Here is a 57,052-nt window from a genome sequence, read left to right on the forward strand (position 1 = left end):
AAAGTCCTCGTACTCTACTACTCCAGCTACGGACATATCGAGGCAATGGCACAGGCCGTGGCCGAGGGCGCGACCAGCGCCGGCGCCACGGTTGAAATCAAGCGCGTCCCCGAGACGGCCCCGCAGGACGTGGTCGCGGCGGCGCACTTCAAGACGGATTACGCCCATCCGGAATGCGACCCGATGGACCTGCCCAACTACGACGCCATCATCGTCGGCGTGCCGACTCGCTTCGGCAACATGGCCTCGCAGATGCAGGCGTTCTGGGATCGCACCGGCCCGCTGTGGGCGAAGGGCGCTCTTGTCGGCAAGGTCGGCGGTGCCTTCACCTCGTCCGCGTCCCAGCATGGCGGCAACGAGACGACGCTGATCTCGGTGATCAAGACGCTGCTGCATCACGGCCTGATGGCCGTCGGTCTGCCCTACGCCTTCGCCGGTCAGATGAATATGGACGAGATCGTCGGCGGCACGCCCTATGGCGCATCGACCATGGCCAAGGGTGACGGTTCGCGCATGCCGAGCCAGATCGAACTCGACGGCGCCCGTTTCCAGGGACGGCACATTGCCGAGATCGCCGCGAAAGTCGCGGCCTGAACCAGGTTAGAATTCTCGGGAAGGCAAGGGACACGAGATGTCCCTTGAGGGTGGTCGTCCGATATGGCTCGGGCGACCATTACGCCGATAGACGGCGCAAAGACTTGATGCCGGTCGACTGCATCAGGCATGCGGCCTGCAGGATCGCAGGATACAGTGCCGAAACGCGATCGTCTCAGTTGTTCGGCGTCTCCTGAAGCGAGCCGCTGCCTTCGAAATTGAGCGCATCGAGCAGACGCGTCAGTGCCGCATTCTGCTTCTTCAACCGGACGAGGAACCCCTGCGCCTCTCGAGCATCGGTACTGGCGCTGTCGACACTTTCCACGCGGGCAATGCGCGCGGATCGGGTGGGGTCTCCGAAACGGCTGGAGTGCTCCGTCATGCGTCGGTCTCCCATGCTCGTGTGGTCCGGCTTCTGACCCGCCGGTTACGCAACGTTACTCATTTTCGCCGCATTTCGCGATGGCTTTTTGTTTCAGTGTGACATTCGGCCCACGAATCTTGACACGGATACCCCATTTGGTTGAGGTCGCCGCAGCGCGGGCGTGGCGGAATGGTAGACGCAAGGGACTTAAAATCCCTCGGGCTTCGTCCCGTGCGGGTTCGAGTCCCGCCGCCCGCACCAGGATACAGAACGACTTAGTGCCGGTTCTTGCTGCAATTCGCGAGCGATGGCTCCGCAAGCGGGCCATCAGTGGCACTGATCACCACATTGTGTGACCGCCGATCACGGACTGGCAGCGGCGGCCGGGCTCTCTTCCACGGGGACATTTCATGACCGACCAACCCACCAGCGTGGCCCCGTTCGAGGCCGTGGCGCCGCAGCTCGTCGATGTTGCGATGGGGCGGACCCGCGCGGATCTGGTCGTACGCAACGCGCGCTGGGTCAATGTCCATTCCGGCGAGATCATCCCGCAGACCGACGTGGCGGTCGCCGCAGGGCGCTTCGCCTATTGCGGGCCCGACGCCGGCTACATGATCGGGCCGGACACCGAGGTGGTGGACGCCGCCGGGCGCTTCATCATGCCGGGGCTTTGCGATGCGCACATGCATGTCGAGAGCGGCATGGTGACGGTTACCGAGTTCTGCCGCGCGGTGATCCCGCACGGCACGACCTCGATGTTCATCGATCCGCACGAAATCGCCAATGTGCTGGGTCTGCCAGGTGTCCGTCTGATGCACGACGAGGCGATGGCCCAGCCCGTCAATGTCTGGGTGCAGATGCCGTCCTGCGTGCCGTCGGCGCCGGGGCTCGAGGAAGGCGGCGCGATCCTCGGCCCGCAGGATGTCGCGAAGGCGATGGGCTGGCCGGCGATCATCGGCCTCGGCGAGGTGATGAACTTTCCCGGGGTGGCGGCCAACGACCCGACGATGGTCGGCGAGATCGCGGCAACCCGGAAGGCCGGGCGCACGGTCGGCGGTCATTATGCCTCGCCCGATCTCGGCCGCGCCTTCCACGCCTATGTCGCCGGCGGTCCCGAGGACGACCACGAGGGCACCCGCATGGAGGATGCCGCCGCGCGGGTGCGCCAGGGCATGAAGGCGATGCTGCGGCTGGGCTCGGCCTGGTACGACGTCGCCGAACAGGTGCGGGCGATCACCGAGATGGGCCTCGATTCGCGGCACTTCATCCTGTGCACCGACGACTGCCATTCCGGCACGCTGGTTCGCGAGGGCCACATGGACCGCGTCGTGCGGCACGCCATCTCGCGCGGGCTGAAGCCGATGACCGCGATCCAGATGGCGACGATCAACACCGCCGAGCATTTCAAGCTGGAGCGCGAGATCGGCTCGGTCACGCCGGGGCGCCGCGCGGACTTCCTGATCGTCTCGGACCTGAGCGACCTGACCATCGACGCCGTCTATGGCCGCGGCGTGCGGCTGGCGTCCGGCGGCAAGCTGGAAGCCGACATGCCGGCCCATGCCTATCCGGACAGCGCCATCGATACGGTGAAGCTCGGCCGGGCGCTGACGGCGGACGATTTCCGCGTCGCCGCGCCGAAGAGCGCCGGGGCGACGGTCGAGGCGCGGATCATTGGGGTGGTCGAGAACCAGGCGCCGACCCGGGCACTGACCGCGCATGTACCGGTGCAGGGCGGCATCGCCATGCCCGACCCGGACAACGACGTCTGCCGCATTGCGCTGGTCGAGCGGCACCGGGCGAGCGGCGACGTGGTCAATGGCTTCGTGTCCGGCTTCGGCTACACGGGACGCTGCGCCATGGCCTCCACCGTTGCCCATGACAGCCACCACATGATCGTCGTCGGCACCTCCGAGGACGACATGGCGCTGGCCGCCAACCGGCTGGGCGAGGTCGGCGGCGGCGTGGTCTTCTTCGCCGACGGCAACGAGCAGGCGCTGGTCGAGATGCCGATCGCCGGCCTGATGTCGAGCGAGCGGGCCGAAATCGTCGCGGAAAAGGCCGACCGGCTGATCGCGGCCATGCGCGCGGCCGGCTGCACGCTGAACAACGCCTACATGCAGCATTCGCTGCTGGCGCTGGTGGTCATTCCGAGCCTGCGCATTTCCGACAAGGGCATCGTCGACGTCGAACGCTTCGAACTGGTCGACCTCTTCGTCTGACGCCTTGGACCGCCAGATGGCCCGGTCGCGCCGTTCCGATCAGGCGGCGACCGGGCTCCGGGCATCCGACATGATCTTCAGCCCGATCGCGACGAAGCAGACGCCGGCCAGCCGCTCGATACGGTGACGGGTATCGCGGAACCGGCCCATGATCGGCGGCGAGGCCATGACGAGGCTGACGGCGGAATACCAGGCGAATGAGCTCGCGATGACCAGGCCGATCATCAGCACCATGACCCACAACGGCATGGCGCCGGACGCGGCCGTCGCAAAGACGCTGGCGAACAGCACGATCGCCTTGGGATTGGTCAGGGTGACGACGAAGCCGAACAGGAGCGCACTGCGCTCGCGCGGCGCCTCGCCGGCGATCTCCACGGGATCTGGCCGCTTGATGAGCAACCGCAGCCCCAGAAAGACGAGATAGGCGCCGCCGAGGATGCGGACGAACCAGGTCAGCCACTGGTACTGCGTCAGGATCGCCGAGAGACCGATCAGGCTCAGCGCGGCGTAGAAGCCGAGACCGAGCGAAACGCCCAGCGCCGTCGCCAGGCCGGCTCTCGATCCCCGCGTCATGGCAGAGCGCACGACCGCGACGAAATCGGGCCCCGGGAGCATCAAGGCCGGGATGAAGACCGCGAACACGCTGCCGACTGCCATGACGAGGTCCATCGGGCATTCTCCCGCGCAGGCTTGAGAGGGATGATTATCGCCCCGGCTTTCGGCCCGTGCAACGACAGCGACGCCGATGACGCGGATCGCCGCGCGCCTTTACAAATTCGCGCGGATGGCCGATGGCTGGCGCAACGGCAATCGAGCAGAGAAAGGGGCGCGCGATGGCATGGAACATCACGATCGGCGGAGCCACGTCCCTGATTATCGGCGCCGGCCTGTCTGGCGCCCGCGCTGCAACGCAGCCTTCCGGCGCGCGGACATGTCCGGCACGCGGCGGCGTCGTCTAGACAGCTTCCGCCTATCCGGCCGCCGCGAGTGACGGCCGTGCATTCCTTCGGAGCCGGAGCCGGTTCCACAAGAGCTAAGTCTGTGATCCATGTCCGATAACGAGTTTTCCCGCCGCGTCGCTGTCGCGGAAGAGGCCCTGCGTGCCCTGTTCCCGGCGACGCCCCTGCAGCTCAACGAGCATCTTTCCGCCAGATACGATGCGCGCATCTTCCTGAAGCGCGAAGATCTGACGCCGGTGCGTTCCTACAAGATCCGCGGCGCCTTCAACTTCATGCGCAAGCGGATCGCCAACGGTTCGGCCACCGGGCGCTTCTGCTGCGCCTCGGCCGGCAACCACGCCCAAGGCTTCGCCTTCGCCTGCCGGCATTTCGGGCTCGAGGGCCGGGTCTACATGCCGGTGACGACGCCGCAGCAGAAGATCGACAAGACCCGCGCCTTCGGTGGCGATGCGGTCGAGATCGAGCTGATCGGCGACTTCTTCGACGATTGCTACGCCGCGGCCAAAACCTATTCCGCCGAGACCGGCGCGGCGATGGTGCCGCCCTTCGACCATGAGGACATCGTCGAGGGCCAGGCGACGGTCGGCCAGGAGATCGCCGCGCAGCTCGACGGGGAGCGCCCCGACATGCTGGTGCTGCCGGTCGGCGGCGGCGGACTGGCCTCCGGGCTGGCCCGCTATTACGCCGGCGAAAGCAGCCCTGCCTTCCGCTTCGTCGAGCCGCTCGGCGCGCCCAGCCTGCGCACCAGCCTGACCAAGGGCGAGCGCACGCGGCTGCCGCAGCTCGACGGCTTCGTCGATGGTGCGGCCGTCGCCGAGATCGGCGCGCTGCCCTACGAGACGCTGTCGCGCTTTTCGCCGGACAACGTGCTGCTGTCGCCGGAAGGCCGGCTCTGCCAGACCATGCTGGAGATGCTCAATCTAGAGGGCATCGTTCTGGAACCGGCCGGCGCGCTGGCCATCGACGCGCTGCGCGACCTGAAGGACGAGATCCGCGGCAAGACCGTCGTGCTGGTGGTCTCGGGCGGCAATTTCGACTTCGAGCGGCTGCCGGACGTGAAGGAGCGGGCGCTGCGCTTCGAGGGGCTGAAGAAGTACTTCATCCTGCGGCTGGCCCAGCGCCCCGGCGCGCTGAAGGATTTCCTCGACTATCTCGGCCCGGATGACGACATCGCCCGCTTCGAATATCTGAAGAAATCGGCCCGCGACTTCGCCTCGATCCTGATCGGCATCGAGACCAAGGACCCGGCGAATTTCGAGGGGCTGCTGGCCCGCTTCGCAGAGAATGGCGTCAGCTACCAGGACATCACCGACAACAACATCCTCGCCGACCTCCTGATCTGATCCGCCGGCGATCCGCGTGATCACGACCGCCGCAGCTCCGGCCAGCGGCGGTCGCTTTGTCAGTCCTGCGGGACCGGCGCGTCGTCGCGCAGCAGCCCTTCGGACTTCAGATCCGACCAGAGGCCGGCCGGGATCGTCTGCCCGATCAGTTGCAGATTGCGCTGCAGATGATTGCGGGCGGACATGCCGGGGATGACCGCGGCGACGCTCGGATGGGTGAGGGGAAAGCGCAGGGCCGCTGCGGCCAGCGGCACGTCATGGGCCTTGCAGACGCTCTCGATCCGCCGCACCCGATCCAGGATCGCCGCCGGCGCCGGCTCGTAGTCGTAGGTCGCGCCCGCCACGGGCCCCGTCGCCAGAATGCCGGAATTGAACGGTCCGCCGATGACGATCGAGGCGTTCTCGCGCTGGCAACGCGGCAGGAAGCTGTCGAGTGCGGTCTGTTCGAGAAGCGTGTAGCGGCCGGCCAGGAGGAACACGTCCCAGCGTCCGTGGTCCATCGCCTCCTCGCAGACCTGCCACTCGTTGACGCCGAGCCCGATCGCCTTGACGTCGCCATTGCGGCGCAATTCGTCGAGCGCCCGGTAGCCGCCTTCCATGGCCTGCCTGAACAGCGCCGGATGCGCCGCGGCGCCATGGGTGACCGGACCGATGTCATGCAGGAAGAGGATGTCGACCCGATCGATGCCCAGCCGTTGCAGGCTGTCCTCGTGGGAGCGCATGACGCCGTCATAGGAATAGTCGTAGTCGGAGCGGAAGGGCGCCGCGTCGATGAATTTCTCCCGGTCCGGATTGGGCCCGCGATCCGGCCGGATCAGCCGTCCTACCTTGGTGGAGACGACGGCCTCCTGCCAGGGCAACCCACGCAACGCGTCGCCGAAACGGCGCTCGGACAGGCCAAAACCGTAATAGGGAGCGGTGTCGAAATAGCGAAAGCCCGCCTCCCAGGCGTCGGTCAGGAGGCCGCGCGCCTCGTCCTCGGCGATCGGGGCGTAGAGATTGCCCAGCGGCGCGCCGCCGAAGCCGTATTCGGTGACGTGGACGCCGGTGCGCCCAATTTCGCGTTTACCGAACTGCATGGGTGATCCTCCCTGTTCGTTCAGGCGGAGCCTCGCCGCGGCCGCCGATCTAGTTTGTCGTCACCGGGCGCGAGCGCATCCTGGCGACGGTCTCGCGCTCGGCCCGCTTGCACAGCATCGGCGGCAGGCCGCGGTCCATCAGATCCATGTCGTCCAGCACCATGTCGCCCATCCGCTTGAACGCAACATCGAGCGCGCCGGCGCGATGGGCCGAGCAGAGGAAGCCGTCGAGGGTGCGCACCGGGTGATCCGGCGCTAGGGGCTCCTCGGGGAAGACGTCGCTGGCGGCCTGGATATGCTTGGAGCGCACCGCCGCCATCAGGGCGTCGAAATCGACGACGTCGGCGCGGCTGAGCAGGACGAAGGACGCGCCCGCGCGCATGGCCGCAAACTGGGCGGCGCCGATGAAGGCTTGGTTCTCCGAAGTGACCGCGGCGACGGTGAAGACCGTGTCGCTCTCGGCCATGACTTCCTCCAGCGTGGCGGGGACGACGCCATGGCCGCGCAGGATCGCATCGGGAACCCAGGGGTCGAAGACCCGGATGGTGACGCCGAACCCCGTCAGCAGCCGGTGCAGCGCCCGGCCGAGATCGCCGAAGCCGATCAGGCCGATTTCCGATCCGCCGATCAGCCGCGCGCCCTGATTGCCGTCGCCGCCCCAGGCTTCGCGGCCCTCGCGGAAGGCGCGCGCCGCGGTGCTGACGCCGCGGGCGAGATCGAGTGCCATGGCGAGGCCCAGTTCAGCGACCGGCTGGGCAAAGACGGCGCCCGTCGTCACCACGTGAATGCCGCGCTCGAACAGCGTCGGATAGGGCATGTTGTCGATGAGGTTGCTCTCGACATTGAAGATGCAGCGCAGCGATTGCAGCCGCTCCAAAGTGGCCGCGTCGATCGGAGGCTGGCCGATGATGTAGCGGGCGGCCGCCAAAACCGGATCGGGCAGGGCGGCCAGACCGCCCGGTTCGCATTCCACGACCTGATAGCTGTCGAAGAGCTGCCGGCGCCGCGCATCCGTCAGGATGAGGGCGAGCGAGCGCGGATGCGGTACGCTGATCACCAGCGGCCGGTCGTCGTCAGTTGCGGATGGGCCAGCCGCTCGGCTCACGCGACGTTCTCCATGTTCGAATGCGAGTGCGGCGGTCTGGCCGATCCGCGGATCACCAGCCGCGATGCCAGCCGCCTGTCCGAGGGGCGACGGCTCGGATCGACCAGAAGCTCCTGCATCATGTCGGCGGCCGCGTCGATCATCGCGGCGACCGGCTGATGGACCGTCGTCAGGTCGTAGGCCGCATGGGCCGCGACGCCGATGTCGTCGAAGCCGACGACCGCCAGATCGCCGGGAATCTGCAGGCCGAACTCGCTGCGCGCCACGTCGATCACCGCCAGCGCCATGACGTCGTTGGCGGCGAAGATCGCGTCTGGCCGCTCGGCTCCCGACAGCAGCCGCCGGCTGGCGGCAAGGCCGTCGGCATAATTGAAATTGCCCGTCTCCTCGGCAAGCAGCGCGATGCCGCGGGCCGCGAGCCGGTCCCTGAAACCACGCCGCCGCTCGCCGCTGGTCGCCGCCCAGGGCAGCCCGGAAAGGAAGGCGGGGCGCCGGCAACCGGCATCCAGAAGCAGGTCGGCGACGGCCGCCGAGATCTCGACATTGTCGACCGTGACCGCGCCCACCGGCACCTCGTCGGCGTGGTCGGAAATGCCCTCGATATCGGAGTTGAACACGACGACCAGCGGGATATCGAATTCGGTGTAACGGGCGGCGGACTGGGGCGAGATGTCGTTGGACAGGAAGAAACAGCCATCGACGCGGTATTCCAGCATGGACGGCATGGCGATCTGCAGATCGCTCTCCGCGTCGCCGGAAAAGATCAGCGTCTTCAGGCCGTCGTCCTGAAGGCGCCGCGCCAGTCGCTCGAGCGCGACGGCGATGAAGGGATTGTCGAGCCGGCCGGTGACGATACCGATGATTCCGGAATGCCGGCTAACCATCGCCCGAACAAGCGCGTTGCGGTGATAGCCGAGCTCCTTGGCGGCGGCGAGCACCTTGCTGCGCGTCTCGTCCGACACGCTGGCGCCCTCGGTGAGAGTGCGCGACACCGCCGAACGCGACACGCCGGCCAGTTCCGCAACGTCGAGCGCGGTCACGCGGCGGCGGGACGGGCGCGAGGGTCGCTTGGCTGCCGTCATGCCGTCTCGAGCGCCCCCGTGATCAGGCCGGTCGCCTCTTCGGGAGAGCTCGCGGAGATGGGCTTGTCGGCGACCTTGCGGCCGCGGCGCAGGACCACCAGGCGCTCGGCGACCGCGAAGACGTCGGGCATGCGGTGGCTGATCAGGACGACGGTGACGCCGCTGTCGCGCAGCCGTTTGATGAGGTCCAGCACCTGCGCGACCTGACGCACGCTGATGGCCGCGGTCGGCTCGTCCATCAGGACGATCTTCGATTCCGCCAGCCGGGTCCGGGCGATGGCGACAGCCTGGCGCTGGCCGCCGGACATCATCCGCACCTTGTCGCCGGGGCGGGTCTCGGACTGGAGTTCGGCGAAGAGCTCGGTCGCGCGGCGCGACATGGCGCGGTAGTCGAGCACCTGAAAGGGGCCGATGCGGCGCTTGAGTTCACGCCCCAGGAAGACGTTGTCAGCCGCCGTCAGGTTGTCGCAGAGCGCCAGGTCCTGATGCACCACCTCGATGCCATGATTGCGCGCGTCGGCACTGTCGGCAAAGCGCACCGGCCGTCCCTCCAGCGCGATCTCGCCCTCGGACGGCTGGAAATTGCCGGCGATGATGCGCACCAGCGTCGACTTGCCGGCGCCGTTGTCGCCCATCAGACCGACGACCTCGCCATGGCCGAGCGTCAGATCGATGTCGTCGATCGCATGGATCGCGCCGAAGCGCTTGGAGACATTGCGCAGTTCGAACAGCGGTCCGGTCATTCGGCAAGCCTCCGCGTGGCGGCGAACTGGTCCAGGGCCACGGCGGCCACGAGAATCACGCCGATCAGGATCTGCTGGATGAAGGAGGAGACGTTGAGCAGCACCAGACCATTGGTGAGGACGCCGATCAGCAGCGCGCCGACGACGGTGCCGAAGATGCTGCCGACGCCGCCGAAGAGGCTGGTGCCGCCAATCACGACCGAGGCGATGACGGTCAGTTCCAGGCTCAACCCCGCAACCGCCTCTGCCGAGTTCAGGCGGGCCGAGAGCAGGAAGGCGGCGAGGCCGCAGAAGAAGCCACTGATGACATAGACCAGCATCACGATCCGGCGGATTGGCACGCCATTCAGCGCGGCGGCTCGGGCATTGCCGCCGGTGGCGTAGACGTGCTTGCCGAAGGCGGTGTAGCGCAGCACCAGATGGGCGGCGAGCGCCGCGAGGACGAAGATGATCACCGGGATCGGCACCATCGAGATGCGTCCCTGGCCCCACCAGGCGTAATCGGCGGTGAAGCCGGAGATCGGCCCGCCCCCGGAAAACAGCAACGCCGCGCCGCGAAAGGCCGTGAGCCCGCCCAGCGTGACCACGAAGGGCGGCACCTTGAGGCGGGTGATCGCTAGCCCCTGGAGCGCACCGCCCGCCATGCCGACGGCGAGCGCGGCGAGGACGGCGAAGATCACCGGGTTGCCGGGAGCGTCGCCGGCGGCGATGGCGAAGCGGTCGTCCAGCCCACCCTTGGCGACATAGGCGCCGACGAGGCCAGCCAGCGCCAGGAGCGAGCCGACCGACAGGTCGATCCCGGCGGTCAGGATGACGAAGGTCATGCCGATGGCGATCAGCCCGGCGATGGAGACCTGCCGCAGGACGTTGAAGATGTTGAGCGGGTGCAGGAAACGCGGCTCGAGAATGGCGAAGATCGCGACGAGCAGCAGCAGGAACAGCGGGGCGGCATAGCGGGCCAGGAACTGGATCGCATCGAAGGGATGCGCTCGCGAGTGCGGCACCGCAGACGGGGGCGTAGGGGTCATGGTCTCATCCGAAGACAGGGACAGGAAAGAGCCGGCGGCGACGCCGGCTCTTCTGGCAGCGCGGTAACGCCCGGCGCTACTGGATCTCGCCGAGACGCTCGGCCTTTTCGAGATTGTCCTTGGTGATCGCGATCGGGTTCAAGAGAACCAGCGGCTCGGGTGCCTTGCCGTCGCGCAGATGCGCGATCATCGCCTCCAGCGCCGTTACGCTCTGGCCGCCCGGAAACTGCTCGATGGTCGCGGCAAGGCCGCCGTCGCGCACCGAGGCGAGGGCCTCGGGCAGGGCGTCAAACCCGATGATCGGGATGTCGAGGCCGCGCTCCTGCGCCACCTGCAACGCGCCGAGCGCCATGTCGTCATTGGCGGCAACGATGACATCGGGCGGGGTGGCGAGGCCGCCGAGGATCGCCTCGGTGACCGACGCGCCTTCCTCCCGGGCGAAATTCGCCGTCTGCTCGGCGACGAACTCGTAATTGTCCTTGCCGTCGAGGACGTTGTGCAGGCCCTTGTTGCGATCGATCGCCGGGCTCGCGCCGGGCTGGCCCTGCAGATTGACGACGCGGGCGCCGTCCGGGAACAGTTCCATGATGAGGTTGCCTTGGGCCTCCCCGCCGACGACGTTGTCGGCGCCGACATGCGACAGGATGCCCTCGACACCGTCGACGCGGCGGTCGATCGTGATCACCGGAATGTCGGCATCGACGGCCTGCTTGAGGGCCGGGGCCATCGCGACCGCGTCGATCGGGCTGATGATGATGCCGTCGACGCCCTGGATGATCGCCGCTTCGACGTCACCGGTCTGCTTGGTCGTCTGATTCTGGCCGTCGGTGGCGATGAGGCTGATGCCGCCGACCTCCTCGGCCTTCTTGGTCAGCGCGTCCTGCATGTGGACGAAGAACGGGAACTCCAGCGCCGGCATGGAGGTCGCCAGTGTGACGTCCTGGGCGTGCCCCGGCACCATGGCGCCCAGCAGCGACGCGGCGACAACGCCCGGCGCCAGCAATTTCGAAAACGGCTTCATTCCATCCTCCCGAGATCCGGTGCGTTCGCGGCCTCCCAGCGTCGAACGCCCGTATTTTTCGTTGCGGAATCAATTAGAAGCGCCAACCGCCCCAAGTAAAACCGCCCTTTGCACACGTGTGCAACGATGCTACGCTAGCTTCGGTGCTGCGATCGGTCAATGGCCGGGCTGCGGCCGGCGGATTTCAACTTGGCGCCGCATGTATAGGCATGTTGCGGTGCAAAATCCGACAGTAAAGGGTTGATCTGCGTCGCCTTCGAGTGACACTCAAGGCGAGGGGCGGCGGCATGCGAGCCGCGAAGACCCGGGACGAACTGACGGCGGGAGGGGCGAATATGGGGGAAACAGGGTCGGTTGTAGCCGCGGAGGATCCGCGCTTTGCGGAATTCTTCCCGCCCGACGCGAAGCTGGAGCGCATCGCGGAGGGGTTCATCTGGGCCGAGGGGCCAGTCTGGTTCGACGAGATCGGCGAATTGCGCTTCTCCGACATTCCCAACAACCGCATCATGGCCTGGACGCAGGAGGGCGGCCTGCGCGTCTTCCGCCAGCCGGCGCAGAGCACCAACGGTCATACCCGCGACCGCGACGGGGCAATGATCTCCTGCGAGCATACCGGGCGCTGCGTCAGCCGGACCCGGATGGACGGCACCTACGAGGTGCTGGCGACACATTGGCAGGGCAAGCGGCTGAACTCGCCCAACGACGTTGTGGTCAAATCCGACGGCTCGATCTGGTTCACCGATCCGCCCTACGGGATCATCTCGGACCATGAGGGCATTCGCGCCGAAAGTGAGATCGGTTCGAACAACGTCTACCGGATCGATCCCGACACCGGTGTGGTCGAGCTCGTCGCCGACGATTTCGACCGGCCCAACGGCCTGGCCTTCTCGGTCGACGAATCCGTTCTCTACGTCGCCGATTCGGGCCGCGCCCGCGGCCACGGCTTCGGCACCGACGACAGCCGGCCGCATCACGTTCGCGCACTGACCGTGGTCGATGGCCGGCGGCTGGGGACGAGCCAGGTCGTCTGCGAGGTCGACCGGGTGCCCGACGGCCTGCGGGTCGATACGGAGGATCTCCTCTGGGTCTCGGCGGCCGACGGCGTCCATTGCTTCACGCCGGCCGGCGAACGGCTCGGCCGCGTGCGGGTACCGGAGGTCGTGGCCAATCTCACTTTTGGCGGGCCGGACCGCTCGCGGCTCTTCATCTGCGGGACGAGTTCGATCTACGCCATCGACACCACGCGCTGCGGGGCGCAGTGGCCGTGATCGTTGGCGTCCGCAACCTCGTCGCAAGCATCCGGCGCCGGAACGGGGCCGCTCACCAGAAGGACCAATGCGCATGCTGAAGGGGATCGACCCGCTCCTGAACGCCGAATTGCTGGGCGTCCTTGCCGCGATGGGACATGGCGACGAGATCGTCATCACCGACGCGAACTTTCCGTCCGAATCGGTGGCGCGCGACACGGTGCACGGGACCGCGCTGCGCATGGACTGCTCGGCCCCGCGCGCGGTCGAGGCGATCCTGTCGCTGCTGCCGGTCGACGATTTCGAGCCCGACGCCGTACGCTTCATGAATGTCGTGGGCGATCCCCAGGCCCGGCCGGAGGTGATCCAGGAGGGCGAGGCGCTGTTTCGGGCCGAAGGCGCGGACCTGACCGGCGTCGACCGGTTCGATTTCTACGATCAGGCGCGCGAGGCCTATGCGATCGTACAGACGGCCGAGCGGCGTTTCTACGGCAACTTCATCATCCGCAAGGGCGTCATCCCGCCGGGTTCCGGCAGCTGAGGCGCGCGATGTCGGAGCGGATCGACGCCCATTGCCATTTCTGGGAGCTGTCGCGGGGCGACTATCACTGGCTGCAGGACAATGACGATCCGGCGCTGGCGCCGATCCGGCGCAATTTCGGTCCCGCCGATCTGCGCCCGCTTTCGGCAGCGGCCGGGATCGGGCAGGTGGTCCTGGTGCAGGCGGCCGAAAGCGACGCCGAGACCGATTTCATGGTGGCGCTTGCCCGGCAGAACGCGGACATCGCCGGTGTCGTCGGCTGGGTCGATCTGGCCTCGGCCGGGGCTGCGGACCGGATCGCGGCGCTTGCAGTGGAGCCGGCGCTGACATCGCTGCGGCCGATGCTGCAGGACATTGCCGATCCCGACTGGCTGCTGGTGGCGCCGACGCCCGCGGCACTCGCCGCCCTGGAGCGCTCAGGCCTGCGCTTCGACGCACTGGTGTTGCCGGTGCATCTGTCGCGGCTCGCGACTTTCTGCGCCGCCCATCCCGATCTGGCGGTCATCATCGACCACGCCGCCAAGCCGGCGCTCGGCGCGCCGGCGGACGATCCGCGCCATGCCCTGTGGGCCGAGGGGATGGCCCGGCTGGCCAGCGAGACGGACTGCGCCTGCAAGCTGTCCGGCCTCCTGACCGAAATGCGGCCTGACCAGCGCGACACGCCGGAAGCGGCTCTGGCCGTCCTGCAACCGGTGTTCGAGCGGCTGTTGGACTGGTTCGGGGTGGATCGCCTGGTCTGGGGCTCGGACTGGCCGGTGCTGACCCTTGCGGCGTCCCACGCCCGCTGGGTCGAGATCACAGACGCCTTGCTTGGCCCTCTGTCGGCGAGCGAGCGCGCCGCGATCCTCGGCGGCAATGCCCGCCGGTTCTATGGGCTAGCCGACTCGAATAACTGACCGATCTCGGCAGGGACGCCCGGCGCCGGGAACCGTTTTCGCACCCTCAGATGCCGAGGATGTGTTCTCCGGCGCGAACTGTCCTTCGCCCGCTGATCAGCAACGACGCGAAATTCAACGCGACAGTACAACGTGAACGCGCTCCTCTTCCGTTGCGAAACGTGCCAGCTTGACCAGCGTGCAATGCAGCATCGAGGCCGTTCCATGATCTCGCACGGTGTTCCTTCGCATTTCAGAACCGCGGAGATCTGCGTGGCGGGCACAGGGCCCGTCGGTCTCGCCGTCGCATTGCAGTGCGCGACGGCCGGTCTCAGGGTTCTCGTTCTGGAGTCCGGCACGGAGCGGGTGAGCCGCGAGCATCAGCGTCTTTCGACCTTTACCAGCGACGACGACATCATCCATGCGCCAGCGCACCTGACAGTGCGACGGATCCTCGGTGGCACCTCGACCATGTGGGGCGGGCGCTGCGTCGAGTATGACGATATCGATTTCGCCAGGCGCGGCCATGTCGCGGGATCGGGCTGGCCGATCGCCCATGGCACACTGCAACCCTATTACGACACGGCGCGCCGTTTCCTCAGCAGCGACTTCGACGCCATCGCTCCGTCTCCCGGTGAGAGCGGCTTCCAGACCAATTCGCTGGAAAGCTGGACCCGCGACAGGAACACGGCGCACTACCACCGCGAGACACTGAAATTGTCGCCCAACATCCTCGTGTGCACCGACAGCACATTGGTCGACGTGCGAATGCGCGACGGCGGCAACGCCGTCGAAGCGTTCGTCATCCGGTCGCGCGGGCAGGAAACCGTCGTGCGGGCCGGCTGCTTCGTGCTCGCCTGCGGGGGGCGCGAGAACGCCCGGCTGCTTCTCAACCTGCAGAGCCGCTTCCCAGCAATGTTCGGCGGGGACGGCGGCCCACTCGGGCGCCGGTACATGGGCCACCTGGCCGGAGAGATCGCATGTATCGAGTTCGCGGATTCACAACTCGCCGAAGCGTTCTTCTTTCGCCAAGCCGGCCGGCAGACCTTCATCCGTCACCGGTTTCGCCCGACCGACGAGACCCAGCGTCGGCATGATCTCCTCAACATCGCTTTCTGGCCGAAGAGCCCGCCGCCGGAGGATGCGTCCCACAGCGACGGCGTCGCCTCGGCACTGCACATGATGAGCCGGCTTCGCATGCGCGCCCGCCACAGGCCGGGACGTCAGATCGATCCGACCGTCGCCAGCGCGCACCTGTCCAACATCCTTCGCAAACCGGGTCCCGCGATGATCGGTGCGGCGCGCTATGCCTGCCGGCAGTTGATCCCGCAGAGCCGGTACCCGCATTATTTCCTCAGGACCCCCGACGACATCTACCTTCTCCATTATCATTCCGAACATGCGCCGAACGACGCCAGCCGGATCACCCTGTCGTCGAACAAGGACGATTTCGGGGTGAACCGGCTGTCGGTGAGTTTTCGCTATGGCGACCAGGATTTTCAGTCCGTCGTACGCGCGCACGAATTGCTGGACGAGTGGCTGAGGGCTCGTGGCTACGGTCGGCTGCGATATCTCGACGAAAGCGAGCGTCGCGTGGACGGCATCAAGCGCGGTGCCCGCGACGGCTATCACCAGATCGGCCTGACCCGCATGTCGGACCAGCCGAGGGATGGCGTCGTCGATACGGACTGCACCGCCCACGGGATCGCCAATCTCTCCGTCGCCGGGAGTTCCGTCTTCCCGACATCCGGCCAGGCCAATCCGACCCTCGCCGCCGTCGCGCTCGCCCAGCGACTGGGCGATCACCTGACCGCAATGCTTGCCACGCGCGGCTCGTCCATCATCCGGGCTTCGCGCGAACTGCCGCGAGGTTCTGCATCCAGGTAGGTGCCCGCGCCCTTCCGGAGACAGACAGAGTCTCTGCTGCCCGCCCCACCATGCCGGCGTGTCGGTTACCGGAATGCTCAGCGCATTGAACTTGACCACGGGCAGGCGCGTCATGCTCGGTCCGAGGCGATCGGCGAAGAGGGTCGCCTGCAGGTGCACATTGCTATTGCGGATCTGCGGGTCGTTGGCCGTCTTCCACTTGACCATCTGCTGCTGGACCAGGCTGGCGATCCGCGTTTCGGATCCGGCGTCCAGCGTCTCCCGCAAGAGATAGAGCGGCAGGAACACCGAATGCGAGCCGGCCGACATCGCCGGATCGGCGAGCAGTTCCTAGCCGAAGCCCAGCGCGCCCTCGAGCGGGGTTACCTTCGCCGCCGGGTGACGGTGCCGAGACTGCCGGCCGGCTGGGCCAGAAGCGCGTCGAGGAGGTGGGTCCGGGTGGCGTCAAGCAGCGTCGCGGCCCCCGCGCCGATGGTGATGTCGGCATTCGCGGTGATCAGCGGGACCACCGAGTTGGGGAATTGCGCGATCTCCGAGATGTAGACGAAGACCTCGTTGGTGGTCTTGTGCATCGAACGCGGCGCCAGCTCGAAATTGCGCCAGACCCAGGCCTTGGTGTTGGCGCTCTGGAAATCGCCGCCCCATGCGCCTTGCGCTCCACAGCAACGATGCAGGTGAGCTTGCAGGCGTCTTTTTTCCGCACGGGAGAAAGGCAGGGAATGCGGCAGGGAACGCATTCAGCAAAACCAGAACAGATATATGATTCAATGATTTATATAAATACGTGGCGGATGGGGTGGGATTCGAACCCACGGTACGGTCTCCCGCACGCCGGTTTTCAAGACCGGTGCCTTCAACCGCTCGGCCACCCATCCGTGCATTGATTTCACAAGCTTATTCGGCTTCTGCGATCGGCCGAGGAGGGCCTTTGCTACCGAATTGCTGCTGAACGGCTTCACCCGCAAGGCTTTACCGCCTGCCGGATCGCCAGGTCAACCTGTACAGCCGTGTCCGACTGCACGCCAGTCGCGCAGACACGCAATCGGCGAGAACGATGCCGTAAGCGATCCATGATTCCCGTAAAACATTCGAGGAATCTCACGAGAGATCCGAGCACGACAAGGCCCGCATCGTCGAGAAGCCGAAGCACAATGGACGGACGTAGCGGGGACATTCGGAGGAGATCCGAAACCGATTGCGCTGACGGAGCAGCATTGTCGCAACCGTTTCATTACGCTACCATCGCGAACGCGCAACGCGGGCGCGCAGCTTCAGTTCTGAAGAATGTAGAAGGACCATCATATGCTTTACCGTCTCTCAGGTTTCGTCGCTGCGGGCATCATGTTGTTTGGTGCCTCAGCCTGCACCACGCAGGGAGGAAGCGCCGGATCGGCGTCCGGGAGCGCAACTGCTGTCGCGCAATCGAATGAGCGGGTTCAGCTCAGTCGTTCGGAGGTTGTTTCGATGTACACTGGCAAGACCCTGCGCGGATCTGGGCACTATCAGACCTACAAGGCCGATGGGACCTGGACAGGGAACAATGGGAACAGCGGACGCTGGTCGGTCGCCCCTGATGGAACGCTGATCCTGATGGGCGATGTCAATCTGAAGCTCGCCGTGTTCCGGGAAGGCGACCGCTTCTATCACCGCAACACCCAGACGGGTGAGGGCGGCTACTACCGTATCGGTTGATCGATCTTTCCAAGCGGTAGCCACGCATCTGTGCCACTACATCCACCCGGCCACCTTCATGGGCGGCCGGGCCTTGTTGCAGTTTGACATTCCGTGGTCAGCAAAGAAAATTTGATACTTAACCATTTATAAACTCTGGCGTATCCATTTCAAAAAACCTGTGCATATTCCACGACGCGGAACGACACCGTGGAACGTGCAGGAGTACAGCATGCCGGTCGAAGTAGACGTCAAAGATACCTCCCCTGAAATGGCGAAATTTCTTTCGGAAGCTCTTTCGGGAGATTACGGTGAACGGAACGAAAAGTTGGCAACCGGATCCAGCGTATCGCCGGCTCCTGCACAGGGCGCGGTGGATCCGACTGTACGCCTGCCTCGCCGCATCGATGGCGGCTTTGCCGGGCTTGGTCACGATCTGGACAAGCATGGCAGAGAATGCCGCCATGCAGTGCGCCTGATGGAACAGCTTCGCCCGCCGCTCGAAGCCGCCGAAGCCGAGAGGATTCGCCTCCAGCAGTCGCTGACGCGGATACTGCCGGAGATCGATGAGAATGGCCGCACCCTTTCCGGCATGATCGAGAACGCGCGCAAGGGCGACGTGAATGGCGATCTGGCTGCAAAGTTCAGCAAGAGCGCGGCCAAGCTGGACGAACTCGAAAGTCTTGCCGAGGCGCTCAACGCGAACCTGATGGCCGTCCGGTCCGCCTGGGAACAGTATGCTCGCGCGGCAATTCAGGCGCAGCGCCTGCGGGATACGTACAAGTCCCATCGAGCCGGTGCGGTATCCGATCGTACATCCGTGGAGGCAAACGGCTGACGCGAGATAAGAACTGCCGCCCGCACGTTGTTTCGCTGCCGGACAAGGCCGCACAGAACCTGCAAGGCGCGGCTTGAGCTCGTGGACGCCGTTGGATGTAGCGCAACTCGTCGAAGGCTCCACGGAGCCCCGGTGTTTCGGCATCGGGGCTCGCAGATTCATGCGTTCGCCAGTGAGACTGGGCGCCACCGCCACGATCGACAGGCCCTGACGTGCCAACCCGGTCGATTTTGGCGGGTGGCCCGGTCTTCTTCCATTCAGCGACGATCGATCCGATTGCGCAGGTGCTGCAACACTTACGTCTCAAGGCTTCAGGCTACACGCCCATGTGCACCGTCGCAGATCGGTCCTGAATCGGGATCGGATCGAAGGAAGGGCACAGTGTGGAGCCTCGTTCGGGTTGAAGAGGGCGATGTAACAATTCGTGAACAGGCCGGGTCGCATGGGGATCGGCAGTTCAACCGTGGCGGCAATGTGGCGCCCGCCTCGGGTTGGCAGGTTCGCGCGGCTGTGGGCATGCTGGCGGATCGTGCCGTGTTCGCGTGCCAGAGCCTGTTCGGACTCAAAGCCTTATTCGGTGGCGCGGCAGGGGTCCCGCCACGTTTGGAAGGCATGGCCGCGCGCAGTCGGCGGGTCGGGAAGAGCCTTTCGGCTGCGCGCTGCCATCGGCCAAGTCAAGTCCTGAAAAGGCCGGCGGATCCGGTGTGTGGCGGCCGCTGGTTTGCCCGGCGGGTTCAGTCTTTGGTAAGCTCCAGCCTGCATGGGGGCGCAGGTGCCGGAAGTGCCGCTCGCGGATCTTCCGGATGTGTATTGAGTGATGGAAGGGGCGCAGCATGGGCATTGCCGCTGCGAGACTGAAACGACACGGGCTGATGACCGGCCTGATCGTTTCGTCCGGAATGTTTCTGGCCGGCTGCACGGGGGCGCAGTCCCCGGTCGAGGAACTGGCCGACATCAGCACCACCGTGAAATTCGACTCCCGGACCTTCGGCGTTCCGGCCAGTCCGCGCATCACCACTGCCAAGCGCGTGCCCAAGGGCGGCGGCCGCTCGCAGGTCGGCAAGCCATACAAGGTGCGCGGCAAGTGGTACTATCCCAAGGACGATCCGGGCTATTCGAAGTCCGGCACGGCGTCGTGGTACGGCCCGAACTTCCACGGCCGCCTGACCGCGAATGGCGAAGTCTACGACATGCACGGCCTGTCGGCGGCCCACAAGACGTTCCCGCTGCCGTCCTATGCGATGGTCACCAATCTCGAGAATGGCAGCCGCGTCATGGTGCGGGTCAACGACCGCGGACCCTTCGCCCATGGCCGCGAGATCGACCTTTCGGCCGTGGCGGCGAAGCTGCTCGACTTCCAGCATGCCGGCACCGCCGAGGTGCAGGTCGACTATATCGGCCGGGCGCCGCTGGAAGGCGACGACACGCAGATGCTGATGGCGAGCTACGTGCCGGCCCAGGGCGCCGATCCGTATGGCGACACCGTCATGGTGGCCTCGGCCGACGATCGGCCGATCCCGCAGCGCGGCGTTCAGCCGAACGCCATCGCCTATGGCGAGGCCCGCGAACTGCCGGGTGTGCGTCCGGACGCGGCCCGGGCGGGCGAGGGCAGGGGCGCTGGATCGGGTAAAGGCTTCGATCTGCGCCGGTTGCTGCCGCTGGACGGGATTGCCGCTTTCGCCAGCTCCTATGCACCGGCGCAGAGCGCTGGCGGTGCAGGTGATGCACTGTCGGCGGCGATCGCCGCGGAGCCGGAGCGGATCGCCGTCGGCACGATCGCTGGCGACCTGGCCGAGCGGGTGCGCAGCGTCGCATTCGGTCATGGCGAACTGGTCGAGGACGCAGTCCCGGGCAAGAATGGCCGCGTCGCGACGCTGGTCGTCGCCCCCGGTGCCGACACCGATGCCGTGCTGCGTCGGCTCTGGCAGGTCGGCGCGGAAGACGCCTTCGTCATTCGCGACTGATCGGTTGCGCGACCGGCCCGGCAGGCGGTGCCATGCCGGCCCTGCCGGCTCGTTAAGGTTCTGCGCGCATCCTGTCCCGCGAAAGCGGAAACAAGTCTGACGGAAAGTGACGGCGCGCATGTTGCAGCAGCGTCCCGCCGCGGCCTAAAGTTCGCTCATCTTCCAGTGCCCGCGGTCCCCAGCCGCCGCCACGTGCAAGCGGACACCGATGACAGACGCATTTCCGTTCAAGGCCTTCCTCGTCACCGTCTCTCTCCTGTTGCCGCTGGCAGGGCCGGTCGGTTCGGTCCTGGCCCAGGATGAGGACGTGCCGCGGATCGAGACGACGGCCCGCGAAGCGTTGCTCGTCGATGGCGAAACCGGCACGGTCCTGTTCGCCAAGAATGCCGACGCGCCGTTCCCCCCGGCCTCTCTCGCCAAGATGATGACGATGGAAATCGTCTTTGCCGCGATCAAGGACGGGACGCTCACCCTCGACACGGAATTTCCCGTCAGCGAGCATGCCTGGCGCACCGGCGGCGCACCGTCGCGGACCTCGACGATGTTCGCCGAGCTGAAGTCGCAGGTGCCGGTCTCGGCGCTGATCCGCGGGGCGATCATCCAGTCGGCCAACGACGCTGCGATCGTCATCGCCGAGGGCATGGAAGGCTCCGAGGCGGCCTTTGCCGAGCGCATGAACGCCCGGGCCCGCGAGCTCGGCATGATCAATTCGCGCTTCGCCAATCCGACCGGCCTGCCGGCGGACGACCAGTATGTCACCGCCCGTGACCTGATCACGCTGGCGCGTCATCTCCGGTCCACCTATCCCGAGCTCTACGCGATCTATGCCGAGCCGGCCTTCGAGTGGAACAAGATCTTCCAGCGCAATCGCAATCCGCTGCTGTCGATGGAGATCGGCGCCGACGGGATCGAGACCGGCTACACCGAGGCCTCGGGGTTCAGCCTGGTCGGCGCCACCTCGCATGGCGGCCGCGATACGCTTCTGGCGGTGAGCGGGCTCGAAACCGCCGGCGACCGCGCCAGCGAAGCCCGCAAGCTGCTCCTGTGGGCGCGGGAATCGTTCGAATCGGAGACGCTGTTTCCGGCCGGCCAGATCGTCGGGTCGGCGAATGTCTTTGGCGGCGAATCCGGGAGTGTGGCGCTGGCCGCGACGGAGGCCGTCGAGGCGCTGGTCCCCGCCGACGCACCGGAGCTCGTCAGCCTGCAGATCCGCTATCTGGAACCGCTGATCGCGCCAATCGCCGAAGGCCAGACCGTTGCCTCGCTGGATATTCTGGTAGAAGGAGAGCCGGTGCTTTCGCGCGACCTCCACGCTGCCAGCGCGGTGGCCGCCGGAAGCTTCACCGACCGCGCGCTCGGCGCGGTCAGGGAGCTCGCCGTCGGCTGGCTCCGGACGCTCTGATCATCCACGCGGACGCGAATTGACCCGATTTTTCATGACATTCGAGGGCGGCGAGGGGAGCGGCAAGACGACCCAGATCGCGCGCCTTGCCGGCCATCTGCGCAGCGAGGGCCACGACGTCGTCACCACCCGCGAGCCGGGTGGCTCGCCCGGCGCGGACGCGCTGCGGCACGTCATCCTGTCGGGCGCCGCCGAGGGGCTGGGCGTCGAGGTCGAGGCGATGCTCTTCGCCGCTGCCCGCGCCGACCATGTCGACACGCTGATCCGGCCGGCACTGGATGCCGGCAAGATCGTCCTGTGCGACCGGTTCCACGATTCCACCCGGGTCTATCAATTCCTCGATTCCGAGCTCGACCAGGATTATCGCGACGCGATGGAGCGGGCGGCGCTCGGCGATCTCCTGCCGAACCTGACCATCATCCTCGACGTGCCGGCGAGCGTCGGCGTCGAGCGGGCGCGGCAGCGCCGGGCCGACCATTCGCCCGACCGTTTCGAGAAGGAGGACGAAGCGCTGCACGAACGCCGTCGCCAGGCCTTCCGCAAGCTCGCCGAGGACGAACCGGAGCGCTGCGTGATCGTCGACGGCACGCAGGCCGAAGACAAGGTCGCAGCAGAGATCCGGGACCTCATCGACGACCGCCTCGGGGCGGCCCGGTTCGAGGCGATCGGCCAGTCGCTGGGGGCAGGGCAGGCCATCCGATGAGCGACGCGGCGCTGGACATCCCGGCGAGCCACGACGATCTCGACGGCGTGCCGCCGCCCGCGGCAACGCCCACGCTTTTCGGGCACCGCCGTGAATTCGCCGAACTGGCGTCGGCCGAAGCGGCCGGGCGGCTGCACCATGCCTGGCTGTTTCAGGGCCCGCGCGGGGTCGGCAAGGCGACGACCGCCTTCGCCTTCGCCCGGCACCTGCTTTCACCCGCGTACGCCAAAGGCACCGAGCCGCCGGTGTTCGATCCGGCCGACCCGGCCATGCGCCAGATCGCGCTCGGCACCTATCCCGGTCTCGTCCATGTGACCCGGCCGCCGGTCGAGAAGGGCACGGGCTTTCGCACCCAGATCACTGTCGAGGGCGTGCGCAAGCTCAACCGCTTCTTCCAGGCCACCGGCTCGCGCACGAGCTGGCGGATCGCGATCATCGATCCGGCCGACGACATGAACCGCAGCGCCGCCAACGCGCTTCTGAAAATCCTCGAGGAGCCGCCGGCGCGCTCGGTCTTCCTGATCATGAACCATACGCCGGGCCGGCTGTTGCCGACCATCCGGTCGCGCTGCCGCACGCTGCGCTTCGAGCCGCTGGGCGACCATGATCTGGCCGCAGCGACCGCCGCGGCGCTGCCCAGCGCCGGCAAGGATGAGATTGCCGCCGCCCTGCCGCTCAGCGAAGGCAGCGCACGGCAGGCGATCTCCCTGATCGCCTACGGCGGGATCGAGATCCGGCAGTCGCTCCAGACGCTCATTGCAGCAGACCGGCCCGATTGGAACAGCATCCATTCCATGGCCGACGCCCTGACCCAGAAGGGGCGCGAGCAGGCGTACGAGTTTCTGATCACCGCGCTTCTGTCGGCAACAGCCGAGGCGAGCGAGGCCTGCCTTTCGCGCGGCGACAGCGCCGGGGCCGCGTCGCTCGCGGCGCTCTGGCAGGACGAGACCTCAAGGCTGCGCGAGGCTGCGGCCTACAATCTCGACCGCAAGCAGGCGCTGCTGACGCTTTTCGACCGGTTCTACCGCTGCCGCGGGGCGGCAAGCGCCGCCTGAGCGGTCTTGCGGCAGGTTTCGGACGCCGATCGATTGAGCCGCCTGCGCCAATGCACTATGTCGCAGGGATCACGTCGCCTATCGTACCGGAGTTTGACGACAGCCCCATGGCCGAACGCTTCTACCTGACCACCGCGATCTCCTATCCGAACGGTCGTCCGCATATCGGCCACGCTTACGAGTTCATCGCGACCGACGCCCTGGCGCGCTTCAAGCGGCTGGACGGCTACGACGTGTTCTTCCTGACGGGCACCGACGAGCACGGGATCAAGATGCTGCAGAGCGCGCGCGAGCAGGGCATCAGTCCGGCCGAGCTCGCCCGGCGGAACTCGGCCGAGTTCGAGGCGATGGCGGCGCTTCTGGGCGGCACCAACGACGATTTCATCCGCACCAGCGAAGACCGGCACGTGGCCGCCAGCCAGGCGATCTGGACCAAGATGGCCGCCGCTGGAGACGTCTACAAGGACGCCTATTCGGGCTGGTACTCGGTCCGCGACGAAGCCTATTACGGCGAAGACGAGACCGAGCTGCGCGAGGACGGCAAGCGCTACGGGCCGCAGGGCTCGCCCGTCGAATGGGTGGCCGAGGAAAGCTATTTCTTCAAGCTGTCGGAGTTCCAGGACCGGCTGCTGGCGCTTTACGAGGACAATCCGGACTTCATCGGCCCGGCCGAGCGGCGCAACGAGGTGATGTCCTTCGTGCGCTCGGGCCTGCGCGACCTGTCGATCTCGCGGACCACCTTCGACTGGGGCATTCCCGTACCCGGCGACGAGAAGCACGTCATGTATGTGTGGGTCGACGCCCTCACCAACTACCTGACCGCCACAGGCTTTCCGGAGGAGGGCGAGCGCTCGGCCTACTGGCCCGCCGACTTGCATGTCATCGGCAAGGACATCGTGCGCTTCCACACGGTCTACTGGCCGGCCTTCCTGATGTCCGCCGGCCTGCCGGTGCCGCGCCGCGTCTATGCACACGGCTTCCTGTTCAACCGCGGGGAGAAGATGTCGAAGTCGGTCGGCAACGTCATCGATCCGGCCGCCCTGGTCGACGTCTACGGCCTCGATCGGCTGCGCTATTTCCTGCTCCGCGAGGTGCCGTTCGGCCAGGACGGCAATTATTCCCACGAGGCGATCGTCAACCGGACCAATTCCGAGCTCGCCAACGATCTCGGCAATCTGGCGCAGCGGTCGCTGTCGATGGTGGGCAAGCATTGCGGCGCCAAGGTGCCGACGCCGGGCGCGTTCATCGAGGCCGATACCGCGATCCTGACGGCGGCGAACGACCTGTTGCCCAAGGTCCGCACGATGATCGACCGGCAGGAACTGCACGGCGTTCTCGCCGCGATCATCGCCGTGGTCAGCGAAGCCAATCGCTATTTCGCCGGCCAGGAGCCCTGGGCGCTGCGCAAGAGCGATCCGGCGCGCATGGAGACGGTGCTGTTCGTCACCGCCGAATTCCTGCGCCGCGTGGCGATCCTGCTGCAGCCCTTCGTGCCGGAGAGCGCCGGCAAGCTGCTCGACATTCTCGGGGTCGGCCCGGACGCCCGGACGTTCAACGAACTGACGCCGGATGTCCGCCTGGCCCCGGGTGCTGACCTGCCGGCGCCGCAGCCGATCTTCCCGCGCTTCGTCGACGCGGAAGACGCCGCATCATGATGCCGTTCCTCGTCGACAGCCATTGCCATCTGGACTTCCCGGACTTCGCCGAGGATCGCGCGGACCTGATCGCCCGCGCCAAGGCCGAAGGCGTCGGCCTGTTCGTGACGATCTCGACCTTCGTCTCGAAGATCGAGAGCTTGAAGGCGATCACGCGGGACCACCCGGAGGTCTATGCCTCGGTCGGCACCCATCCGCACAATGCCGCCGCCGAGCCGGATGTCAGCACCGCCGATCTCGTGCGTCTGTCGCAGGATCAGCGGATCGTCGCCATCGGCGAAGCCGGGCTCGACTATTTCTATGACAAGGCGCCGCGCGACATTCAGGAGACGGTGTTTCGCCGGCATATCGCGGCGGCACGCGAGACCGGGCTGCCGCTGGTGATCCATTCGCGCGATGCCGACGAGGACATGATCCGCATCCTCGAGGACGAAAGCGGGAAGGGGGCCTTCCCCTTCATCCTGCACTGCTTCTCCGCCGGACCGCGGCTCGCCGAGGTCGGCGTGGCGCTTGGCGGCCATGTGTCGTTCTCCGGCATCCTGGCCTTCAAGAAGTCCGAGGAGATCCGCGCCATCGCCGCCGACGTGCCGATGGAGCGCCTGCTGGTGGAGACCGACGCGCCGTATCTCGCGCCGCCGCCGTATCGCGGCAAGCGCAATGAGCCGGCTTACGTTCGCCATACCGCCGAGGTCCTTGCAGAAACGAAGGGAGTCGATCTGGCGACCATCGCGCGCCAGACCTCGGACAATTTCTTCGCGCTGTTCTCGAAAGTTCCCGATCCGAGAACGGCTTAGGCGGAGACGCTGAGGGTGAGCGACACGCTACGGCTGACCATTCTGGGCTGCGCTTCATCGCCGGGCGTTCCGCGCATCAACGGCGACTGGGGCGCCTGCGACCCCACGAACCCGAAGAACCGCCGGCTGCGGTCGTCGGCGCTGATCGAGCGGATCGGACCGAATGGCCGGACCGTCGTCGCCATCGATTGCGGACCGGATTTTCGCGAGCAGATGCTGATGGTCCGGGTCGCGCATCTCGATGCCGTGGTGCTGACTCATCCGCATGCCGACCACATCCACGGCATGGACGATCTGCGCGGCTACATGCTGACGCAGAAGTCCCGGATTCCGGTGCATTCCGACCATTCGACCCATGCCCGGGTGCTGGAAGCCTTTCGCTATTGCTTCGAGACTCCGGCGGGCAGCGCCTATCCGCCGGTGGCGCGGCATGTCGAGATCAGCGCCGGCGAGGCATTCTCAGTCGACGGCGCCGGCGGCAAGCTGAGCTTTGCGCCATTTCGCCAGGAGCACGGCTCGATCCATTCGCTGGGCTACCGGATCGGTCCGCTGGCTTATTGCAGCGATGTCAGCGACTTTCCAGACGCCGCCATCGAGGCCATTGCCGGTGCGCAGCATATCATCATCGACGCGCTCCAGTACCGGACGCATCCCAGCCATCTGTCTGTCGAACAGGCGCTCGACTGGATCTCGCGTCTCGGCGTGCCCGAAGCGACGCTGACCCACATGCATATTCCGCTGGACTACGACACGCTCTGCCGCGAACTGCCGGACCATGTGCGTCCGGGCTTCGACGGCCTGACGCTGGAGTGGCCGCTCGACGCTTGAGCCGGCTGCGACCGGATCGCTGGCCCACCGAGGCCGTCCAACGTCCGGCATATCTGCCGCCCATCAGCAGTTATCTATTCGGTTCCATAATCTATCTTATGCAACTTAGGCGTATGGGTGGATGGGTATGGACTCGGCTGTGGGCCGTGTGAGATGCCGCGATGCGTGTCGGCCATCGCTGGCCCTTCCCCTCCCGTCCGCTCGTCGCTATGCGGGATCGATCCGCAGGACTGTTCCGGAGTTTCGCCATGACGCCATCCAAGGACGTTGCACGCCTCGTCGAGATCATGGCGGCACTGCGCGATCCGGTGACCGGCTGTCCCTGGGATGTCGAGCAGGATTTCGCGACGATCGCGCCCTACACGATCGAGGAAGCCTACGAGGTCGCCGACGCCATCGAACGCAACGACGCGGTCGACCTGCGTGAGGAACTGGGCGACCTGCTGCTGCAGGTCGTCTATCACGCGCAGCTGGCAACCGAGGCCGGCCTGTTCGATTTTGGCGACGTGGTGGACGGCATCACCCGCAAGATGATCCGCCGGCATCCGCATGTTTTCGGCGATGCGGAGGCGCGCTCGGCGGGCTCGGCCAAGGGCCATTGGGAGCGCATCAAGGCCGCGGAAAAGGCCGAGCGCGCGGCGCTGCGCGAAACTGTCGCCACGGTCGCGCTGACGGCCGACACGCCGGTGCCAGAGGCTGCGGACCAGGCCGGATCGGGGTTTCTCGACGGGGTTCCGTCAGGCTTTCCGGCGCTGACGCTGGCGCTGAAAATCCAGCAGAAAGCCGCGAAAGTCGGCTTCGACTGGGATCGGCCGGAACCGATCGTTGGCAAGATCGTCGAGGAAATCGACGAAGTCGCCGAGGCCGCGGAGAGTGGCGACCGCGACGCGCTGGAGGGCGAGATCGGCGATCTTCTGTTCAGTGCGGTCAATCTCGCGCGCTATCACGAGATCGATCCCGAATCCGCGCTGCGGCGTTGCGTGCGCAAGTTCCGCGGGCGGTTTCGACATATCGAACAGGAGCTTGCTGCGACGGGCCGCGCCTTGGAAACCGCCAGTCTCGATGAAATGGAAGCGCTCTGGATCGCAGCCAAGACGCGCAACCAGCCGGCTGTCTCCTGACGGGATCGGGCCGATTGTGAGGTCCCGAGCAGATACCGCCGTTCCCGGTTGCCGCAATCAGGCCTTCGGAGTTTGGGTGCCCCATCTCGGCCGTTTCGGCTCGCCTTTGGGCTTCGCGGCGCCCTTTGTCCGGGCCGCGCGCCGGGAGGCTCCGTCCGCTAGCGCGATCCAGCGCTCCGCTTCGTCCGGGTCGTCGAAGGCAGCATCCGGCATCCGATAATAGGGCATCCGCACCGGGCTTCGGCCGGTGCGGGCGTAATGCCAGTTTCGCAGACCTTCGGCCTCGTAGATGGCGTCGGTCTCGGTATCGCTCTTGAGATAGAGCTCGCCGTCGACGACCAGGGCGAGGATGCGATCCCCGGCATAGATCCCCTGCTCGCCGAACATCCGGCGAATGCGAAATCCGGGAACCGAGGCGAAGAGCTCGCGGAGAAAGTCCTCGTCCATCGGACCGTTCAGATGTGATGACGGGCGGTCATCCCGGCTGGCCGGCAAGCGCCGCCAGATCGGCCTGCTTCAGCTCGACGGATTCACCGCAGCCGCAAGCCGAGGTCTGGTTGGGATTGCGGAAGGTGAAGCCGGACCGCAGGACGGTCTCCTCATAATCCATCTCCGTACCGAGCAGGAACAGGACCGCTTCCGGCGCGACCAGCACCCTGGCGCCGTCCTTCTCGATCATGTCCTCGTTGGGATTGGCTTCGGTTGCGAGGTCGATGGTGTATTCCATCCCTGCGCAGCCGCCCTTCTTGATGCCGACCCGCAGGCCGAGCGCATCCTCGCCCTTGCTCGACGTGATCGCCTTGACCCGCTCGGCAGCGGCGTCGGTCATGCTCATCACGGTGAAGCGGCCCATGGCGGCCTCCTTTCGAGAAATTCTGTCACGTAGACACTATCAGAAAGATGGGGCGCTTCGCGAGGCGCCACAAGGCGAACGCTGCGTCGGCATATGTGCTGCTGGCCGTGCAACACCGCTTAGGACCGCGACCAGAGTTCTCGTGTGGCGAGTTCGGCGGCATGGCCGTCGGGATCGCGGAAATAGAGGCTGTGGCCCCGGCCCCGCGACCATTTCACCTCGCTTTCGACCGCAACGCTGCAGGCTTCGAGATGGCCGCGCCATTCATCCACCGAGCCCGGCGGAATGCCGAGCGCGAAGTGGATCGGACCCCGGCCGTCATGCGGCGGGATCGTCCCGTCCGGTGTCGCCACCGGTTCCAGTGTGGAGCCGCGTGCGAACAGGATCAGGACCGTGCCGTCGGGCAGGCGGAAGACGCAGATGCGCTCTTCCTCGAACAGCGGCTCGATGCCGAGCACCGCCTGATAGAACGCCTTCGACCGCGCCATGTCATCGACATAGAGGCAGGTTTCCAGCAATCCCGACAGCGGCGGCGTCATGGGTTGCGCGTCAGAACCAGCCGACGGCGACCTGCGCCTCTTCGCTCATCCGCTCGGGCGTCCACGGAGGATCGAAGACGAGGTCGACGCGGACCTGGCCGACGCCGTCGACGGAGCTGACGGCGTTCTCGACCCATATCGGCATCTCGCCGGCGACCGGGCAACCCGGCGCGGTCAAAGTCATCTCGACGTCGACATTGCGCTCGTCGTCGATGTCGATCTTGTAGATCAGGCCGAGCTCGTAGATGTCGGCCGGGATCTCCGGGTCGTAGACGGTCTTCAGCGCGCCGACGATGTCGTCGGTGAGGCGCGTGAGCTCCTCGGCCGGGATCGCCGATTGCGTGCCGTTGTCGCCGGACGCCATGGCGACGTTGGCGGCGGCGGTGTCGTCCGCTACGGGCTTTTGTTCGGCTTGGTCGGTCATGCGATCATCCTTGCGGCCTGCCCCGGTCTCGCGTGATCGCGATGCTGCGGGGCCATGCCTTCAAAATCTTCTCTGGCGGGCGCCTGATCAGGCGAAGAAGCGCCGCGCCTTTTCGAGCGCCTCGGCCAGGCGATCGATCTCGTCGGTCGTATTATACATACCAAACGATGCCCGACATGTGGAAGTCGCGCCGTATCGCTTCAAGAGCGGCTGGGCGCAGTGGGTGCCGGCGCGCACGGCGACGCCCTCACGGTCGATGACCATGGAAATGTCGTGGGCGTGGATGCCCTCCAGATCGAAGGAGACGATGGCCCCCTTCCCCGGCGCTTCGCCATAGATGCGCAAGGAGTTCACTGCGCGCAAACGCTCATGGGCGTAGTCGCGCAGGGTCTCCTCATGCGCCGCGATCGCCTCGCGGCCGATGTGGCGCATGTAATCCAGCGACGCACCGAGGCCGATGGCCTGGACGATCGGCGGCGTGCCCGCCTCGAAGCGGTGCGGCGGCGCGTTGTAGGTGACCGCGTCCTCGGTCACCTCGACGATCATCTCGCCGCCGCCATTGAAGGGCCGGGTGCGCTCCAGCATCTCGCGCTTACCGTAGAGAATGCCGATGCCGGTCGGGCCATAGACCTTGTGTCCGGTGAAGACGTAGAAATCGCAGCTGAGATCCTGCACGTCGACCGGCAGATGCACGGCGGCCTGGCTGCCGTCGACGAGCACCGGAATGCCCCTGGCATGGGCCATCGCGCATACCGCCTTCACGTCGACGACGGTGCCCAGCACGTTCGACATGTGGGTGGTGGCGATCATCTTCGTGCGCGGCGTGATCGCCCGCTCGAAGGCGGCGACGTCGATGGAGCCGTCTTCCTCGACCGGTACGAAGACCAGCTTGGCGCCCTTCTTCTCGCGGATGAAGTGCCAGGGCACGATGTTGGAGTGGTGCTCCATGATCGTCAGGACGATCTCGTCGCCCTCGCCGATCTCGTTCATGCCGTAGCCATAGGCGACGAGGTTGATCGCCTCGGTCGCGGACCGCGTGAAGACGATCTCCTCGGCGCTCGGGGCGTTCAGGAAGTCCGAGACCTTGCCACGGGCCGCCTCGAATTCCTCGGTGGCCTTGTTGGACAGGAAGTGCAGGCCGCGATGGACGTTGGCGTAGTCCTCGCTATAGGCCTTCTGGATCGCGTCGAGCATGGCCCGCGGCTTCTGGGCCGAGGCGCCGTTGTCGAGATAGACCAGCGGCTTGCCGTAGACTTCCTTCGACAGGATCGGGAAGTCGCGCCGGATGGCGTCGATGTCGTAGGCGGGACTGGCCGCAGCCATCACGTCAGCCTTCATGGCACGGGAACTCCGGTTTGCGCGCGGGTCGCCTCGGCATGGCCGAGGGGCGAGACGGGCGCGGCCGAAATCTCCGGCGCGCCCGTCAGGACCGCATTATCGCTCGTGTGCGAGCCAGGCGTCGATGCGCTCCATCAGCGCGTCTCCGGCCGCTTCGTCTTCCAGCTCTTCCACGACCTCGGCGACGAAGGCCTTCACGAGCAGCGCCCGTGCCGGTTTCTCCGGAATGCCGCGCGACATCAGATAGAACAGGTGATCGGCGTTGATCTCGCCCGCCGTCGCGCCGTGTCCGCACTGCACGTCGTCGGCGAAGATCTCCAGTTCGGGCTTGGCCGAGAAGTCACCCTGGTCCGACAGGAGCAGCGTGTTGCAGGCCATCTTCGCGTCGGTCTTCTGGGCATCCTTGGCGACCTTGATCATGCCCTGGAAGACGCCGTGGCCGCCGGTGACCACGTTCCGGAAGGTCTCCGTCGCGGTGGTGTTGGGCACCTGGTGGCGCAGGGTCGTCGTCACGTCGACATGCTGGCCCTCGGTCAGAAGGTTCACGCCGCGGATGCGAATCTCGCTGTTCTCGCCAACGGATTCGACGTGAACCTCGTTGCGCACCAGTGCGCCACCGCTGTTCAGGACGAACAGCTTGAAGACGGCATTGGCGCCGACGGTCACGTTGAGCTGGCCGAGATGGGCCGCCGACATGCCCTTCGCCTGATCGATGATCCAGAGCACTTCGGCCCCGTCGGCGATGGTCAGATGCGACACGCCGGTCGAAGGAGCGCCGGTGGCATTGCCCTCGATGCGCTCGACGAAGGTCGCGCGGGCGCCCTCGCCGACCGTGCAGCGGGCAAAGCCATGGCCGCGCTCGCCGGTGCCGGCGCGCAGCTCGATCGCGGACGTCAGCGCCGTACCGGCAGCGACGTTGACCACGACGGCCGGTGCGCCGAAGGCGGCATTGACCAGGCGGACCGTATCGATCGGCCGATCGAGATGGTTCGGCGACTTGTTCCAGTCCGCCGCCTCGCTCACCGCCGCGATCTGCACGCCCTCGGGCGCGGTGGTCGCAGCCGGGTCGCTCATCTCGACCACATGGCTGTTGTGCAGGAGCGGCGCCAGCAGCGCCGGGGCCTCGCTCGCCGTCGCCTCGGCCGCCGGCAGGCGTCCCATCAGGGTGCGCAGATCGGTGTAGTGCCAGGCTTCGGTGCGCCGGTTGGGCAGGCCCTCACGGCGCAGGGCGTCGATAGCGGAAGCCGCCGTCGCGACGTTGCCGGCCAGCTCGGCGCTGTCGATCAGCGCTGCCTCGGCCGGGCTTCGGGTCTTGAGCTGATGCACCGTCATGATCAGGCTGCCTCGTCGATCAGCTGGCCGTAGCCCTCGTTCTCGAGCTGCAGGGCCAGGTTCTTGTCGCCGGTCTTGATGATGCGGCCCTTGTAGAGGACGTGCACCGTGTCCGGCACGATGTAGTCGAGCAGGCGCTGGTAATGGGTGATGACCAGGAACGAGCGCTCCGGCGAACGCAGTGCGTTGACGCCGTCGGCGACGATCTTCAGCGCGTCGATGTCGAGGCCGGAATCGGTCTCGTCCATGACGCAGAGCTTGGGCTCCAGCAACGCCATCTGCAGGATCTCGGCGCGCTTCTTCTCACCGCCCGAGAAGCCGACATTCAGCGGCCGCTTTAGCATGGCGGCGTCGATCTTCAGATCGGCGGCCGCAGCCTTCACCCGGCGCATGAAGTCGGGCGTGGTCAGCTCGCCCTCGCCGCGCGCCTTGCGCTGCGAGTTGAGCGCGGTCTTCAGGAAGGTCATCGTGGCGACGCCCGGGATCTCCAGCGGATACTGGAAGGCCAGGAAGACGCCCGAGGCGGCGCGCTCGGCCGGGTCCATCTCGAGGATCGACTCGCCGTTGTAGAGAATGTCGCCCTCGGTGACCTCGTAGTCGGTGCGACCGGCGAGGATGTAGGACAAGGTCGACTTGCCGGAGCCGTTCGGCCCCATGATCGCCGCGACCTCGCCGTCCTGGACGGTCAGATTGACGCCGCGCAGGATCTCGGTTTCGTCGTCCGCCACGCGGGCATGAAGGTTCTTGATTTCAAGCATGTCAGTTCCTGCGATCAGTAGCTGCGCGTGTCGCGCAATTCATAGTGTTGCGAGCGTTCGTCGAACCGCTTCAGGACGCGCCGCGCCTCGTCGGGGACGTAGCTGCGCTCGTGGTCATCGCCGACAAAGGCCTTCACGTTGTCGATGGAATCGAACTCCATGATGGTGATGAACTCGACCTCGTCGGCAAGCGGGCGACGCAACACCTCTATGCGGCGGAACCCGGGAATGGCCTTGCCTTCGATGCCCTTGATCACCTCAGAGCGAAGGATCGACTCGTACGTTTCGGCGTTTTCCGGCGTCGTGTATCCATGCCAGATCCGCTTGATCATCCCACCGACCCTTCGAGGCTGATGCCGATCAGCTTCTGCGCCTCGACGGCGAACTCCATCGGGAGCTGCTGGATCACGTCCTTGACGAAGCCGTTGACGATCAGCGCCACGGCCTCCTCCTCGGGGATGCCGCGCTGCATGCAGTAGAACAGCTGGTCGTCCGATATCTTCGAGGTGGTCGCCTCGTGCTCGAACTGCGCGGTGGCGTTCTTCACCTCGATATAGGGCACGGTGTGGGCGCCGCAGTCGTTACCGATCAGCAGCGAGTCGCACTGGGTGAAGTTGCGAGCATTCGTCGCCTTGCGGTTGGCCGAGACCTGGCCGCGATAGGTGTTGTTCGAATTGCCCGCCGAGATGCCCTTGGAGATGATGCGGCTCGAGGTGTTCTTGCCGAGATGCAGCATCTTGGTGCCGCTGTCGATCTGCTGGCGACCGTTGGACACGGCGATGGAATAGAACTCGCCGCGGGAATTGTCGCCGCGCAGGATGCAGGACGGGTACTTCCAGGTGATCGCCGAACCGGTCTCCACCTGGGTCCAGGAAATGCGCGAGTTCTTGCCGCGGCAGTCGCCCCGCTTGGTGACGAAATTGTAGATTCCGCCCTTGCCGTCCTTGTCGCCCGGATACCAGTTCTGGACGGTGGAGTACTTGATCTCGGCATCGTCCAGCGCGATCAGCTCGACCACCGCCGCATGCAGCTGGTTCTCGTCGCGCTGGGGCGCCGTGCAGCCTTCAAGATAAGAGACGTAGGAGCCCTCATCGGCGATGATCAGCGTGCGCTCGAACTGGCCGGTGTTCTTCTCGTTGATCCGGAAATAGGTCGACAGCTCCATCGGGCAGCGAACGCCCTTCGGCACGTAGACGAAGGAGCCGTCGGTGAAGACCGCGGAGTTCATCGTGGCGAAGAAATTGTCGGACACCGGCACGACCGAGCCGAGATATTTCTTCACCAGCTCCGGGTGCTCGCGGATCGCCTCGGAGATCGGCATGAAGATCACGCCGGCCTTCTGGAGTTCCTTCTTGAAGGTCGTGGCGACGGAGACCGAATCGAACACGGCATCGACGGCGACGCGGCTTTCGCGCGGCGCGATCTCGTTGCCGTCCTCGTCATAGGTCGGCTCGGCCGCCGGCTTGACGACGCCGGCCAGCATTTCCTGCTCGCGAAGCGGAATGCCGAGCTTCTCGTAGGTGCGCAGGATCTCGGGATCGACCTCGTCCAGCGAGGCCGGGCCGGACATGGATTTCGGCGCGGCGTAATAGTGGATGTCCTGGAAATCGATCTCGGGATAGTCGAGACGCGCCCAGGACGGGCTCTCCATCGTCTTCCAGCGCTCGAACGCCTCCAAACGCCAGTCCAGCATCCACTGGGGCTCGTCCTTCTTGGCGGAGATCAGCCGGATGATGTCTTCGTTGAGCCCCTTGGGCGCCACATCCATCTCGATGAGCGTCTCGAAGCCGTATTTGTACTGATCGACATCGATCTTGCGGACCTGATCGATGGTTTCCTGAACTGCTGGCATTCCAATTCTCCATACTCGCCGGATTCAAGGTCCGGTGGTCGGCGCGCCGCCGAAGCGCCCGGCCGCGCGGTGTAGATAGCAACGAAGCGCCCTGATTTTTAGGGCGTCGCCGATGTCCTGCGAACTCTTGTCGTCACGCCGCGCGGTGCGCCCTCGCCGCCGGTGCGGCGCGCTCCGCCAGGGCGGCATATTCGCGAACGAAACGATCGAGATCGGCCGTCGCGGTGTCATAGCCGAAGCTGATGCGGATGGCACCGTCATCGGCAGAAATCTGAAGGCCTCCCCGGACCATCGCGTCGACCACATGGCTGCGACCCACCTTGCCCGACGAACAGGCCGACCCGGCCGACACGGCGAGCCCGGCAAGATCGAGACCGATCTGGGCGGTTTCGGCGCGCAGGCCCGGCGCCGCGATCGCCACCGTGTTGGGCAGGCGCGGCGCATGGCCGCCGAGAAGGGTTGCCTGCGGCACCTGCGCCAGAAGCGCGTTTTCCAGGTGCCGGCGCAATGCCATCAGATCGTCGGGCGCACGTTCGAGCCGTTCCCGCGCGATACAGGCCGCCGCGCCGAGGCTGGCGATCGCCGGTACCGCCTCTGTTCCAGCACGGCGCCCCTTCTCCTGCCCGCCGCCGCGCACGAGCGCGAAGGGCCGCGTCGCGGGATCGCGAAACATCATGGCACCGACGCCCTTGGCCGCACCGAATTTGTGGCCGGAGACGAAGGCCGCATCGGCGCCGGTCGCTGCAAAGTCGAACCCGATTCGGCCGATCATCTGGACGGCATCGAGGACAAGCCGGACCGGGCGATCGGCGATCGCCGCCCTGATCCGATCCAAGGGCTGCAGGACGCCGGTCTCGGAATTGGCCAGCGTCAGCGCCAGAAGGCCGGTCATGCCGTCTTCGAGGGTCTCGGCCCATGCGGCCAGGGCGACGCAATCCACGATGCCGTCAGCATCGACCGGCAGGCGCGTCACGTCGGCGGGGGCGAAGGCACCGCCGTCGCGCACGCAAGGGTGATCGGTATCAATGACGGCGAGACGCGAAAACCGCGTCTCCTGCGCGTCCACGAGCCAGCGCGGCGACAGGCAGGTGGTGGCCGCCTCACTGGCGCCACTTGTGAAGGCGATCTGTTCGGCATCGCCGCCGACCAGCCGCGCCAGTTCGTCACGCGCGCTTTCCACCAGCTTCCTGGCGCCGCGGCCTTCACTGTGAACGGACGAAGCGTTGGCGGCATCGAGCGAGTCGATCAGCGCGGCGCGCGCTTCGGCCAGAAGCGGCGCACTCGCATTGTGATCCAGATAGAGACGCTCGTCTCTGCTCATTGCCTCTCGCAACGGTTCGGTCCGGGGCGCGATGCGCAAAAATCTTGAATTTTCGACGACGCCCGGACTACAAGACGCCTGATAGACGCCCGTAGTTTTGAATCATTCTAAACTGGACCCTACGAGGCCACTTCGGCTTCGTCAAGTCAGGCCAGCCGAGCCATCCCGCTCGCCGAGGAACATTATTATGCCCGAAGTGATCTTCAATGGCCCTGCCGGCCGCCTGGAGGGCCGTTATCAGGCCGCCAAGGAGAAGAACGCCCCGATCGCCATCGTCCTGCATCCGCATCCGCGCTTCGGCGGCACGATGAACAACCAGATCGTCTACAAGCTCTTCTACATGTTCGTGGAGCGCGGCTTCACCACCCTGCGCTTCAATTTCCGCGGCATCGGCCGCAGCCAGGGCGAGTTCGACCACGGTTCGGGCGAATTGTCGGACGCGGCCTCGGCGCTCGACTGGGTGCAGAGCCTGCATCCCGATTCCAAGCAGTGCTGGGTCGCCGGCTATTCCTTCGGCGCCTGGATCGGCATGCAGCTCCTGATGCGCCGGCCCGAGATCGAAGGCTTCTTCTCGATCTCGCCGCAGCCGAATTCCTACGACTTCTCCTTCCTCGCCCCCTGCCCCTCCTCGGGCCTGATCATCCATGGCGACAAGGACCGGGTGGCACCGCCGAAGGACGTCCAGACCCTCGTGGACAAGCTGAAGACCCAGAAGGGCATCGTCATCACCCAGAAGACGATGGAAGGGGCCAACCACTTCTACAGCGAGCACACCGACGAGCTTCTCGGCGAATGCTCCGAATATCTCGACCGGCGTCTGGCCGGCGAACTCAGCGACCCGCGGCCGAAGCGTCTGCGCTAGAGCGGTTCATGTTTTGACGGAAGCGTATCCGGCATTGGCGAAGTAGTTTGCGCATTCGCCGGGCTGGATGGTTTCGACGAGGGCGCCGAGATGGCGCCAGGTATCCTCGATGCTGCGCTTCTCGGCCCTGCGCATCCATTGCTTGATCTTGGCGAAAGCCTGCTCGATGGGATTGAGGTCGGGCGAGTAGGCCGGCAGGTAGCGCAGGCTGGCACCGGCCGACCGGATCAACTGCCGGATGGCAGCCGATTTGTGACTGCCGAGATTGTCCATGACGACGATGTCGCCGGGCTTGAGGACCGGCAGCAGGACCTGCTCGACATAGGCCCGGAAGCAGATGCCGTTGACCGGTCCGTCGAAGACGCAAGGGGCGGCAAGGCGGTCGCAGCGCAGGGCCCCGACAAAGGTCAGAGTTCGCCAGTGGCCATGTGGCGCAAAACCACGCAGGCGCTTGCCCTTCGGGCTCCAGCCGCGCAACGGCGCCATGTTGGTCTTGATCCAGGTCTCATCGATGAAGACCAGCCGCTGTGGATCGATCCGGGCCTGCCCCGATCGCCAGCGCCGCCGTCTGCGGGCGACGTCGACGCGTGCCTGCTCCAGGGCGTGAAGAGTTTTTTTTGAACCGCAGCCCCTCGCGGCGCAGGAACAGCCAGACGGCATGATGCGAGACCTTGATCCCGCGCGCGCCCAGTTCGTCCTTCAGCCCGTGCAGCGTCAGATGCGGGATCGCGTTGATCCGCTCGATGATGAAGTCGCGGTGCGCATCGAGCACCCGCTTGCGGTGCCCACCCATCTTGCGCGGCGCCACCGAGCCGGTCTGGCGGTAGCGCTGCGACCACTTCACCGCCGAGGAAACCGCCACCCCGAACCGACTGGCGGCTGACCGGCAACTCTCGCCAGCCAGAACCGCTCCCACAACGCGCTCACGCAAATCATTGGAAAGAGGTCGGGTCATCGATGCTGGCCTCCTACTCCAGCCAGCATCTTGAATCACACATCACGCCCCAACGGAATCCGCACGGATTCCATCAGTCGATGAACCGCTCTAGGCCTCGACACCCGGCACCGAGACGCCTGTCAGCGATCGGTGCCGGGTTCGGCGTCTCCGGCATCATCCGGCAGCGACAGGACGCCGCCGGTGACCGCTTCGCGGCAGCCGGTGGTCGTCGGCCAAGTCAGCGGCCGGCGATCGAGCGACCGGATGGCAAGATAGCCCCAGGCCTCCGCCTCCATGGCATCGCCGTCGAAGCCGGCTTCCTCCGCCGAGACGACTGCCGCATCGGGTCCGGCACCGGCTCTCAGATCGGCCATGATCGCCGGGTGGTGGCGCCCGCCGCCGCAGATGATCCAGAGCTTCGGTTTGGCCGGAAAATGCTCGGCCGACTTCAGGATGGCCGTGGCGCTGACGAAGCACAGGGTCCGCGCCACATCCTCCAGCGTGCCGCTGCCGGGCGTCGGAACCGGAAAGTCAAAACGGTCCAGCGATTTCGGCGCAGGCTTGGCGAAGAAGTCCGACGTCAGATAGCGCTCGGCCATGCCCTCCAGTAGACCGCCTTCGCTGGCGATGGCGCCGTTCTGGTCGTAGGGGATGCCCGCCTCGCGCTGCAGCCACTGGTCGAGCAGCGCATTGCCCGGTCCCGAGTCGAAGGCGACCGGATCGGTTTCGCCATCAAGCCAGGTGACGTTCGAGATGCCGCCGATATTGACGAAGACGACCGGATAGGTCCGGCGGTCCGCCGGCAGGCTGCCAGCCAGCGCCGCGTGATAGGCGGGCACGAGCGGAGCGCCCTGTCCGCCCGCCACCATGTCGGCCGCGCGCATGTCGTGGACCACCGGCAGGCCCAGTTGCCGGGCGAGGAGATCGCCCCGGCCGATCTGGACCGTCAGCGCCTCGGCCGGTCGGTGCAGCACCGTCTGACCGTGAAAGCCGACGACATCGACCGAGGCCTTGTCGATGCCGCACTCCTTGAGGAAGCGCGTGACCGCTTCGCCGTGTCGCCGGGTGAGCGCGACTTCCAGCGCCGCCAGATCACCGGGACGCGCGTCGCGCTGCCGGATCGTCTTGGCGCTCTCCAGCGCCGCGGCGAGCTGGTCGCGGAATGCCGCCTCATAGGCGTAGACCCGCGCCGGTCCGCGTTCGACGACGGTCTCGCCATCCGTATCGACCAGTGCCACGTCTATGCCGTCGAGCGACGTGCCGCTCATCAGACCGATGGCGCGGCGCAGCTTCGGTTGGCGCAATTTCGGCTCCACAACTGGAATTCTGGCGCAGGGCTGATAAACCGCACCCCACATCTTGCGGAGCGCCTGCCGCTCCGGCGAAAGAACAGGATCACCATTCCATGACCCGCTTCAAGTCCGAGTTCCTGGCGACACTCGCCGAACGCGGCTTCATCCACCAGACATCCGACGACAACGGTCTCGACGATTTGTTCCGCAGCGAGACGGTCACCGGCTATATCGGCTTCGATCCGACGGCCGCCAGCCTGCATGTCGGCTCGCTGATGCAAATCATGATGCTGCACTGGATGCAGCAGACCGGTCACCGGCCGATCGCGCTGATGGGCGGCGGCACCGGCATGATCGGCGATCCATCGTTCAAGGACGAGGCGCGCAAGCTCCAGACCGAGGACACGATCGCGTCCAACCTGGCCGGCATCAAGCGGTCGTTCCAGCCCTATATCCGCTTTGGTGACGGGCCGACCGATGCAGTCATGGTCGACAATGCCGAATGGCTGCTTGAGCTGAATTACGTCGCGTTCCTGCGTGATGTCGGTCGGCACTTCTCGGTCAACCGCATGCTGTCCTTCGATTCGGTCAAGCTGCGGCTCGATCGCGAGCAGTCGCTGTCCTTCCTCGAATTCAACTACATGATCCTGCAGGCCTACGACTTCGTCGAGCTCTACAAGCGGACCGGCTGCAAGCTGCAGATGGGCGGCTCCGACCAGTGGGGCAACATCGTCAACGGCATCGATCTCGGTCGGCGCATGGAGGGTGCGGATCTGTACGCCCTCACCTCGCCGCTGCTGACCACCTCGTCGGGCGCCAAGATGGGCAAGACCGCCTCGGGCGCGATCTGGCTCAATGACGACATGCTCAGCGCCTATGATTTCTGGCAGTACTGGCGCAACACCGAGGACGCCGATGTCGGCCGCTTCCTGAAGCTCTACACCACCCTGCCGATGGACGAGATTGCGCGGCTCGAAGCGCTGGGCGGCTCGGAAATCAACGACGCCAAGAAGGTGCTGGCCAACGAGGTCACCGCCATGCTGCACGGCCGCGCCGCTGCCGAAGCCTCCGCCGAGACGGCCCGCAAGACCTTCGAGGAAGGCGCGCTGGCTGACAGCCTGCCGACCATCGAGGTTCCGGCGGCGTCGCTGGCCGAAGGTGTCGGTCTCCTGTCGCTGCTGGTCTCGGCGGGCCTTGCCAGCTCGAACGGCGAAGCGCGCAGGCACATCAAGGGCGGCGCCGTGCGGGTCAACGACGCGCAGGTGACCGACGAGCGGCTGATGGTCGGCACGGACGCCCTCGTCCAGGGCGTCGTCAAGCTGTCGGTCGGGCGCAAGAAGCACGTGCTGGTCCGGCCCGCCGACTGAGCAACCGGACGCGCCCGCGCTACGGGAGCGTCAGTACTCGAAGATGCGCCGGAAGATGCCCGGCGCGATGGCGGAGATCGGATTGACCGACAGGGTCGGGTCGTCGAGCGGCCCGGCCAGTCGGTAGGTAATCCCGATCAGCCCGCCCTCCTGGCCATTGCCGAGAATGCCGCCGAAGAAGGGGATCGCGCCGAACAGGCGGTTCACCCCATAGGCGGGCATGAAGGACCCGTCGATGGCGATGCGCTGGGCGTCGTCGACGATCACCCCCTCGAAGCTCGATCCAAAGATCGGTCCGCGAATGATGCCGTCGCGGGCCACCAGCCGCGACCCGTTCCAGGCGAGCTGGGCCGAGGCCGCGTCGAAATAAGCATCCGAGGTCTGCAGTTCCTGCCCCACGGCGCCGGCAAGACTGGCCTCGCGGTCGCGGGTCGTGCCAACGAGCCGGGCCAATCGCGATTCGTTCACCAGCGTGAAATCCTGCAGCGCCAGCTGGCCGCCATACTGGGCGGGCTGATTGCCCGCCATGGCGAGCCGCGCCTTGCCGCCATACATGTTGGAATAGAGCCCGGTGAAGCGCAGCAGCGCGCCCGCATCGTCGGTGCTCAGTTCGACGCTGCGGCCTTCGCCCCGCTTCTGGATCGCCAGCCGCAGCGGCGAACCGTCCGCCGCCACGGCGGCGATGTCGGCCACCGGCGCGCCCGACGCCTGCTGGCGAAAGGCGATGGTGGCATTGCGCAGTTCCTCACCGCCGAAGCCGATCAGGCGATCCACCGCGATCGACAGGTCGAGCGGCGCCTGGCGGGTTCCGGTATCGGTGGCCGATGCCATGCCGCCGGCGCGCAGCCGGGCAAGGCCCGCCCGCGCATCGAGGCTGCGTCCCGTCAGCGCCACCTTGAAGCCGCCCCCCTCGCGCCGGACGCTGCCGGAGAAATCGTCCGACCGGCTGAACGCCGCCTTGTCGATTGTCACCGACTTCAGACCCCCGCCGTCGGCTTCGGCCCGGCCCTCTGCATGAAACCCTTCGCCTTCGAGCTTGGCGTTGGTCAGGCTGAGCGCGTTGTCGTCTGTCGTCATGTCGAAGGACAGCGAGGCCGGCACGCCGGGCCCCTTGCTCCAGCCCGTCGCCGGCAGCCGCAGGCGCGCGGCCGACAGATCGATCGCGGCGCGATAAGTGTCGCCGGACCTCACCAGGGTCGCCGACAGGGCGCCGTCCACAACGTCGTCCAAGGTCGGCAGGATGGCCTGCAGCTGGCCCTTTTCCAGTTCGGTCGTGATGGTCAGGGACCGCTCGCCGACCGGGTTCGGCTCCAGCGGTTCGGCAAAGGCGATCCGGGCCGGGACGCCGTCGATCGTCGCGTCCACCTCGCCGAAAACCGTGCCGGGCGAGAGGCTGGCCATGCCGGTGATCGCGCCGAGTTGCCGTCCTTCCAGCCGGCGCTTCAGCCCGACATCATCGAGTTCGGCAATCACCGTCCAGTTCTGCAGAACCGATTTCTCGCCCGGCCGACCCAGAAGGAAGCGGGCGTTGACCCCGGCCGTCGCGGCGCCCGAGACCTCGTCGCTCTTCCAGCCGATCTTGTCGAGCGCCTTGACCGGGTCCCGGTCGGCGATCTCCAGAAGCGCCGGGGCCGGTCCGCCGATATTCAGCGAGAGCGACGCGATCACGCCGGCCTCCTCGCGTTCGAACTGGAGCGAGGACGGCAGGATCGTCACCTCGGGAACCGCTGCGACCGTCGCCGAGGCGACCGAGATCACCGTCTTTCCGGCTCTGAAATCCAGACCGCCCGTGACGGCGGAGAGGTCAGGAAGATCGCCGATCGTGGCAAAGGCGGCGCCGTCGATGGCGAGGGCGAGATGCATTTCCTCGGCGCTCGGGCTGATCTCGGGGTCCAGGATCTTCGGCAGCCGTTCGACGGACACGTCGAGCGCGAAATTGCCGCCCTCTACCCTGCCCGCATCGCCGGCATGGTCGATCACCCAGGATCGCGCCTCGGGCGAGATGATGATCGGCCAGAAGGCCTTCACCGTGGCCGCATCGACGTTGTCGAAGGTGAGGTCGGCGCGGATCCGGTCCTCGGACTCCATACCGCTCAATGCAGCGGACCCGGCCAGCCCGCCCACGCCGGAATCCAGCACCAGACGCTCGATGTCGGCCGCGGCATCGGCGGGATCGATCCAGCCGCCCAATGTCAGCTCGGCGGATCGTGGCGCCGCACCAGCGCCCCCGGCGGTCGAGATCAGGCGCGAGCTGGCGAGACTGAATCCGTGATGGCCGGCAGCGTCGGCGACGAGGTTCAACCCACCGCGAAACTCCGCCTCGACCGAAGCGGTCTCGACGCGCCCAGCGGAGACGCGCGCATAGCTTCGCCCTTCGTCGACCGTCAGTTCCAGGACGCCGCTCCGCAGCGCGACGGGCATGCGGCCGACCAGGCGACCCTCGCCGGCGTCCAGCCGCACGCGCAGGTTCCGGCCAGCCTCGGTGGTGGCGAGTTCGGCGGCCAGCGAAGCCGAACCTTCGAAGGCGACGGATCGGTCCGCCGCGTCCTGCGGCGGTTCGCCGAAAGCAAGCGGCAGCGGAGCTGTCTGTAGCGTCAGTCCCGCCAGCCTATCGCCGTCCGGGGCCAAGGCGGCGCGCCCGGCCACCGCGACCTCATGGCCTGCAAGGCGCGCCGTCAGATCGATGGTTGTCTCCCTCGGGCCGACGCGGCTGACCGTCAGGCGGTCGAGCCGCGTGTCGGTATCGCCGCTCAGGCCGGCGACGTCGGCCACCTCCAGCAGGCGCAGGCCGGCATCATCGAGGGCCGTGAAGATGCGATCGGCCGTCCGGAAGATGTCGTCAGGGACGAAGGGCTCGCCATCGCCCTCCCCATCCAGGCTGCCCGGGTCCAGCCGCACCCGCTCCACGGCGAGGGTTTCGAGCGCGAGACTGCCGTAGAGCAGACTGGAGACGCCGATGCCGGCGCGCACCAGCGCCACCGTGCCGACCGTTTCTCCGGTCTCGCGATCGCGCAGGGCGACATCGGAGAAGCCGAGCCCGATCCTGCCGCTCGGGCCGATGCCGATCGTCTGCTGGCCCAGCGCGACGACATAGCCGGGACCCAGGGCGTTCGAGGCGAGTTCCTCGGTCTTGCGCCGCAGCAGGTCCTGGCCGGAATCGGTCCACAGGATGGCGGCGGCAAGCCCGCCGATCAGCAAAGCCGCGCAGATCGCGATGCTGGCCGTGCCGGCCAGGATACGGACGACAATCTTCATCTTCGGCGAAACGCCTCCGGACTGTGACCAGCCTCGTGCGCAGGACGGAATGGACTCTGCGCAGACATGGCGTTTCGGCGCTCCCCTGCCGACGCCGTTTCGAACCGGACGCCGCGCGTTGAACAATACGTCGCGCGGAGCATGCTTTCGCCCGCGCATCTCATCCGGCATCTTCGCCACCAGATCGTCAGCCACAGGCTGATTCGTCCAGTCACCCTCTCCTGGCGCACGATTTCCCCGAAAGGATGGCACGCCATGCCGATTTCAGCCGGTGAACCCTGTCCGACATTCAACCTGCCCGACGATCACGGCGCGGTGGTTGCGTCCGACGATCTCCTCGGCAAACCATACGTCCTCTATTTCTATCCCAAGGACGATACCTCCGGTTGCACGCTTGAAGCTGTCGAGTTCACGCGGCTGAAGAGCGAGTTCGACGCGATCGGCGTTCCTGTCTTCGGTGTCTCGCCGGATCCGGTGAAGAAGCACGGCAAGTTCCGCGACAAGCACGAGCTCACGGTCCGGCTGCTGTCGGACGAGGAGAAGACGCTGCTGTCGGCCTTCGGCATCTGGGTCGAGAAGAGCATGTACGGCCGCAAATATATGGGCGTCGAGCGGACGACGGCGCTGGTGGCGCCCGACGGCACGGTGGCGCGGCTCTGGCCCAAGGTGAAGGTGCCGGGCCACGCAGAGGAAGTTCTGAAGGCCGCGCGCCAGCTGTCTGCTGCGACATGAGCAGCGAACCGCGCGAGGCCGGCGCGCCCGCGACGCTGCGCCAGGCCGCGATCGAGGCGCTCAGGGCTGCCGATCTCGACGAAAAGGTCGAGCGGACCAACCTCGCCTGCCGACTGTGGTTCGGTCGCCGCCTCGGGCTGCACGCCCCGCATGATCCGGCGCTGCCCGACCGGCCGGGCCGCCCGGCCGAGCCGGTCCTCGTCTCGCCGCGCACGGTCAAGCGGCGCTCGGTGCACACCGAAACCGGCCGGATCGCGCTGATCCATGCGCTTGCCCATATCGAACTCAACGCTATCGACCTGGCGCTCGACATCGTGGCGCGCTTTGCCAGCGAACGCGTGCCGCGCTCCTTTTTCGATGGCTGGATGACCGTGGCGCTGGAAGAGGCCAAGCATTTCCGGCTGCTGTCGCGGCGGCTGGAATCGCTCGGCAGCCATTATGGCGCCCTGCCCGCCCATGACGGGCTCTGGCAGGCGGTCGAGGCGACCGCACACGATCTCGGCGCACGGTTGGCGGTGGTGCCGCTGATCCTCGAAGCCCGCGGGCTCGACGTCACGCCGTCCCTGCTGGAGAAGCTGCTGGAGGTCGGCGACGCCGACACCGCCGCGATCCTTGAGATCATCTACCGGGACGAGAAGAAGCACGTGGCGATCGGCGCCAAATGGTTTCGCTTCCTGTGCGCCCGCGAGGGCCGCAATCCGGCACAGCGGTTTCAGGAACTGGTGCGGGCGAGCTTTCGCGGCGACGTGAAGGCGCCCTTCAACGATCGCGCCCGCGCCGAGGCCGGCCTGACGCCCACCTTCTACCGGTCGCTCTCGCCGCTCTCGAGCTGAGGTCGGCGGCCGGTCACGCCGGCGAAAGCGGGCTTGGACGCGCGGCGCGAGCCGCAGGAAGGCGGTCGATCCGCCGCCGATCAAAGGAATGTTAACCTTACCCGAGTGTAATCAGGCGGTCGACGGGACATCGCGTCCCGGTATCCGGGGATGGGTAATGACTGCGGTGAAGCACAGACGAACATTCGGCGATCGACGCGAACCGCATACGGTGATCATCGCGCGCGGCGAACAGGTTCGCTATTTCACCATCGGCCGCAAGGCCCTGATGCTCGGCTCGGCCCTTGCCGCCCTCGTCGCGGTCACCTGCGTCGCGGTCCCCTCCTACTATCTTCTGCAGGACGACCTCACAGTGCGGCATGCCGAGCGCCAGTGGAAGGTGACGCGCGACTACGAACAGCGGATCGCGGCACTGCGGGCGCAGCTCGACACCGCCACGAGCCGGCAGTTCCTGTCCGAGAAGATGGTCGAGACCAAGGTCGAGGTGCTGCTCGACCAGCAGGAGGAGCTGACCGCCCGCTACGACAAGCTGCAGCCGCTCCTCGAACGCGCCAAGGCCACCGGAATCATCACGACGGCGGTCCCGCTGCCGACGCAGAACCCGCGCTCCTCCTCAGCAGAAGACGCGCCTTCGGAGACGGGTCCGGCGCTCGAAGCCCATGGCGATTCGCTGGACGAGGACGAGCCGATGCTCGACACGATCCGCACCAGCGCGATTCCCGGCAATGACTGGCGCACCGCGCCGATGACGGCCGCGGCGACCGCAAAGGTCGGGCCGCGCCGCTTCGACATCTCGGAAGCTGCGATCCGCCAGATCGGACGCTCCATCGACATGGCCGAGCTCCGCCAGATTGGCGACCTGCAGAGCCTCGCCGCCAAGGCCCGTACCCGCACCGTGCGCATTGCGTCGGCGCTGACTGCGATCGGGATCGACCTGCCGCCGGACACCGTCGGTTCGGCCGTCGGCGGCCCCTACGAGCCGGCCCCCGCCGATTTCGATTTCGAGGAATCCTACGCCGAGCTCGATGCGGCGCTCGATGCGCTGAAGAAGCTGCACGACGTCGCCGAGCGGCTGCCTTTGACCGAGCCCATGCCGGCAAGCACCCGCTCGAGCACCTTCGGCATCCGTTCCGACCCGTTCCTCGGCAAGCGCGCCCTGCATGCAGGGATCGACTATGCCCGCCCGAGCGGCTCGGCGGTCTCGGCGGTGGCGCCGGGCAAGGTCGTGCGCGCCGGTCGCGCCGGCGGCTACGGCAATCTGGTCGAGATCGACCACGGCAACGGCATCACCACCCGCTATGGCCACATGTCCCGGATCGACGTGTCGGTCGGCGACGAGGTGGGGCGCAGCACGCGCATCGGGGCGGTCGGCAGCACCGGTCGCAGCACCGGGCCGCATCTCCACTACGAAGTGCGCCGCGACGGCAAGGCCGTCGATCCGATGCGCTTCCTGCGCATTCGCGACCGGATCCGCCTGCCGTCCTGACACCGCCCGACGGTTTGCACCGGACGCGACGCAAAACGGGCCACCGTTTCCGGCAGCCCGCTGAATGTTCGTGCGTCGATGGCGTAGTCAGTCGATGTCGTCGACCGCGGCGTCGCCGCCATGGACCCGGTGCGCCAGCGCCCCCTCCATGAAGGGGTCGAGGCCGCCGTCCAGAACGTCCTGCGGCGAGGTGCTCTCGATGCCGGTCCGCAGATCCTTGACCATCTGGTACGGCTGCAGGACGTAGGACCGGATCTGGTGGCCCCAGCCGATATCCGTCTTCGAGGCCGCCTCGGCATTGGCCGCATTCTCGCGACGTTCGAGCTCGGCTTCGTAGAGCCGGGCACGCAGCATGTTCCAGGCGGTCGCCCGGTTCTTGTGCTGCGAACGCTCGGCCTGACACTGGACCACGATGCCGGTTTCCAGATGCGTGATGCGCACGGCCGAGTCGGTCGTGTTCACGTGCTGGCCGCCGGCGCCGGACGCCCGGTAGGTGTCGATGCGGACATCGGATTCGTTGACGTCGATGTCGATCGAATCGTCAACGACCGGGTAGACCCAGACCGAGGCGAAGGACGTGTGCCGCCGCGCCTGGCTGTCATAGGGCGAGATCCGCACCAGCCGGTGGACGCCGGATTCGGTCTTCATCCAGCCATAGGCATTGTGGCCCTTGATGAGCAGCGTGGCGGACTTGATACCCGCCTCTTCGCCGGAATGCTCTTCCAGGACCTCGACCTTGAACTTGGCGCGCTCGGCCCAGCGCATGTACATACGCTGCAGCATCGCCGCCCAGTCCTGGCTCTCGGTGCCGCCGGCGCCCGAATGAACCTCGACATAGGTGTCGTTGGAATCGGCCTCGCCGGAGAGGAGCGTCTCGATCTGCCGCTTGTCGGCCTCGGACTTGATCTCGCGGATCGCAGCCTCGGCTTCCTTGACGATCTCGGCGTCCTTCTCCTCCTCGCCCATGGCGATGAGTTCGATATTGTCCTGCAGCGACTGGTTCAGGCGGTTCACCGCGCCGATGGCGGTGTCCAGGAACTGGCGTTCGCGCATGAGCTTCTGCGCTTCGGCCGGATCGTCCCAGATGGTCGGATCTTCCGCCTTGTTGTTCAGCAGGTCGAGGCGTTTGAGAGATTTCTCCCAGTCAAAGATGCCTCCTCAGCAGGCTTATGGCCTGCTTGATTTCGTCGACAAGGTTCTCGATCTCGGCGCGCAAGCCGCAATCTCCTAAATCCTGAGGGTATGGTCTCGCACCGGCGACGCAGGCTTCGCCGTCGCGCGGGGCGACGCCGGAGCCGATCGCCGGTCGGGGTGGCTCTATAACGGTCCGTGGCCGGCTTGGCTAGAACAGCCCGCCGCCACCGCCGCCCTGGACGATGGCCTGCTCGGCCTCCTGCGAGACCTGCCCGGAGCCGAAGCCACCGGCCATCTCGTCGGCGCCGATGATGTTGAAGGTGTCGGACGGCCCGGTGCCGGGCTTGAACGCCTCCATGATGACGTCGCCGCCGGAACCGTTGGACCGCATGCCGGTCTTCCGGTTCACCGCGATCAGGTCCATGCCCTCGGGCACCTTGAACTCGACCGGCGGCACGCCTTCCAGCGCATCCTCCATGAAGTCGATGAACACCGGGGCCGCCATGCCGCCGCCGGTGGCGCCACGGCCCATCGGGGTGGGGTTGTCGTAGCCGAGGAACACGCCGGTCACCAGGTCCGGGGTGAAGCCGACGAACCAGACGTCCTTCTCCTCGTTGGTGGTGCCGGTCTTGCCGGCGATCGGAACACCGAGCTTGGCCACACGGGTCGCGGTGCCGCGCTGGACGACGCCCTCCATCATCGAGGTGATCTGGTAGGCGGTCATCGGGTCGAGCACCTGATCGCGCTCGTCGACCAGTTCCGGCTCGCTCTGGCCGTCATAGGCCGGCGCGTCGCAGGTCTGGCAGATGCGCTGGTCGTGCTTGTAGATCGTCTTGCCGTAGCGATCCTGGACCCGGTCGATCAGCGAGGGCTCCAGCGAGCGGCCGCCATTGGCGATGACCGAATAGGCCGACACCATGCGCAGGACCGTGGTCTCGCCGGCGCCCAGGGCCATCGGCAGATATTTGCCGAGATTGTCGTAGATGCCGAAACGCTCGGCATATTCCGCGACGAGGTCCATGCCCATGTCCTTGGCGAGCCGGATCGTCATGAGATTGCGGCTCTTCTCGATGCCGAGGCGCAGGGTCGAGGGACCGGCCGAGCCGCCGCCGTAATTGGACGGCTCCCAGACGCCGCCATTGCCGTCGGGCAGCGAGATCGGCGCATCCATGATCACCGAGGACGGCGTGTAGCCGTTGTCCAGCGCCGCGGCGTAGACGAAGGGCTTGAAGGACGAACCGGGCTGGCGATAGGCTTGGCTGGCGCGGTTGAACTCGGACTGGGCGAAGGAGAAGCCGCCGACCATGGCGACGACACGCCCGGTCTTTGGCTCCATCGCCACCAGTGCGCCCTGCACCTTCGGCGGCTGGCGCAGCCGGTAGCCGCCGCCCTCTTCCTTCTTCTCCACATAGACGACGTCGCCGCGCGACAGCACCTCGGCGGCGGAGCTGACGTTGCCCTTCCGATCCTCGGTGTTCAGGCGCAGCGCCCATTTCATGTCGTCCCTGGCGATGCTCGCCAGTTCGCGCTCGGCGCCACGAGCACCCGACATGTCGCGCGGCGGCTGCAAGCCGATCTCCACGCGGCCCGCTTCGGCGGTCAGGACGACTGCCAGACGCCATTCGGGGACGTCGGCGAGCGGCTCGATCTTGGCCAGCGACTGACCCCAGTCGCTGCCGATCTCGACCCGGGTCACCGGCCCGCGCCAGCCGCGCTCCTCGTCATATTTGATCAGCCCGTGCTGGAGCGCCTTGCGCGCCTCCGCCTGCAGCTTCGGATCGAGGGTCGTGCGGACGGACAGACCGCCTTCGTAGAGCGCGTCGACGCCGTAGCGCTGGATGATCTCACGGCGCACGTCCTCGGTGAAATATTCCGACGACGCCAGATAGGTGCCTGTCGGCCGCGGATTGACGTCGAGCGGCTTTTCCTGCGCCTCGCTGGCGGCCTCGGCGGTGATGAAGCCGTTGGCAGCCATCTGGTCGATGACCCAGTTGCGGCGCTCGATCGCCCGGTCCGGGTCACGGAACGGATTGTAGTTCTCCGGCGCCTTCGGCAGCGCGCCCAGATAGGCGGCTTCCTCGATGGTCAGCTCGTTCACCGACTTGTCGAAATAGGCCAGCGCCGCGGCGGCGACGCCGTAGGAGCCGAGGCCGAGATAGATCTCGTTCAGATAAAGCTCGAGGATCTTGTCCTTGGAATAGGCCTGCTCGATGCGCAGCGACAGGATCGCTTCCTTGATCTTGCGGTCGAAGGTGCGCTCGTTGGTCAAAAGGAAGTTCTTGGCGACCTGCTGGGTGATGGTCGAGGCGCCCTGCATGCGACCGCCCTTGGCCAGCACCATGACGGCGCGCGCCACGCCTTCGATGTCGACGCCCGGATGCTGGTAGAAGTTCTTGTCCTCGGCGGAGAGGAAGGCGTTCTTGACCAGATCCGGCACCGCCTGGATCGGCAGGAACAGGCGACGCTGGCGGGCGTATTCGGCCATCAGCGAGCCGTCGGCGGCGTGCACCCGCGTCGTGACGGGCGGCTCGTAGGCGGCCAGGACCTGATAGTCCGGCAGGTCGCTGCCCATCTTCTCGATGTACCAGGCGAAACCGCCGGCCACCACGAGGAAGAAGACGGCACCGATGGCAAAGAAATAGCCGAGCAGTCTGATCATCGAAACTCCGTCCGCCCTGCGCCGCCGCGCCGGTCCGGTTCATGCTCCCCGCATCGGCTCGCAGGAGCCTTGGCCGGGAATTTGCAACATCCGCCGCGCATGGGCCGCAGCGAACGTCCTTTTAACGTTTTCCTGCTGCGCAAATGCGGCGAGGCCATGGACATGGGTGCATGTCGACCCCGCAATGCAGGCAAGCGTTGTCGATTTACCACATCCGCCCGGAGACGCGCGCCCGATTAGCCGGGCTTGCGCGGTTCGGCGACCTTTTCCCCGAAGAATTCCATCACCGCCCGGGCGATCGCCGCGGCGGTATCCTTGCGCCAGGCCGCGTCCGTCAGGAGCTTCTCGTCCTCGCGATTCGACAGGAAGCCGAGCTCGACCAGCACAGAGGGGACGTCCGGCGCGGTCAGCACCTTGAATCCGGCCGAGCGTTTCGGCCGGTTGATCAGGCGGATGTCCTCGCGCCGCAGGTCCCCGACCAGCGACGAGGCGAAATGCTCGGAGAAGCTGACAGTCTCGCGCCGGGTCAGGTCGAGAAGGATGTCGAAGACGGTCGGCTCGTCGCGCTGCCATTCCTCGCCGGCAAAGCGGTCCGCCGCGTTTTCCGACGCGGCGATCTCGCGCGAGAGCTCGTCCGAGGCGGTCTCCGAAAGCGTATAGACGGTCGCGCCGCGAAGGTCGGCGTAGCGGATCGAGTCGGCATGGATGGAGATGAACAGGTCGGCGCGCTCGCGGCGGCCGATCGCCGCGCGCTCCTCCAGCGGAATGAATGTGTCATCGTCGCGGGTCAGCGTCACCTCGACATCGCCACGGGCCTGCAGGGCATCGCGCAAGGCGAGCGCCATGGCGAGGTTGATCTCCTTTTCCAGCGTGCCGGACTTCGACACGGCGCCCTTGTCAACGCCGCCATGTCCGGCGTCGAGCACGACTTTCAGGACACGCCCCTGCGGCACGGCCGCCGGCACATCCGGTCCGGCCTTGGCGGCATCCTGCCGTGGCGCCGGCCTCGACGATGGCGCCGCCGCGGCCTTGCCGGACGTGGCCGGGCGGATGGTCAGGGAAAGCGTCTCGCCGTTCTCCGTCGCGGCGCGATCCAGTTCGGCGCTGGCCGCCCCCTTGAGCGTGAAGATGAAGCGGTAGCGATCGGCCGCAACGAGCCCGTGGCGGCTTGCGGAGACGAGCGCGTTGCCGGGCGGCGCATCCAGCGCGGCAGCCGAGAGGGTGTCCTGGAAATCGACCGCGATCCGCTCGGGATTGCGAAGATGCAGGACCCGCGCCTCGGGCTTGCCGATGACGTCGAAGGCGACGGTGAAGGCGTCCGCGTCGGCCGCCTGGGTCACCGCGGTGATGATCCGGTCCTCGGCCAGAGCGGGAGACTGGGCGCCCCAAAGCAGGAGCGCCACCACAGCCGCCAGGGCTGTTCGGGCAAGCTCGGCCACCACGTTCCGGCATCGTCCTGTCATTGCACCCCTTCCCGGTCGCACCGTGTCGCGTCATCTGCGCGATAGGCCATCCCTGCTGACGCGACAATGTTGATGAGACTGGGGCGACGGCTCAAAGCTGCGCGGCCAGAACGCTGCGGGCGCCCGGCAGCCGCTCCGGCAACGGTTGGCATGCCGCGCAGCGCCCATGCCTCGCGCGGTCTCTTACCTTGCGACCACAATCGCCGCGCCGCACTTGTTTATTAGGCATTCCCGTCATAAAATCGAACTGAGGCTTAGTGATGCGGAATCACATGCAGCTGCCGATTCGGAGGCACGAGTGCCCCGCGAACGTCGGCACGGTTGCGGCGAAAACGTCGCGGCAGGTTTGCGATCCTGCGACCAGTCACCGAGCCTCGAGCAGAATTTTCATTTCGCCGCAGGAGTTTCCTTCCCGGCGAATTCTCAACGTCGCGAATGTGCCCGGCTCGCAAGCCGCCAATTCGCCCGTTTCGTCGGCCGCCCAAGCGGCCATGTAGTTGTTACAGGTCGAATCTTGTCACCAGCTCCCGTTCTCCGATACCCGCCGCATCCCTTCACAAGGGGTCTGGCGCCGTCGAGTCGCGGCCGCGCTGCAATGCCAGATTCCACCGATACGGGCTCGCGCCCTCCCGTCGACAGGCAGGCGCATGACGCCTTGCTGCGACCTGGTGCGAGCGCCCGGGAGTCCTTTCATGGCAAACAAAATGCTGATCGACGCGTCCCACCCGGAGGAGACGCGCGTCGTCGTCGTCCGGGGTAGCCGGGTCGAGGAATTCGATTTCGAGTCCGAACACAAGAAGCAGCTCAAGGGAAATATCTATCTGGCGAAGGTGACGCGGGTCGAACCCTCGCTCCAGGCCGCCTTTGTCGAGTATGGCGGCAACCGCCACGGCTTCCTCGCCTTCAGCGAGATCCATCCCGACTATTACCAGATCCCCAAGGCCGACCGTCAGGCGCTGATCGAGGAAGACCTCCAGCGCGCGATGGAAGAGGAAGAGGCCGACGAGCCGAAGCCGACCCGTTCGCGTCGCGGATCGCGCAGCAAGTCTGCCGCCCACAGCGACGAGACCGTCTCGGAAAAGGCCGAGATCGACGAGAACGGTAATGAGGTTGGCGCCGACGCGGCGCAGGGCGACGCCCATGGCGACGAAACCGAAATCCACGCCACCGAGTCGGACGACGATCACGACGCAGACGCCGATGCCGATGGCGTCACGACGTCCGGCGGCGACGGCGAGGACGAAGACAACGGGTCGGATCGGTCTTCGCGGGGTCGTCGCGGCGGTCGTGGCCGGCGCGGGCGCACCCGCGCGTCCGGCGACGACGAGAACAATGGTGACGAGGACGGCGACGAGGAGATCGACCAGATCGGCTCCGAGGACGCCATGGAGGAAGTGCCGGTCCGCCAGGCACGCCAGCGCCGCCAGTACAAGATCCAGGAAGTCATCAAGCGTCGGCAGATTCTGCTGGTGCAGGTCGTCAAGGAAGAGCGCGGCAACAAGGGCGCGGCCCTGACCACCTATCTGTCGCTGGCCGGTCGCTATTCGGTGCTGATGCCGAACACGGCGCGTGGCGGCGGCATCTCGCGCAAGATCACCAATGCGGCCGACCGCAAGCGGCTGAAGGACGTGGTGCGCGAACTCGACGTGCCGCGCGGCATGGGCATCATCCTGCGCACGGCCGGTGCCAACCGCACCAAGCCGGAGGTCAAGCGCGACTACGAATATCTGATGCGGCTGTGGGAGACGGTGCGCACTGTCACGCTGTCCTCGATCGCCCCTGCCCTCGTCTACGAGGAAGGCAGCCTGATCAAGCGATCGATCCGCGACCTCTACAACAAGGACATCGACCAGATTCTCGTCGCCGGCGAGACGGGCTACCGCGAAGCCAAGGACTTCATGCGGATGCTCATGCCGAGCCAGGCGAAGGTCGTGCAGCCCTATCGTGACCCGACCCCGATCTTCGTGCGGCAGGGCATCGAATCGCAGCTCGACAAGATGGTGCAGCCCCACGTCACGCTGAAGTCGGGCGGCTACATCATCATCAACCAGACCGAGGCGCTGGTCGCCATCGACGTCAATTCGGGGCGTTCCACCAAGGAACACTCGATCGAGGACACGGCCTACCAGACCAACATGGAAGCCGCCGAAGAGGTGGCGCGCCAGCTGCGTCTGCGCGACCTCGCCGGCCTGATCGTCATCGACTTCATCGACATGGACGAAAAGCGCAACAACCGCGCCGTCGAGAAGAAGATCAAGGAGTGCCTGAAGAGCGACCGGGCCCGCATCCAGGTCGGCAGCATCTCGCATTTCGGCCTGCTGGAGATGAGCCGTCAGCGGATTCGCGCCAGCGTGCTGGAATCGACCATGCAGACCTGCCCGGTCTGCGAGGGCACCGGTCATATCCGCTCGTCCTCCTCGTCGGCGCTGCACGTGCTGCGCACGATCGAGGAGCATCTGCAGAAACACGCCGACCACGATCTCATCGTCAAGGTCCCGACCTCGACGGCGCTCTACGTCCTCAACGAGAAGCGCCAGCGGATCGAGGAACTCGAGCACCATCACGGTCTGCGCATCATCCTGGAAGCCGACGACAGCGCCGGCCACCAGGCGATCACCATCGCCCATGGTGCCGAAGCGACGAAGCCGGAGATCACGGTCGATTCCGGCCAGCCGGACGCCCTCGCCGCCAGCGACGCGCTCGACGATGCGGCGGACGAGGAAGCGGCACGCCGCTCGGCCGACGAGCTCGACCGGATCGCCGAAGAGAAGCCGGCGGCCGAAGACAAGGGCCGTGCGGAGCGTGCGGAAGAAGACCGGAACGGGTCGGACAATTCGGAAGGCGGCGGTCGTCGTCGTCGCCGGCGTCGGCGGAAGCGGTCGGGCGACGAGGACGAGACTGTCGCCGACGGCCAGTCGCGGGACGACCGTTCGGATCAGGACAACGGCGACGATCGCGACGGCGATGCCGAAGGCGACGACGAGACGGATGGCGCGCATCGCAGCACCAGCCGGACCGACGACGACAGCGACCGGGGCCGCAAGCGCCGCCGCCGCGGCCGCCGGGGTGGTCGCCGCAACCGCGAGGACCAGAATGGCGAGGGCGAATCCGGCCAGCAGTCCGGTGATGTCGCAGCCGATCAGGCTCCGGACGCACAGCCGATGCACGCCACTGCAACGACGGTGATGTCGGATCAGGTCGCCGCAACGCCGGCCCCGGTCGCCGAAGATGCGCCGGTGGCGTCGCCTGCCGAGCCGGTCGACGCGCAGAGCGAAGCAGCCGACAACGCCGACACGGCGGTCGCGGCAGAGCCTGCGATGCCGGCTCTGGCCGCCGAACCAGTGGCCACCAACGCGCCGGCACCGGTCGAGGCACAGCCTGCCGCGGCCGAAGAGACTGCAGGGGCCGCAGCCAACGACGATACGCCCGTCGCACAGGAACCGTCCGACCCGGTGGTCACGTCGAGCACCTCGAACGACGCCGACGCCAAGCCCGAGAAGCCGCGCCGCACCGGCTGGTGGGCGCGCCGGAGCTTCTTCTAGGGCGAGCGCGTCACCAGCGCGCAGGCGCGGGACACGGCAGACATGACAAACGGGCGGTCCATCGGGCCGCCCGTTTTGCGTTCACGGTCGTTGTTGCGGCTGGGGCCGGCGCTGCCGGTCAGCCGGTGCGGCGGTCGGCGATCCGGTCCAGCGCCTCGGCGAGCGTTGCGTGGTCGCAGGCGTAGGACAGCCGTACGAAGTTCTCGCCGCGGCGGGTGTCGAAGTCCGTGCCGGGGGTGATCGCCACATGGCAGCGCTGGAGGATGTCCGCGGCAAACTGCGTGGCGCCGGATTCGCCCTCGGGGATCGCGGCATAGGCGTAGAACGCGCCGTCGATGGGCGCGATATCGCGGAAGCCGAGCTGAGGCAGTCGTCTGGCGATGAGGTCGCGGTTCTTCACATAGCCGTCGCGCACGACGTCGAGTTCGGCCGCCGCGTCGAAGACCGCCGTGGCCGCGAACTGCGACAGCTCAGGTGCGGAGATGTAGAGGCTCTGGCCGATCCGCTCGGCGGCCCGCAGCAGCGCATTGGGCAGAATCAGCCAGCCGATCCGCCAGCCCGTCATGCAGTAGTATTTGGAGAAGGAGTTGACGATGATCGGCCGGTCGGAGAACTCCAGCGCCGTTGCCTCGGCCCGGCCATAGGCGAGGCCATGATAGATCTCGTCGGAGACGAAGCGGATGTCCTCAGCGTCGGCGTATTCAACCAGACGGCGCAGTTCGTCGCGGGGCGTGACGGTTCCGGTGGGGTTGGCCGGGCTGGCGATCAGGACACCGGCGAGCCTGTGCTCCTCATGGGCGGCGCGCAGATGCTCGGCAGTCAGGATGTAGCCGGTGGTCCGGTCGACCTCGATCTCGACCGGCACCAGTCCGAGCGCACGCAGGATGTTGCGATAGGCGGGGTAGCCCGGAGCGGCGAGCGCGATCTTGTCACCCGGATCGAAGGCGGCGAGGAA

50 protein-coding genes and 2 tRNA genes (2 of these 52 only partly in view) are annotated in these 57,052 nt (G+C 66.5%); 25 read left to right on the forward strand and 27 right to left on the reverse strand.

What is annotated here, in order from left to right; genetic code table 11:
• Positions 1-594, forward strand: partial view of an NAD(P)H:quinone oxidoreductase gene (gene wrbA, locus SI859A1_RS09815; protein ID WP_009209628.1) — the 3' portion only. It extends 6 nt beyond the left edge of the window; the window shows 594 of its 600 coding nt (coding positions 7-600); its start codon lies off the left edge, out of view; it ends in the stop codon at positions 592-594.
• A gap of 175 nt (positions 595-769) precedes the next feature.
• On the opposite strand, the gene SI859A1_RS21445 is transcribed toward wrbA, so the two are convergent.
• Positions 770-976 carry a hypothetical protein gene (locus SI859A1_RS21445; RefSeq protein ID WP_148233798.1) on the reverse strand — a complete coding sequence of 69 codons (207 nt, stop codon included), beginning with the start codon at positions 974-976 and terminating at the stop codon, positions 770-772.
• Between the two features lie 157 nt (positions 977-1,133).
• Here SI859A1_RS21445 and SI859A1_RS09820 point away from each other — a divergent pair.
• A tRNA-Leu gene (locus SI859A1_RS09820) sits at positions 1,134-1,219 on the forward strand.
• 149 nt (positions 1,220-1,368) lie between these two features.
• Positions 1,369-3,177, forward strand: a complete 1,809-nt coding sequence (ade, locus tag SI859A1_RS09825) for an adenine deaminase (RefSeq protein WP_040325656.1) — start codon at positions 1,369-1,371, stop codon at positions 3,175-3,177.
• Between the two features lie 39 nt (positions 3,178-3,216).
• Here ade and SI859A1_RS09830 read toward each other — a convergent pair whose 3' ends face one another.
• Positions 3,217-3,834, reverse strand: coding sequence for a LysE family translocator (locus SI859A1_RS09830; RefSeq protein ID WP_202797865.1), 618 nt, complete (start codon positions 3,832-3,834; stop codon positions 3,217-3,219).
• An 88-nt stretch (positions 3,835-3,922) separates the two neighbouring features.
• Here SI859A1_RS09830 and SI859A1_RS21450 point away from each other — a divergent pair, with 88 nt between their 5' ends.
• Together SI859A1_RS21450 and ilvA are read left to right on the forward strand one after the other, a co-directional pair.
• Complete coding sequence (locus tag SI859A1_RS21450) at positions 3,923-4,168, forward strand: hypothetical protein (RefSeq protein WP_148233799.1); 246 nt, start codon at positions 3,923-3,925, stop codon at positions 4,166-4,168.
• A 57-nt stretch (positions 4,169-4,225) separates the two neighbouring features.
• On the forward strand, positions 4,226-5,479 hold the full coding sequence (gene ilvA, locus SI859A1_RS09835) for a threonine ammonia-lyase IlvA (protein ID WP_009209631.1): 1,254 nt from the start codon (positions 4,226-4,228) through the stop codon (positions 5,477-5,479).
• A 59-nt stretch (positions 5,480-5,538) separates the two neighbouring features.
• Here ilvA and SI859A1_RS09840 read toward each other — a convergent pair whose 3' ends face one another.
• The 6 genes from SI859A1_RS09840 to SI859A1_RS09865 all read right to left on the reverse strand — a co-directional run bounded on the left by SI859A1_RS09840 (position 5,539) and on the right by SI859A1_RS09865 (position 11,537).
• Entirely contained in the window at positions 5,539-6,558 is a 1,020-nt protein-coding gene (locus SI859A1_RS09840) for an aldo/keto reductase (protein WP_009209632.1), read from the reverse strand.
• A gap of 49 nt (positions 6,559-6,607) precedes the next feature.
• Entirely contained in the window at positions 6,608-7,663 is a 1,056-nt protein-coding gene (locus SI859A1_RS09845) for a hydroxyacid dehydrogenase (protein WP_009209633.1), read from the reverse strand.
• Complete coding sequence (locus SI859A1_RS09850; RefSeq protein ID WP_040325657.1) at positions 7,660-8,745, reverse strand: LacI family DNA-binding transcriptional regulator; 1,086 nt, start codon at positions 8,743-8,745, stop codon at positions 7,660-7,662. Before SI859A1_RS09850 ends, SI859A1_RS09845 begins: the two co-directional genes overlap by 4 nt.
• Complete coding sequence (locus SI859A1_RS09855; protein ID WP_009209635.1) at positions 8,742-9,488, reverse strand: ATP-binding cassette domain-containing protein; 747 nt, start codon at positions 9,486-9,488, stop codon at positions 8,742-8,744. The genes SI859A1_RS09850 and SI859A1_RS09855 overlap by 4 nt, the downstream gene beginning before the upstream one ends.
• Entirely contained in the window at positions 9,485-10,516 is a 1,032-nt protein-coding gene (locus SI859A1_RS09860) for an ABC transporter permease (protein ID WP_081451363.1), read from the reverse strand. The genes SI859A1_RS09855 and SI859A1_RS09860 overlap by 4 nt, the downstream gene beginning before the upstream one ends.
• A 76-nt stretch (positions 10,517-10,592) precedes the next feature.
• Positions 10,593-11,537: a substrate-binding domain-containing protein gene (locus SI859A1_RS09865; RefSeq protein ID WP_148233800.1), complete on the reverse strand. Its 945-nt coding sequence runs from the start codon at positions 11,535-11,537 to the stop codon at positions 10,593-10,595.
• Positions 11,538-11,872: 335 nt separating this feature from the next.
• Between SI859A1_RS09865 and SI859A1_RS09870 the strand changes: the two genes are divergently transcribed.
• The 4 genes from SI859A1_RS09870 (at position 11,873) to SI859A1_RS09885 (ending at position 16,087) form a co-directional block, all read left to right on the forward strand.
• Positions 11,873-12,805, forward strand: coding sequence for an SMP-30/gluconolactonase/LRE family protein (locus SI859A1_RS09870; RefSeq protein WP_009209638.1), 933 nt, complete (start codon positions 11,873-11,875; stop codon positions 12,803-12,805).
• A 73-nt stretch (positions 12,806-12,878) separates the two neighbouring features.
• Positions 12,879-13,325 (forward strand): RbsD/FucU family protein, encoded by a 447-nt coding sequence (locus tag SI859A1_RS09875; protein ID WP_040326445.1) that lies wholly within the window; start codon positions 12,879-12,881, stop codon positions 13,323-13,325.
• A gap of 8 nt (positions 13,326-13,333) precedes the next feature.
• On the forward strand, positions 13,334-14,221 hold the full coding sequence (locus tag SI859A1_RS09880) for an amidohydrolase family protein (RefSeq protein WP_009209640.1): 888 nt from the start codon (positions 13,334-13,336) through the stop codon (positions 14,219-14,221).
• Between the two features lie 252 nt (positions 14,222-14,473).
• On the forward strand, positions 14,474-16,087 hold the full coding sequence (locus SI859A1_RS09885; protein WP_161600118.1) for a GMC oxidoreductase: 1,614 nt from the start codon (positions 14,474-14,476) through the stop codon (positions 16,085-16,087).
• Positions 16,088-16,449: 362 nt separating this feature from the next.
• Here the strand turns inward: SI859A1_RS09885 and SI859A1_RS21765 are convergent, their stop codons facing one another.
• A complete protein-coding gene (locus tag SI859A1_RS21765) occupies positions 16,450-16,824 on the reverse strand; it encodes a hypothetical protein (RefSeq protein ID WP_040325658.1) in 375 nt (124 codons plus the stop codon).
• A 48-nt stretch (positions 16,825-16,872) separates the two neighbouring features.
• Positions 16,873-16,962: transfer RNA gene (locus SI859A1_RS09895), tRNA-Ser, on the reverse strand.
• Between the two features lie 427 nt (positions 16,963-17,389).
• On the opposite strand from SI859A1_RS09895, the gene SI859A1_RS21460 reads away from it, so the two are divergent.
• The 10 genes from SI859A1_RS21460 to mazG all read left to right on the forward strand — a co-directional run bounded on the left by SI859A1_RS21460 (position 17,390) and on the right by mazG (position 28,118).
• Positions 17,390-17,779, forward strand: coding sequence for a DUF995 domain-containing protein (locus SI859A1_RS21460; RefSeq protein ID WP_148233802.1), 390 nt, complete (start codon positions 17,390-17,392; stop codon positions 17,777-17,779).
• 211 nt (positions 17,780-17,990) lie between these two features.
• Positions 17,991-18,596: a hypothetical protein gene (locus SI859A1_RS20895; RefSeq protein ID WP_148233803.1), complete on the forward strand. Its 606-nt coding sequence runs from the start codon at positions 17,991-17,993 to the stop codon at positions 18,594-18,596.
• A gap of 872 nt (positions 18,597-19,468) precedes the next feature.
• The gene (locus SI859A1_RS22290) at positions 19,469-20,560 is read left to right on the forward strand and encodes a septal ring lytic transglycosylase RlpA family protein (protein WP_009209646.1); all 1,092 of its coding nucleotides are present in this window, start codon (positions 19,469-19,471) and stop codon (positions 20,558-20,560) included.
• 208 nt (positions 20,561-20,768) lie between these two features.
• Entirely contained in the window at positions 20,769-21,962 is a 1,194-nt protein-coding gene (locus SI859A1_RS09910; protein WP_081451366.1) for a D-alanyl-D-alanine carboxypeptidase family protein, read from the forward strand.
• A 34-nt stretch (positions 21,963-21,996) separates the two neighbouring features.
• Positions 21,997-22,665: a dTMP kinase gene (gene tmk, locus SI859A1_RS09915; protein ID WP_009209648.1), complete on the forward strand. Its 669-nt coding sequence runs from the start codon at positions 21,997-21,999 to the stop codon at positions 22,663-22,665.
• On the forward strand, positions 22,662-23,720 hold the full coding sequence (locus SI859A1_RS09920) for a DNA polymerase III subunit delta' (RefSeq protein ID WP_009209649.1): 1,059 nt from the start codon (positions 22,662-22,664) through the stop codon (positions 23,718-23,720). The genes tmk and SI859A1_RS09920 overlap by 4 nt, the downstream gene beginning before the upstream one ends.
• A 107-nt stretch (positions 23,721-23,827) precedes the next feature.
• The gene (gene metG / locus SI859A1_RS09925; RefSeq protein WP_009209650.1) at positions 23,828-25,375 is read left to right on the forward strand and encodes a methionine--tRNA ligase; all 1,548 of its coding nucleotides are present in this window, start codon (positions 23,828-23,830) and stop codon (positions 25,373-25,375) included.
• On the forward strand, positions 25,375-26,169 hold the full coding sequence (locus SI859A1_RS09930) for a TatD family hydrolase (RefSeq protein WP_009209651.1): 795 nt from the start codon (positions 25,375-25,377) through the stop codon (positions 26,167-26,169). The genes metG and SI859A1_RS09930 overlap by 1 nt, the downstream gene beginning before the upstream one ends.
• A gap of 15 nt (positions 26,170-26,184) precedes the next feature.
• Positions 26,185-26,997 carry an MBL fold metallo-hydrolase gene (locus SI859A1_RS09935; RefSeq protein WP_009209652.1) on the forward strand — a complete coding sequence of 271 codons (813 nt, stop codon included), beginning with the start codon at positions 26,185-26,187 and terminating at the stop codon, positions 26,995-26,997.
• A gap of 248 nt (positions 26,998-27,245) precedes the next feature.
• On the forward strand, positions 27,246-28,118 hold the full coding sequence (gene mazG / locus SI859A1_RS09940; RefSeq protein ID WP_009209653.1) for a nucleoside triphosphate pyrophosphohydrolase: 873 nt from the start codon (positions 27,246-27,248) through the stop codon (positions 28,116-28,118).
• Between the two features lie 57 nt (positions 28,119-28,175).
• On the opposite strand, the gene SI859A1_RS09945 is transcribed toward mazG, so the two are convergent.
• The 10 genes from SI859A1_RS09945 to SI859A1_RS09990 form a co-directional block, all read right to left on the reverse strand.
• A complete protein-coding gene (locus SI859A1_RS09945; protein WP_009209654.1) occupies positions 28,176-28,565 on the reverse strand; it encodes a TfoX/Sxy family protein in 390 nt (129 codons plus the stop codon).
• 28 nt (positions 28,566-28,593) lie between these two features.
• Positions 28,594-28,971, reverse strand: coding sequence for a Fe-S cluster assembly scaffold SufA (gene sufA, locus SI859A1_RS09950; protein ID WP_009209655.1), 378 nt, complete (start codon positions 28,969-28,971; stop codon positions 28,594-28,596).
• 119 nt (positions 28,972-29,090) lie between these two features.
• Entirely contained in the window at positions 29,091-29,510 is a 420-nt protein-coding gene (locus tag SI859A1_RS09955; RefSeq protein WP_040325660.1) for a VOC family protein, read from the reverse strand.
• Positions 29,511-29,520: 10 nt separating this feature from the next.
• The gene (locus SI859A1_RS09960; protein ID WP_009209657.1) at positions 29,521-29,874 is read right to left on the reverse strand and encodes an SUF system Fe-S cluster assembly protein; all 354 of its coding nucleotides are present in this window, start codon (positions 29,872-29,874) and stop codon (positions 29,521-29,523) included.
• 147 nt (positions 29,875-30,021) lie between these two features.
• Entirely contained in the window at positions 30,022-31,272 is a 1,251-nt protein-coding gene (locus SI859A1_RS09965; protein ID WP_244400960.1) for a cysteine desulfurase, read from the reverse strand.
• Positions 31,273-31,368: 96 nt separating this feature from the next.
• Complete coding sequence (gene sufD, locus SI859A1_RS09970) at positions 31,369-32,604, reverse strand: Fe-S cluster assembly protein SufD (protein WP_009209659.1); 1,236 nt, start codon at positions 32,602-32,604, stop codon at positions 31,369-31,371.
• A gap of 2 nt (positions 32,605-32,606) precedes the next feature.
• Entirely contained in the window at positions 32,607-33,362 is a 756-nt protein-coding gene (gene sufC / locus SI859A1_RS09975) for a Fe-S cluster assembly ATPase SufC (RefSeq protein WP_009209660.1), read from the reverse strand.
• 14 nt (positions 33,363-33,376) lie between these two features.
• Positions 33,377-33,694 (reverse strand): antibiotic biosynthesis monooxygenase family protein, encoded by a 318-nt coding sequence (locus SI859A1_RS22095; RefSeq protein WP_040325662.1) that lies wholly within the window; start codon positions 33,692-33,694, stop codon positions 33,377-33,379.
• Positions 33,691-35,214, reverse strand: coding sequence for a Fe-S cluster assembly protein SufB (gene sufB, locus SI859A1_RS09985; protein WP_009209661.1), 1,524 nt, complete (start codon positions 35,212-35,214; stop codon positions 33,691-33,693). Before sufB ends, SI859A1_RS22095 begins: the two co-directional genes overlap by 4 nt.
• Before the next feature lie 133 nt (positions 35,215-35,347).
• Positions 35,348-36,535: a cysteine desulfurase family protein gene (locus SI859A1_RS09990; RefSeq protein ID WP_009209662.1), complete on the reverse strand. Its 1,188-nt coding sequence runs from the start codon at positions 36,533-36,535 to the stop codon at positions 35,348-35,350.
• Positions 36,536-36,722: 187 nt separating this feature from the next.
• Here SI859A1_RS09990 and SI859A1_RS09995 point away from each other — a divergent pair, with 187 nt between their 5' ends.
• Positions 36,723-37,397: an alpha/beta hydrolase gene (locus SI859A1_RS09995; RefSeq protein WP_024351747.1), complete on the forward strand. Its 675-nt coding sequence runs from the start codon at positions 36,723-36,725 to the stop codon at positions 37,395-37,397.
• A gap of 6 nt (positions 37,398-37,403) precedes the next feature.
• On the opposite strand, the gene SI859A1_RS20900 is transcribed toward SI859A1_RS09995, so the two are convergent.
• Both SI859A1_RS20900 and SI859A1_RS10010 read right to left on the reverse strand, forming a co-directional pair.
• A protein-coding gene (locus tag SI859A1_RS20900; protein WP_085931393.1) for an IS630 family transposase occupies positions 37,404-38,352 on the reverse strand; the annotation gives its coding sequence in 2 pieces (ribosomal slippage) (positions 37,404-38,015 and positions 38,017-38,352; 948 coding nt in all).
• Between the two features lie 122 nt (positions 38,353-38,474).
• On the reverse strand, positions 38,475-39,650 hold the full coding sequence (locus tag SI859A1_RS10010) for an anhydro-N-acetylmuramic acid kinase (RefSeq protein ID WP_009209666.1): 1,176 nt from the start codon (positions 39,648-39,650) through the stop codon (positions 38,475-38,477).
• An 89-nt stretch (positions 39,651-39,739) separates the two neighbouring features.
• On the opposite strand from SI859A1_RS10010, the gene tyrS reads away from it, so the two are divergent.
• Positions 39,740-40,993 (forward strand): tyrosine--tRNA ligase, encoded by a 1,254-nt coding sequence (gene tyrS / locus SI859A1_RS10015; RefSeq protein WP_009209667.1) that lies wholly within the window; start codon positions 39,740-39,742, stop codon positions 40,991-40,993.
• Positions 40,994-41,023: 30 nt separating this feature from the next.
• Here the strand turns inward: tyrS and SI859A1_RS10020 are convergent, their stop codons facing one another.
• The gene (locus tag SI859A1_RS10020) at positions 41,024-44,248 is read right to left on the reverse strand and encodes a hypothetical protein (protein ID WP_009209668.1); all 3,225 of its coding nucleotides are present in this window, start codon (positions 44,246-44,248) and stop codon (positions 41,024-41,026) included.
• A 255-nt stretch (positions 44,249-44,503) separates the two neighbouring features.
• Here SI859A1_RS10020 and SI859A1_RS10025 point away from each other — a divergent pair, with 255 nt between their 5' ends.
• The 3 genes from SI859A1_RS10025 (at position 44,504) to SI859A1_RS10035 (ending at position 47,299) form a co-directional block, all read left to right on the forward strand.
• The gene (locus SI859A1_RS10025; protein WP_009209669.1) at positions 44,504-44,980 is read left to right on the forward strand and encodes a peroxiredoxin; all 477 of its coding nucleotides are present in this window, start codon (positions 44,504-44,506) and stop codon (positions 44,978-44,980) included.
• A complete protein-coding gene (locus SI859A1_RS10030) occupies positions 44,977-45,813 on the forward strand; it encodes a ferritin-like domain-containing protein (RefSeq protein ID WP_009209670.1) in 837 nt (278 codons plus the stop codon). Before SI859A1_RS10025 ends, SI859A1_RS10030 begins: the two co-directional genes overlap by 4 nt.
• A gap of 157 nt (positions 45,814-45,970) precedes the next feature.
• Complete coding sequence (locus SI859A1_RS10035; protein ID WP_040325663.1) at positions 45,971-47,299, forward strand: M23 family metallopeptidase; 1,329 nt, start codon at positions 45,971-45,973, stop codon at positions 47,297-47,299.
• An 87-nt stretch (positions 47,300-47,386) separates the two neighbouring features.
• Here the strand turns inward: SI859A1_RS10035 and prfB are convergent.
• The 3 genes from prfB to SI859A1_RS10055 form a co-directional block, all read right to left on the reverse strand.
• Positions 47,387-48,515, reverse strand: a protein-coding gene (prfB, locus tag SI859A1_RS10040) for a peptide chain release factor 2 (RefSeq protein WP_148233805.1) whose coding sequence is annotated in 2 segments (ribosomal slippage) — positions 47,387-48,445 and positions 48,447-48,515 — 1,128 coding nt in all. Because the reading frame shifts where the segments join, the coding sequence is not laid out codon by codon here.
• A gap of 126 nt (positions 48,516-48,641) precedes the next feature.
• Positions 48,642-51,092: a penicillin-binding protein 1A gene (locus SI859A1_RS10050; protein ID WP_009209673.1), complete on the reverse strand. Its 2,451-nt coding sequence runs from the start codon at positions 51,090-51,092 to the stop codon at positions 48,642-48,644.
• Between the two features lie 236 nt (positions 51,093-51,328).
• A complete protein-coding gene (locus SI859A1_RS10055; RefSeq protein ID WP_081451368.1) occupies positions 51,329-52,555 on the reverse strand; it encodes an N-acetylmuramoyl-L-alanine amidase in 1,227 nt (408 codons plus the stop codon).
• Between the two features lie 692 nt (positions 52,556-53,247).
• On the opposite strand from SI859A1_RS10055, the gene SI859A1_RS10060 reads away from it, so the two are divergent.
• Positions 53,248-56,097: an Rne/Rng family ribonuclease gene (locus SI859A1_RS10060; RefSeq protein ID WP_040325664.1), complete on the forward strand. Its 2,850-nt coding sequence runs from the start codon at positions 53,248-53,250 to the stop codon at positions 56,095-56,097.
• 118 nt (positions 56,098-56,215) lie between these two features.
• Here the strand turns inward: SI859A1_RS10060 and SI859A1_RS10065 are convergent, their stop codons facing one another.
• Positions 56,216-57,052: the 3' portion of a pyridoxal phosphate-dependent aminotransferase gene (locus SI859A1_RS10065; RefSeq protein WP_148233806.1), read on the reverse strand. It continues 345 nt past the right edge of the window; only the last 837 of its 1,182 coding nucleotides appear in the window; the start codon falls outside the window, past its right edge — the gene reads right to left on this strand; its stop codon occupies positions 56,216-56,218.

The organism is Aurantimonas manganoxydans SI85-9A1, assembly GCF_000153465.1.
Taxonomy (GTDB): domain Bacteria; phylum Pseudomonadota; class Alphaproteobacteria; order Rhizobiales; family Rhizobiaceae; genus Aurantimonas; species Aurantimonas manganoxydans.

Coding starts and splice junctions, on each gene's coding strand:
- SI859A1_RS09860 (WP_081451363.1), bottom strand. CDS start 10,516: ATGACCCCTACGCCCCCGTCTGCGGTGCCGCACTCGCGAGCGCATCCC.
- SI859A1_RS10025 (WP_009209669.1), top strand. CDS start 44,504: ATGCCGATTTCAGCCGGTGAACCCTGTCCGACATTCAACCTGCCCGAC.
- SI859A1_RS09830 (WP_202797865.1), bottom strand. CDS start 3,834: ATGGCAGTCGGCAGCGTGTTCGCGGTCTTCATCCCGGCCTTGATGCTC.
- SI859A1_RS22095 (WP_040325662.1), bottom strand. CDS start 33,694: ATGATCAAGCGGATCTGGCATGGATACACGACGCCGGAAAACGCCGAA.
- SI859A1_RS09910 (WP_081451366.1), top strand. CDS start 20,769: ATGACAGACGCATTTCCGTTCAAGGCCTTCCTCGTCACCGTCTCTCTC.
- sufB (WP_009209661.1), bottom strand. CDS start 35,214: ATGCCAGCAGTTCAGGAAACCATCGATCAGGTCCGCAAGATCGATGTC.
- sufD (WP_009209659.1), bottom strand. CDS start 32,604: ATGACGGTGCATCAGCTCAAGACCCGAAGCCCGGCCGAGGCAGCGCTG.
- SI859A1_RS09945 (WP_009209654.1), bottom strand. CDS start 28,565: ATGGACGAGGACTTTCTCCGCGAGCTCTTCGCCTCGGTTCCCGGATTT.
- SI859A1_RS10020 (WP_009209668.1), bottom strand. CDS start 44,248: ATGAAGATTGTCGTCCGTATCCTGGCCGGCACGGCCAGCATCGCGATC.
- SI859A1_RS09955 (WP_040325660.1), bottom strand. CDS start 29,510: ATGACGCCGCCGCTGTCGGGATTGCTGGAAACCTGCCTCTATGTCGAT.
- tmk (WP_009209648.1), top strand. CDS start 21,997: ATGACATTCGAGGGCGGCGAGGGGAGCGGCAAGACGACCCAGATCGCG.
- SI859A1_RS10055 (WP_081451368.1), bottom strand. CDS start 52,555: ATGACAGGACGATGCCGGAACGTGGTGGCCGAGCTTGCCCGAACAGCC.
- SI859A1_RS22290 (WP_009209646.1), top strand. CDS start 19,469: ATGACCGGCCTGATCGTTTCGTCCGGAATGTTTCTGGCCGGCTGCACG.
- SI859A1_RS09930 (WP_009209651.1), top strand. CDS start 25,375: ATGCCGTTCCTCGTCGACAGCCATTGCCATCTGGACTTCCCGGACTTC.
- SI859A1_RS09990 (WP_009209662.1), bottom strand. CDS start 36,535: ATGAGCAGAGACGAGCGTCTCTATCTGGATCACAATGCGAGTGCGCCG.
- SI859A1_RS20895 (WP_148233803.1), top strand. CDS start 17,991: ATGCCGGTCGAAGTAGACGTCAAAGATACCTCCCCTGAAATGGCGAAA.
- SI859A1_RS10050 (WP_009209673.1), bottom strand. CDS start 51,092: ATGATCAGACTGCTCGGCTATTTCTTTGCCATCGGTGCCGTCTTCTTC.
- tyrS (WP_009209667.1), top strand. CDS start 39,740: ATGACCCGCTTCAAGTCCGAGTTCCTGGCGACACTCGCCGAACGCGGC.
- SI859A1_RS21460 (WP_148233802.1), top strand. CDS start 17,390: ATGCTTTACCGTCTCTCAGGTTTCGTCGCTGCGGGCATCATGTTGTTT.
- sufA (WP_009209655.1), bottom strand. CDS start 28,971: ATGGGCCGCTTCACCGTGATGAGCATGACCGACGCCGCTGCCGAGCGG.
- ilvA (WP_009209631.1), top strand. CDS start 4,226: ATGTCCGATAACGAGTTTTCCCGCCGCGTCGCTGTCGCGGAAGAGGCC.
- SI859A1_RS09880 (WP_009209640.1), top strand. CDS start 13,334: ATGTCGGAGCGGATCGACGCCCATTGCCATTTCTGGGAGCTGTCGCGG.
- SI859A1_RS10030 (WP_009209670.1), top strand. CDS start 44,977: ATGAGCAGCGAACCGCGCGAGGCCGGCGCGCCCGCGACGCTGCGCCAG.
- metG (WP_009209650.1), top strand. CDS start 23,828: ATGGCCGAACGCTTCTACCTGACCACCGCGATCTCCTATCCGAACGGT.
- SI859A1_RS10035 (WP_040325663.1), top strand. CDS start 45,971: ATGACTGCGGTGAAGCACAGACGAACATTCGGCGATCGACGCGAACCG.
- SI859A1_RS09855 (WP_009209635.1), bottom strand. CDS start 9,488: ATGACCGGACCGCTGTTCGAACTGCGCAATGTCTCCAAGCGCTTCGGC.
- SI859A1_RS09920 (WP_009209649.1), top strand. CDS start 22,662: ATGAGCGACGCGGCGCTGGACATCCCGGCGAGCCACGACGATCTCGAC.
- SI859A1_RS09965 (WP_244400960.1), bottom strand. CDS start 31,272: ATGAAGGCTGACGTGATGGCTGCGGCCAGTCCCGCCTACGACATCGAC.
- ade (WP_040325656.1), top strand. CDS start 1,369: ATGACCGACCAACCCACCAGCGTGGCCCCGTTCGAGGCCGTGGCGCCG.
- sufC (WP_009209660.1), bottom strand. CDS start 33,362: ATGCTTGAAATCAAGAACCTTCATGCCCGCGTGGCGGACGACGAAACC.
- SI859A1_RS21450 (WP_148233799.1), top strand. CDS start 3,923: ATGACGCGGATCGCCGCGCGCCTTTACAAATTCGCGCGGATGGCCGAT.
- SI859A1_RS09960 (WP_009209657.1), bottom strand. CDS start 29,874: ATGGCGTCCGGCGACAACGGCACGCAATCGGCGATCCCGGCCGAGGAG.
- SI859A1_RS09850 (WP_040325657.1), bottom strand. CDS start 8,745: ATGACGGCAGCCAAGCGACCCTCGCGCCCGTCCCGCCGCCGCGTGACC.
- SI859A1_RS09865 (WP_148233800.1), bottom strand. CDS start 11,537: ATGAAGCCGTTTTCGAAATTGCTGGCGCCGGGCGTTGTCGCCGCGTCG.
- SI859A1_RS09870 (WP_009209638.1), top strand. CDS start 11,873: ATGGGGGAAACAGGGTCGGTTGTAGCCGCGGAGGATCCGCGCTTTGCG.
- SI859A1_RS09840 (WP_009209632.1), bottom strand. CDS start 6,558: ATGCAGTTCGGTAAACGCGAAATTGGGCGCACCGGCGTCCACGTCACC.
- SI859A1_RS21765 (WP_040325658.1), bottom strand. CDS start 16,824: ATGCGTTCCCTGCCGCATTCCCTGCCTTTCTCCCGTGCGGAAAAAAGA.
- SI859A1_RS09995 (WP_024351747.1), top strand. CDS start 36,723: ATGCCCGAAGTGATCTTCAATGGCCCTGCCGGCCGCCTGGAGGGCCGT.
- SI859A1_RS21445 (WP_148233798.1), bottom strand. CDS start 976: ATGACGGAGCACTCCAGCCGTTTCGGAGACCCCACCCGATCCGCGCGC.
- mazG (WP_009209653.1), top strand. CDS start 27,246: ATGACGCCATCCAAGGACGTTGCACGCCTCGTCGAGATCATGGCGGCA.
- SI859A1_RS10060 (WP_040325664.1), top strand. CDS start 53,248: ATGGCAAACAAAATGCTGATCGACGCGTCCCACCCGGAGGAGACGCGC.
- SI859A1_RS09875 (WP_040326445.1), top strand. CDS start 12,879: ATGCTGAAGGGGATCGACCCGCTCCTGAACGCCGAATTGCTGGGCGTC.